Annotated in this window: 41 protein-coding genes, 1 tRNA gene and 1 pseudogene (1 of these 43 only partly in view); 25 read left to right on the top strand and 18 right to left on the bottom strand. The window is 63.9% G+C overall.

The genetic code is table 11. The features are described 5' to 3' along the window. Positions 1–193: 193 nt before the first annotated feature. The 4 genes from IAE34_RS16700 to IAE34_RS16685 form a co-directional block, all read right to left on the bottom strand. Positions 194–269, bottom strand: a tRNA-Phe gene (locus tag IAE34_RS16700). A 120-nt stretch (positions 270–389) separates the two neighbouring features. Continuing rightward, on the bottom strand, positions 390–662 hold the full coding sequence (locus tag IAE34_RS16695; protein WP_200140064.1) for an oxidative damage protection protein: 273 nt from the start codon (positions 660–662) through the stop codon (positions 390–392). After that, the gene (gene mutY / locus IAE34_RS16690; protein ID WP_200140063.1) at positions 659–1,726 is read right to left on the bottom strand and encodes an A/G-specific adenine glycosylase; all 1,068 of its coding nucleotides are present in this window, start codon (positions 1,724–1,726) and stop codon (positions 659–661) included. The genes IAE34_RS16695 and mutY overlap by 4 nt, the downstream gene beginning before the upstream one ends. Continuing rightward, entirely contained in the window at positions 1,723–3,966 is a 2,244-nt protein-coding gene (locus tag IAE34_RS16685; RefSeq protein ID WP_200140062.1) for an AsmA family protein, read from the bottom strand. The genes mutY and IAE34_RS16685 overlap by 4 nt, the downstream gene beginning before the upstream one ends. 417 nt (positions 3,967–4,383) lie before the next feature. On the opposite strand from IAE34_RS16685, the gene IAE34_RS16680 reads away from it, so the two are divergent. The 6 genes from IAE34_RS16680 to hisF all read left to right on the top strand — a co-directional run bounded on the left by IAE34_RS16680 (position 4,384) and on the right by hisF (position 9,427). Then, on the top strand, positions 4,384–6,033 hold the full coding sequence (locus tag IAE34_RS16680) for an OFA family MFS transporter (protein WP_200140061.1): 1,650 nt from the start codon (positions 4,384–4,386) through the stop codon (positions 6,031–6,033). Between the two features lie 175 nt (positions 6,034–6,208). Continuing rightward, on the top strand, positions 6,209–6,802 hold the full coding sequence (gene hisB, locus IAE34_RS16675) for an imidazoleglycerol-phosphate dehydratase HisB (RefSeq protein ID WP_200140060.1): 594 nt from the start codon (positions 6,209–6,211) through the stop codon (positions 6,800–6,802). Then, the gene (gene hisH, locus IAE34_RS16670; RefSeq protein ID WP_200140059.1) at positions 6,802–7,440 is read left to right on the top strand and encodes an imidazole glycerol phosphate synthase subunit HisH; all 639 of its coding nucleotides are present in this window, start codon (positions 6,802–6,804) and stop codon (positions 7,438–7,440) included. Before hisB ends, hisH begins: the two co-directional genes overlap by 1 nt. Continuing rightward, positions 7,440–7,700: a DUF2164 domain-containing protein gene (locus tag IAE34_RS16665; RefSeq protein ID WP_200140058.1), complete on the top strand. Its 261-nt coding sequence runs from the start codon at positions 7,440–7,442 to the stop codon at positions 7,698–7,700. The genes hisH and IAE34_RS16665 overlap by 1 nt, the downstream gene beginning before the upstream one ends. 115 nt (positions 7,701–7,815) lie before the next feature. Further along, positions 7,816–8,547, top strand: a complete 732-nt coding sequence (hisA, locus tag IAE34_RS16660; RefSeq protein ID WP_200140057.1) for a 1-(5-phosphoribosyl)-5-[(5-phosphoribosylamino)methylideneamino]imidazole-4-carboxamide isomerase — start codon at positions 7,816–7,818, stop codon at positions 8,545–8,547. Between the two features lie 109 nt (positions 8,548–8,656). Then, positions 8,657–9,427, top strand: a complete 771-nt coding sequence (hisF, locus tag IAE34_RS16655; protein ID WP_200140056.1) for an imidazole glycerol phosphate synthase subunit HisF — start codon at positions 8,657–8,659, stop codon at positions 9,425–9,427. Between the two features lie 90 nt (positions 9,428–9,517). Here the strand turns inward: hisF and choV are convergent, their stop codons facing one another. From choV to IAE34_RS16640, 3 genes are all read right to left on the bottom strand, one after another. After that, the gene (gene choV, locus IAE34_RS16650) at positions 9,518–10,696 is read right to left on the bottom strand and encodes a choline ABC transporter ATP-binding protein (protein ID WP_200140055.1); all 1,179 of its coding nucleotides are present in this window, start codon (positions 10,694–10,696) and stop codon (positions 9,518–9,520) included. Then, positions 10,693–11,541 (bottom strand): choline ABC transporter permease subunit, encoded by an 849-nt coding sequence (choW, locus tag IAE34_RS16645; RefSeq protein WP_200140070.1) that lies wholly within the window; start codon positions 11,539–11,541, stop codon positions 10,693–10,695. The genes choV and choW overlap by 4 nt, the downstream gene beginning before the upstream one ends. Before the next feature lie 110 nt (positions 11,542–11,651). After that, on the bottom strand, positions 11,652–12,599 hold the full coding sequence (locus tag IAE34_RS16640) for a choline ABC transporter substrate-binding protein (RefSeq protein ID WP_200140054.1): 948 nt from the start codon (positions 12,597–12,599) through the stop codon (positions 11,652–11,654). Positions 12,600–13,043: 444 nt separating this feature from the next. Between IAE34_RS16640 and IAE34_RS16635 the strand changes: the two genes are divergently transcribed. Both IAE34_RS16635 and IAE34_RS16630 read left to right on the top strand, forming a co-directional pair. Beyond that, positions 13,044–14,420 carry an L-serine ammonia-lyase gene (locus tag IAE34_RS16635; protein WP_200140053.1) on the top strand — a complete coding sequence of 459 codons (1,377 nt, stop codon included), beginning with the start codon at positions 13,044–13,046 and terminating at the stop codon, positions 14,418–14,420. A 398-nt stretch (positions 14,421–14,818) separates the two neighbouring features. Then, complete coding sequence (locus IAE34_RS16630; RefSeq protein WP_200140052.1) at positions 14,819–15,922, top strand: GlxA family transcriptional regulator; 1,104 nt, start codon at positions 14,819–14,821, stop codon at positions 15,920–15,922. Between the two features lie 59 nt (positions 15,923–15,981). Here the strand turns inward: IAE34_RS16630 and IAE34_RS16625 are convergent, their stop codons facing one another. From IAE34_RS16625 to choX, 5 genes are all read right to left on the bottom strand, one after another. Beyond that, positions 15,982–16,239, bottom strand: coding sequence for a hypothetical protein (locus IAE34_RS16625; protein WP_200140051.1), 258 nt, complete (start codon positions 16,237–16,239; stop codon positions 15,982–15,984). 261 nt (positions 16,240–16,500) lie between these two features. Then, positions 16,501–16,971: a thioesterase family protein gene (locus IAE34_RS16620; RefSeq protein ID WP_200140050.1), complete on the bottom strand. Its 471-nt coding sequence runs from the start codon at positions 16,969–16,971 to the stop codon at positions 16,501–16,503. A gap of 10 nt (positions 16,972–16,981) precedes the next feature. Continuing rightward, positions 16,982–17,947 carry an L-carnitine dehydrogenase gene (locus IAE34_RS16615; RefSeq protein WP_200140049.1) on the bottom strand — a complete coding sequence of 322 codons (966 nt, stop codon included), beginning with the start codon at positions 17,945–17,947 and terminating at the stop codon, positions 16,982–16,984. Positions 17,948–17,977: 30 nt separating this feature from the next. Next, on the bottom strand, positions 17,978–18,862 hold the full coding sequence (locus IAE34_RS16610; protein WP_200140069.1) for a 3-keto-5-aminohexanoate cleavage protein: 885 nt from the start codon (positions 18,860–18,862) through the stop codon (positions 17,978–17,980). 92 nt (positions 18,863–18,954) lie between these two features. Continuing rightward, positions 18,955–19,899 carry a choline ABC transporter substrate-binding protein gene (gene choX, locus IAE34_RS16605; protein ID WP_200140048.1) on the bottom strand — a complete coding sequence of 315 codons (945 nt, stop codon included), beginning with the start codon at positions 19,897–19,899 and terminating at the stop codon, positions 18,955–18,957. Between the two features lie 148 nt (positions 19,900–20,047). On the opposite strand from choX, the gene IAE34_RS16600 reads away from it, so the two are divergent. Then, positions 20,048–21,004 carry a GlxA family transcriptional regulator gene (locus IAE34_RS16600; protein ID WP_200140047.1) on the top strand — a complete coding sequence of 319 codons (957 nt, stop codon included), beginning with the start codon at positions 20,048–20,050 and terminating at the stop codon, positions 21,002–21,004. A gap of 42 nt (positions 21,005–21,046) precedes the next feature. Here IAE34_RS16600 and IAE34_RS16595 read toward each other — a convergent pair whose 3' ends face one another. From IAE34_RS16595 to IAE34_RS16585, 3 genes are all read right to left on the bottom strand, one after another. Next, positions 21,047–21,448, bottom strand: coding sequence for a lysozyme inhibitor LprI family protein (locus tag IAE34_RS16595; RefSeq protein WP_200140046.1), 402 nt, complete (start codon positions 21,446–21,448; stop codon positions 21,047–21,049). 141 nt (positions 21,449–21,589) lie between these two features. Beyond that, positions 21,590–22,564, bottom strand: coding sequence for a hypothetical protein (locus IAE34_RS16590; RefSeq protein ID WP_200140045.1), 975 nt, complete (start codon positions 22,562–22,564; stop codon positions 21,590–21,592). Beyond that, on the bottom strand, positions 22,561–24,135 hold the full coding sequence (locus IAE34_RS16585; protein ID WP_200140044.1) for an AAA family ATPase: 1,575 nt from the start codon (positions 24,133–24,135) through the stop codon (positions 22,561–22,563). The genes IAE34_RS16590 and IAE34_RS16585 overlap by 4 nt, the downstream gene beginning before the upstream one ends. A gap of 238 nt (positions 24,136–24,373) precedes the next feature. On the opposite strand from IAE34_RS16585, the gene IAE34_RS16580 reads away from it, so the two are divergent. The 6 genes from IAE34_RS16580 (at position 24,374) to etfB (ending at position 32,129) form a co-directional block, all read left to right on the top strand. Next, complete coding sequence (locus tag IAE34_RS16580; protein WP_200140043.1) at positions 24,374–25,351, top strand: dipeptidase; 978 nt, start codon at positions 24,374–24,376, stop codon at positions 25,349–25,351. A gap of 75 nt (positions 25,352–25,426) precedes the next feature. Beyond that, positions 25,427–25,957, top strand: a complete 531-nt coding sequence (locus tag IAE34_RS16575; RefSeq protein ID WP_200140042.1) for a DUF5943 domain-containing protein — start codon at positions 25,427–25,429, stop codon at positions 25,955–25,957. Between the two features lie 15 nt (positions 25,958–25,972). Beyond that, complete coding sequence (gene dgcA / locus IAE34_RS16570) at positions 25,973–28,033, top strand: dimethylglycine demethylation protein DgcA (protein WP_200140041.1); 2,061 nt, start codon at positions 25,973–25,975, stop codon at positions 28,031–28,033. 128 nt (positions 28,034–28,161) lie between these two features. Beyond that, the gene (gene dgcB / locus IAE34_RS16565) at positions 28,162–30,117 is read left to right on the top strand and encodes a dimethylglycine demethylation protein DgcB (RefSeq protein ID WP_200140040.1); all 1,956 of its coding nucleotides are present in this window, start codon (positions 28,162–28,164) and stop codon (positions 30,115–30,117) included. Next, positions 30,117–31,349, top strand: a complete 1,233-nt coding sequence (gene etfA / locus IAE34_RS16560; RefSeq protein WP_200140039.1) for an electron transfer flavoprotein subunit alpha — start codon at positions 30,117–30,119, stop codon at positions 31,347–31,349. The genes dgcB and etfA overlap by 1 nt, the downstream gene beginning before the upstream one ends. A 9-nt stretch (positions 31,350–31,358) precedes the next feature. Then, the gene (etfB, locus tag IAE34_RS16555) at positions 31,359–32,129 is read left to right on the top strand and encodes an electron transfer flavoprotein subunit beta (protein WP_200140038.1); all 771 of its coding nucleotides are present in this window, start codon (positions 31,359–31,361) and stop codon (positions 32,127–32,129) included. A 713-nt stretch (positions 32,130–32,842) separates the two neighbouring features. On the opposite strand, the gene gbcA is transcribed toward etfB, so the two are convergent. After that, positions 32,843–34,135, bottom strand: a complete 1,293-nt coding sequence (gbcA, locus tag IAE34_RS16550; protein WP_200140037.1) for a glycine-betaine demethylase subunit GbcA — start codon at positions 34,133–34,135, stop codon at positions 32,843–32,845. A gap of 297 nt (positions 34,136–34,432) precedes the next feature. Here gbcA and gbcB point away from each other — a divergent pair, with 297 nt between their 5' ends. Then, positions 34,433–35,533: a glycine-betaine demethylase subunit GbcB gene (gene gbcB / locus IAE34_RS16545; RefSeq protein WP_200140036.1), complete on the top strand. Its 1,101-nt coding sequence runs from the start codon at positions 34,433–34,435 to the stop codon at positions 35,531–35,533. Between the two features lie 133 nt (positions 35,534–35,666). Here gbcB and IAE34_RS24790 read toward each other — a convergent pair. Continuing rightward, positions 35,667–36,010: pseudogene (locus tag IAE34_RS24790) on the bottom strand (hypothetical protein); the annotation flags it as partial. Between the two features lie 334 nt (positions 36,011–36,344). On the opposite strand from IAE34_RS24790, the gene IAE34_RS16535 reads away from it, so the two are divergent. Both IAE34_RS16535 and IAE34_RS16530 read left to right on the top strand, forming a co-directional pair. Next, positions 36,345–36,575, top strand: a complete 231-nt coding sequence (locus tag IAE34_RS16535) for a hypothetical protein (protein WP_200140035.1) — start codon at positions 36,345–36,347, stop codon at positions 36,573–36,575. Continuing rightward, the gene (locus IAE34_RS16530; RefSeq protein WP_200140034.1) at positions 36,572–36,874 is read left to right on the top strand and encodes a cell division protein ZapA; all 303 of its coding nucleotides are present in this window, start codon (positions 36,572–36,574) and stop codon (positions 36,872–36,874) included. Before IAE34_RS16535 ends, IAE34_RS16530 begins: the two co-directional genes overlap by 4 nt. 88 nt (positions 36,875–36,962) lie before the next feature. On the opposite strand, the gene IAE34_RS16525 is transcribed toward IAE34_RS16530, so the two are convergent. Beyond that, positions 36,963–38,003, bottom strand: coding sequence for a threonine aldolase family protein (locus IAE34_RS16525; RefSeq protein WP_200140033.1), 1,041 nt, complete (start codon positions 38,001–38,003; stop codon positions 36,963–36,965). A 216-nt stretch (positions 38,004–38,219) separates the two neighbouring features. Between IAE34_RS16525 and IAE34_RS16520 the strand changes: the two genes are divergently transcribed. From IAE34_RS16520 to IAE34_RS16490, 7 genes are all read left to right on the top strand, one after another. Further along, complete coding sequence (locus IAE34_RS16520; RefSeq protein WP_200140032.1) at positions 38,220–38,570, top strand: XRE family transcriptional regulator; 351 nt, start codon at positions 38,220–38,222, stop codon at positions 38,568–38,570. A gap of 206 nt (positions 38,571–38,776) precedes the next feature. After that, the gene (locus IAE34_RS16515; protein ID WP_200140031.1) at positions 38,777–40,093 is read left to right on the top strand and encodes a dTDP-4-dehydrorhamnose 3,5-epimerase family protein; all 1,317 of its coding nucleotides are present in this window, start codon (positions 38,777–38,779) and stop codon (positions 40,091–40,093) included. Continuing rightward, entirely contained in the window at positions 40,090–41,301 is a 1,212-nt protein-coding gene (locus tag IAE34_RS16510) for a hypothetical protein (protein ID WP_200140030.1), read from the top strand. Before IAE34_RS16515 ends, IAE34_RS16510 begins: the two co-directional genes overlap by 4 nt. A 130-nt stretch (positions 41,302–41,431) precedes the next feature. After that, positions 41,432–42,685 (top strand): serine hydroxymethyltransferase, encoded by a 1,254-nt coding sequence (locus tag IAE34_RS16505; RefSeq protein WP_200140029.1) that lies wholly within the window; start codon positions 41,432–41,434, stop codon positions 42,683–42,685. Between the two features lie 15 nt (positions 42,686–42,700). Further along, positions 42,701–43,951, top strand: a complete 1,251-nt coding sequence (locus IAE34_RS16500) for a sarcosine oxidase subunit beta family protein (protein ID WP_200140028.1) — start codon at positions 42,701–42,703, stop codon at positions 43,949–43,951. A 15-nt stretch (positions 43,952–43,966) separates the two neighbouring features. Continuing rightward, complete coding sequence (locus IAE34_RS16495) at positions 43,967–44,302, top strand: sarcosine oxidase subunit delta (protein ID WP_200140027.1); 336 nt, start codon at positions 43,967–43,969, stop codon at positions 44,300–44,302. Next, positions 44,299–46,827, top strand: the 5' portion of a protein-coding gene (locus IAE34_RS16490) for a sarcosine oxidase subunit alpha (RefSeq protein ID WP_200140026.1). It continues 489 nt past the right edge of the window; 2,529 of the gene's 3,018 nt are visible here — the first part of the coding sequence; the start codon lies at positions 44,299–44,301; its stop codon lies off the right edge, out of view. The genes IAE34_RS16495 and IAE34_RS16490 overlap by 4 nt, the downstream gene beginning before the upstream one ends.

Below are 46,827 nucleotides of genomic sequence, written 5' to 3'. Positions count from 1 at the left end.
GGGGGCGTCTTCGGTCATGGAGGTCCTTGGGGGAGGCGGGGATCCATGAAGCAGTCTATGTGGTTCGGCGCAGCGACCGCTTGATACCGGTCAAGGACAATCGGAAGGGTAGATTCCAGGCAACAAAAAACCCGCACTGGGCGGGTTTCTTGTGTCGCTTCGGGTAACTTTGCAACCACCCGATGCTTGAAGGTGGTGCCCAGAGACGGAGTCGAACCGCCGACACGAGGATTTTCAATCCTCTGCTCTACCGACTGAGCTATCTGGGCGACGGGGCGAATTAAAAAGGTTTTCAGACCTTGCGTCAACGACTTTTTGAAAATTTTCTAAATTAATTCCGTCGCTTACGGTGACTGACTGTTTTTTGTACAGATCGCCCGTGCTCGACCTCACTCGCTCGGTGGTACGTAGCCTTCGGCCTTGGCGTGCTCCTGACCCGCGAAGAACTTGTCCATCTCGGCCTGGAGGAATTTACGGTCCTCGCCGTTCATCATGTTCAGGCGCTTCTCGTTGATCAGCATGGTCTGTTCCTTCTGCCAATCGGCCCAGGCCTTCTGGGAGATGTGATCGAAGATGTCCTGACCCTTGGCGCCGGGATAGGGCGGACGCTCCAGGCCGGGGAGTTCTTCGTTGTACTTGCGGCACATCACGGTGCGGGTCATGGGGCTTCTCCTGCATTCAAGGCATCGGCCGCGCGCGCGAGCAGCTTTTTCACCGGGGCGGCGAGGCCCAGGCGCGGCGGGGTGGCGAGGTTATACCAGAGCCAGTCGGGCTCGGCCACGTGGGACTCGACCGGGTCGACCTGCACCAGCCAGGGCTCGATCGCCAGCTGGAAGTGGCTGAAGGTGTGGGTCAGGCCCGGCAGGGCATGGCGCCCGTTCAGGCGCAGGCCATGCTGGTAGGCCAGGTCGTCGAGCTGCGCCAGGTCGTCGAGCTCGGGCAGGCTCCACAAGCCGCCCCACAGGCCGCTGGAAGGGCGACGATAGAGCAGGATGTCGCCTTGCCGGTTGGCCAGCAGCGGCATCAGCGCGCGGCGCTGGGGCAGGGTCTTGCGCGGCTTGGGTTCGGGGTAGCGCTTCTCTTCGCCCAGCAAGTGCGCCTCGCAGCCGCGTTGCAGCGGGCAGATCAGGCAGCTTGGCTTGCTGCGGGTGCAGAGCGTGGCGCCCAGGTCCATCATCGCCTGGGTGTAGTCGTTGACCCGCGTGGTCGGCGTGAAGCGCTCGGCCGCCGTCCACAGGGCATTGGCCACCTTGGGTTCGCCAGGATAGCCGGCCTGGGCGGTGAAGCGCGCCAGCACCCGCTTGACGTTGCCGTCCAGGATCGGCGCACGCAGGCCCATGCTGATGCTGGCGATGGCGCCGGCGGTCGAACGGCCGATGCCCGGCAGCTCGATGAGCTGGGCGACGCTGCGTGGAAACTCGCCGTCGTGCCGGGCGACGACGATCTGCGCCGCCTTCTGCAGGTTGCGCGCGCGGGTGTAGTAGCCCAGGCCCGTCCACAGGTGCAGCACTTCGTCCTCCGGCGCCTCGGCCAGCGCCTGCACGGTCGGCAGCGCCTGCATGAAGCGCTCGAAGTAATTGAGCACCGTGCTCACCTGGGTCTGCTGCAACATGATTTCCGAGACCCACACCCGATACGGGGTGATGCCCTGTTGCCAGGGCAGGTCGTGGCGGCCGTGACGGTCGAACCAGTCCAGCACGGCGCTGGAGAACTGCTGCGGGGTCATCGCTTGAACAGCCCCTTGAGCGCGTCCTTGAGTTCCGGGCTCACCTTGTCGCCGAGTTTTTCATCGAGTTTTTCGTCGATCTTGTCCTTCAGGCGATTGCCGGCCAGTTTGGCGGCGACCTTGCCCAGGCCATCCTGGTCCAGGCGGCAGGCCTTGGCGCCCAGCTCCAGCGGACCACGGCAGCGCAGCGGCAGCTCGACGCCGACGTAGCGCTGGTTCACCTGGCAAGCCGGATCGGGCATGGCCCGCTGGTCGCCCTCCACCAGCACGCCAATCCCGTAGTCCATGCCCAGCACCCGCAGGTCCACGTCGCCATGGCCGTTGACGGTCAGGCCGGGGATACGCACTTTCAGGTCCGGGTTGCTGGCCACGCCGTTGCGCACCACCAGCGAACCGTTCAATTGCTGGAACGGCGTGTCCTTGGCCCGCGGCTCGCCGCTGAGCTGCTTGCGGTTGAGGGTGGCGATGGCCTGGCACAGCTGCTGTTCCAGGTTGGCGTTGACCAGCACACCATCGCTGATGGTGAAGTTGGCGGTGCCATTGAGGGTGTCGACCAGCGCTTTCTGGCTGTTGCCGGTGGCGGTCAGGTCGCTGGACAGGGTCAGCAGGCCCTTGACCGGCGGCGCCTGGTCCGGTTTCTCGCGCTTGATGAAGTGCTCCACCGGTACCCGGGTGATCTGGGTGTTGATGCCCAGTTGCGGCACCGCAGGACGCACATCGACCGTGCCCTTGGCCTCGAAGCTGCCCTTGTAGAGGCCGCCGCGCAGGGTCTGCAGGGTCAGCAGGCCGCCTTGGCCGGTGGCTTGCAGGCGCGCATCGGTAATGGGCAACTTATCCAGGGTCAAGGCGCCGAACGCCAAATCGGCTTGCAGGTCGAGCGCACGCAGGCGATCGACCGGCAGCAGCTTATCGGTGCTCCAGGCCACTTGAGTCGGGGCGTCAGGCAGCGGCGAGCTGCCCGCACCGGCGAGCGCGCCGGCCTCCTGCTGCTGCACCTGGGCCTGGCGCGCCGCCTTGGCCCCCTTGGCTTCATCGCTCTTGGCCGGCAGGTAGCGGTCGGCATCGAAGGTGTCGCCCTTGAGCTGTACGCGCAGCGCCTGTTTGGCGAAGTCCTCGATGGCGACCCGGCCGGTGAAGCTGCTGTCGTCGAGCTTCACCGCCAGGTCCTGCAAGGCGATGGCCGTCTGCGAGCCTTCCAGGCGGGTGACCAGCTCGAGCTTGGAGAAGGCCTTGGGGTCGGCGGTGGCCGGCAGCGGATGGCCGATGCCGTCGAGGAAGGTGCGCAGGTCGAACTGGGCTACGGACAGGCCACCGCTCAGCTGCGCCGCGCCGTTCAGATCGCGCAGGTTCAGCTCGCCCAGGGCGCGCAGCTGGTTGGCCGAAACCTTGAGGCCGGTCCAGGACGCGACGTTGGCCGCCAGGTCCACCAGGACCTGCCCCTGGGCTGCGTAGGTCACGCTCTTGCCAGCGGTGGGCTCGCCCGAGATTTCCCCGGACAGGCGCATGTCGCCCAGGCTGTAGCGCTTGAGCTTGCGGTCGAAGCGCAGGTCGCCGACCAGCTCGGTACGCGCCTTCACGTTGGGGTCGCTGGCGCTGATGAACGCACTGGCCTTGAGCGGCGTGTCGACGCCGTCGTGCACCGGGCCGGTGCTCAGCTGGATGCTCTCGGCGCCGTAGCTCTTGCCGTTCTGCTCATCGGTGAACTGCACACGGGCGTTGTTCACGGTGAGGCTGTCGATGTCCAGCTTCACGGCGCGCTCGTTGTTGTCGCTCTTTGCCGCGCCAGGCGCCTGGCTCGGTTCGCTGGCCGCCGGCGCCTGGGCATCCTGCTCGGGCAGCGGCTTGCCGATGTCTTCCCAGTTGCCATGACCCTGCTGGTCGCGGACCAGGGTGAGGTTCAGACCTTCGACGCGGACATCGCTCATCTGCACTTCGCGGCGCAGCAGCGGCAGCACGCGCACCGACAGGCCGAGCATCTGCAAATCGGCGAACGGCTGCTTGGGATTGTTCAGCGTGGCGATGCTCGCCTCATGCAATTCCAGGCCCAGCCAGGGGAACAGGCTCCAGCCGATATCGCCGTTGAGCGTCAGCTCGACATGGGCCTTCTTGCGGGCCAGGTCGCGGATTTCATCTTTGTAGTCGTTGGGATCGAAGAGGTGGGTCAGGGCGAAGCCCAGCGCCACGACGATCAGCAACAACCCGAGAAGTCCCAGCCCCAGGATTTTGCCGAACGCTTTCATGGGCGAGTCCTTGTAGTCCGATAGGTGAATTCGAGCCGCAGAGTATAACCCTGTGAGCGGCGCTTCTCAGTAGCCGGCGCGAGATAGGGTGTATTCGGGGAATCGGAACCGCTCGACGCCCGGACTGTCGATGCAGTGACCGCACCGAGGGGGCAGGGTTTCGCTGAATGACAGCAGGCTATTTTTCGCAAACGGTTGCGTGCTTGCGCCCTGGCTTGGCGTCTGATGAAAAAATAACGATGTCAGTTTGATCTCACTGTCACCTGATGCTGGTAATCTTCGCCAGCTTACGGAGTGTCCGCGACCTAATGTCGCGGGGCAGCGACGCCGATTACGGCGCGACATTCGCCTTGCGTGCCGCGAAAAAGCCAGGGAAACGATCCGAAAGCACTGACAACTCATAAAAGGATCGAATCCATGAACAGCAGCAACACGCCAGGAGCGACGCCAAGCTTCCTGTCAAAGGAGCGCATCATCGCCCGTCCGGGCTTCAACCGCTGGCTGGTTCCCCCGGCGGCGCTGGCCATCCACCTGTGCATCGGCATGGCGTACGGCTTCTCGGTATTCTGGCTGCCCCTGTCGCAGGCCATCGGCATCACCGCCCCGGTGGCCTGTTCGCCGGACCTGGGCTTCATCGCCCGCCTGTTCAGCGCCGACTGCGATTGGCAGATCTCGATGCTGAGCTGGATCTACACCCTGTTCTTCGTCTTCCTCGGCTGCTCGGCGGCGGTGCTGGGCGGCTGGCTGGAACACGCCGGCCCGCGCAAGGCCGGCCTGGTATCGGCCCTGTGCTGGTGCGGCGGCCTGGTGATTTCGGCCATCGGTGTCAAGACCCATCAGTTGTGGCTGATGTGGCTGGGCTCGGGCGTGATCGGCGGCATCGGCCTGGGGCTGGGCTACATCTCCCCGGTATCGACCCTGATCAAGTGGTTCCCGGACAAGCGCGGCATGGCCACCGGCATGGCGATCATGGGCTTCGGCGGCGGCGCGATGGTAGGGGCGCCGCTGGCGACCGCACTGATGGGGCATTTCGCCAACGGCCAGGAAGTGGGCGTGTGGCAGAGCTTCGTCGCCATGGCGGCCATCTACTTCGTGTTCATGACCGCCGGTGCACTGGCTTATCGGGTGCCGCCGACCGGCTGGAAACCCGAGGGCTGGACTCCGCCGGTGAAGAAGGCCAACGCCATGGTCACCGACCGTCACGTGCATGTCAGCGTGGCCTGGAAAACCCCGCAGTTCGCGCTGGTGTGGCTGGTGCTGTGCCTGAACGTCTCGGCCGGTATCGGCATTCTCGGGATGGCCTCGCCGCTGCTGCAGGAGGTGTTCGGCGGCAAGCTGCTGGGCAACGACCTGAGCTTCAGTGAGCTCAATGCTGCGCAACTGGCGCAGATCGCCGCCATCGCGGCCGGCTTCACCGGTCTGCTGAGCCTGTTCAACATCGGCGGACGGTTCTTCTGGGCGTCCTTCTCCGACTACATCGGGCGCAAGAACACCTACTTCGCCTTCTTTGCCCTGGGCGTGGGCCTGTACACCCTGGTGCCGAACATGGGCCACATCGGCAATGTCGCGCTGTTCGTGGCGGCGTTCTGCATCATCCTGTCGATGTACGGCGGCGGTTTCGCCACCGTTCCAGCGTACCTGGCCGACCTGTTCGGCACGCAGATGGTGGGGGCGATCCACGGCCGCCTGCTGACCGCCTGGGCTGCCGCAGGCGTGCTCGGCCCGGTGCTGATCACCTACCTGCGCGAAGCGCAACTGGCCGCCGGTGTACCGCGCGCCGCTGCCTACGACATGACCTTGTACATCCTCGCCGGCCTGTTGGTTCTGGGCTTCATCTGCAACCTGCTGGTGCGTCCGGTGGCCGACAAGTACTTCATGACCGACGCCGAGCTTGCCGCAGAGCGTGCCCTGAGCCACGACAAGGGCGCCGATGGCACCAGGTCGCTGGAGTGGCATGCGGCGCCTGGCAGCCTGCCACTGGTGCTGCTGGCCTGGGCCGTGGTGGTGATTCCGCTGGCCTGGGGCGTGTGGATCACCCTGCAGAAGACCGCGGTGCTGTTCCACTGACGGTCAGTGCGCCGCGCCGGTTGGACCGACCGGCGGCAGGGCCTTTCGCGGGTAAACGCGTTCGCAGGGGTGTCTGGCATCCCTGGGAGCGGGTTTACCCGCGATTGCTTTTAGGCCGAGGCGTTCTGGGCCTATAATGGAGCCCTTTTCGCCCAATGATTTTGCGGAGCTGGTGATGGTCGAACGTAAGGCTTCCGTCGAGCGCAATACCCTGGAAACCCAGGTCAAGGCCTCGATCAACCTGGATGGCACGGGCAAGGCCCGATTCGAGATCGGTGTGCCGTTCCTTGAACACATGCTCGACCAGATCGCCCGGCACGGGCTCATCGATCTGGACATCGAATGCAAGGGCGACCTGCATATCGACGATCACCACACCGTCGAGGACGTCGGCATCACCCTCGGCCAGGCGTTCGCCAAGGCCGTGGGCGACAAGAAGGGCATCTTCCGCTATGGCCATGCCTACGTGCCGCTGGACGAGGCACTGTCGCGGGTGGTCATCGACTTCTCCGGCCGCCCGGGCCTGCAGATGCATGTGCCGTACACCCGTGCCTCGGTCGGCGGTTTCGACGTGGACCTGTTCCAGGAGTTCTTCCAGGGCTTCGTCAACCACGCGCTGGTCACCCTGCACATCGACACGCTTCGCGGGCACAACACCCATCACCAGATCGAAACCGTGTTCAAGGCCTTCGGCCGGGCGCTGCGCATGGCCGTGACCCTCGACGAACGCATGGCTGGCCAGATGCCGTCGACCAAGGGATGCCTGTGATGCAGACCGTCGCCGTCATCGACTATGGCATGGGCAACCTGCACTCGGTGGCCAAGGCCCTCGAACACGTGGGCGCTGGCAAGGTGCTGGTCACCAGCGATGCCGCGGTGATCCGCGAAGCCGACCGGGTGGTGTTCCCGGGCGTGGGGGCGATCCGCGACTGCATGGCCGAGATCCGCCGCCTGGGCTTCGACAGCCTGGTGCGCGAAGTCAGCCAGGACCGGCCCTTCCTCGGCATCTGCGTGGGCATGCAGGCCCTGCTGGAGCGCAGCGAGGAAAACCAGGGCGTGGACTGCATCGGCCTGTTCCCCGGCCAGGTGCGCTTCTTCGGCAAGGACCTGGCGCAGGATGGCGAGCACCTGAAGGTGCCGCACATGGGCTGGAACGAGGTCAGCCAGACCATCGACCATCCGCTGTGGCACGACATTCCGGATCGTGCCCGCTTCTACTTCGTGCACAGCTACTACATCGCGGCCGGCAAGCCGGGGCAGGTGGTCGGCCGTGGTCACTATGGCGTGGATTTCGCTGCCGCGCTGGCCGACGGCTCGCGCTTCGCCGTGCAGTTCCACCCGGAAAAGAGCCATACCCACGGCCTGCAACTGCTGCAGAACTTCGTCGCCTGGGACGGTCGCTGGTAATGGGTCGCGCCAAGGCCCGAGCGCCGATCCTGACGCTGGCCCCCGAGCAGGAGCGCGAAGCCCTCGACACGCTCCAGCGCTTTCTCGAAGACCGCTTCGAACTGCAATTGGGTTCGTTCGAAGTGGCCGAGGTGCTCGAGGTGTTCGCCCGTGAAGTGGCACCGCATTACTACAACCGGGCGGTCGCCGACGTGCAACTGCACCTCAAGGAACGCTTCGACGCCATCGAGAGCGACTTGTGGGCGCTGGAGAAGAACTGAGGCCGCTGTGAGCCGCCGCCGGGTTCCACCCTCGCGCCCCGGCCACCGTCCGTATTACAACGCGCACTGCGTGTCGCTCGCCGCTCGCAGCTCGCCGTTCAACAAAGGAAAGAACATGCTGATTATTCCTGCAATCGATCTGAAAGACGGTGCCTGTGTACGTCTGCGTCAGGGCCGGATGGACGACTCCACGGTATTTTCCGACGATCCGGTGAGCATGGCCGCCAAGTGGGTCGAGGGCGGCTGCCGCCGCCTTCACCTGGTCGACCTCAATGGTGCCTTCGAAGGCCAGCCGGTCAACGGCGAGGTGGTCACCGCCATCGCCCGGCGCTATCCCGATCTGCCGATCCAGATCGGTGGCGGTATCCGCTCGCTGGAGACCATCGAGCATTACGTCAAGGCCGGCGTCAGCTACGTGATCATCGGCACCAAGGCCGTGAAGCAGCCCGAATTCGTCGCCGAGGCCTGCAAGGCGTTTCCCGGCAAGGTCATCGTCGGTCTGGATGCCAAGGACGGTTTCGTCGCCACCGACGGCTGGGCCGAGGTCAGCAGCGTCCAGGTCATCGACCTGGCCAGGCGTTTCGAGGCCGATGGCGTTTCGGCGATCGTCTACACCGACATCGCCAAGGACGGCATGATGCAGGGCTGCAACGTGCCCTTCACCAAGGCCCTGGCCGAAGCCACCCGCATTCCGGTGATCGCCTCGGGCGGCATCCACAACCTGGGTGACATCAAGGCCCTGCTCGATGCCAAGGCGCCGGGCATCGTCGGTGCGATCACCGGCCGTGCCATCTACGAAGGTACGCTCGATGTGGCCGAGGCCCAGGCCTTCTGCGACAACTACTAAGAACAGCGGTACGCTGCCAGCGGCAAGCGCAGGAACAAGCCGGACCCCGCACCGCTTCGACCCGTGACTGGCCGCCGACAGCTCGGCGCTGTTCCACCAGGAGCCCCCGATGGCTTTAGCAAAACGCATCATCCCTTGCCTGGACGTGGACAACGGCCGGGTGGTCAAGGGCGTCAAGTTCGAGAACATCCGCGACGCCGGTGATCCGGTGGAAATCGCCCGCCGCTACAACGAGCAGGGCGCCGACGAAATCACCTTCCTGGACATCACCGCCAGCGTCGACGGCCGTGACACCACCCTGCACACCGTCGAACGCATGGCCAGCCAGGTGTTCATCCCGCTGACCGTGGGCGGTGGCGTGCGCAGCGTGCAGGACATCCGCAACCTGCTCAACGCCGGGGCGGACAAGGTCTCGATCAACACCGCGGCGGTGTTCAACCCCGAGTTCGTCGGCGAGGCAGCCGAGCGCTTCGGCTCCCAGTGCATCGTCGTCGCCATCGATGCGAAGAAAGTGTCCGCGCCGGGCGAGACGCCGCGCTGGGAGATCTTCACCCACGGCGGACGCAAGCCGACCGGGCTGGATGCCGTGCAGTGGGCGAAGAAGATGGAAGCCCTGGGGGCGGGGGAGATCCTGCTCACCAGCATGGACCAGGATGGCATGAAGAATGGCTTCGACCTGGGCGTGACCCGGGCCATCAGCGACGCCCTGGGGATTCCGGTGATCGCATCGGGGGGCGTGGGCAATCTGCAACACCTGGCCGACGGCATCCTGGAAGGGCATGCCAGTGCGGTGTTGGCCGCGAGCATCTTCCATTTTGGCGAGTACACGGTGCCGGAGGCCAAGGCCTACATGGCGTCGCGTGGAATCGTGGTGCGCTGAGAGAGGTTGCCCGCCTTCGCGGGTGAAGCCTCGGCCAACCGCCGCCCCCGTGCGGGCCGTCAGTTGGCCGAGGGCTTCACCCGCGACCGATCATCCGTGATTCTTGCCCAGCAGGGCGTGGTACAGCTCGGTGTCGCCGAGGATGCCGACCACCTTGTCGTTCTCCTGGAGCACCAGCTTGTTGCCGGTGTGGTAGCGGATCTGCAGCGCTTCACGCATGCCGATGTCGGCATGCACCAGCGTCGGCCGACGGCCCAGCGCCTCCACGTCCTGGCCCGGCGCCCAGTTCTGCAGGTCCAGGCCGTTCTGCCCCTGGCGCGCGCGCTGCAGCGAACCCCCTTCGCCCAGGTCCAGCCAGGAGTCCCCGCTGGGGTCCAGGCATACCGAACCGTTGATGCGCTTGCAGTCGTTGACGCTGCGCATCAGGCTGCGGCCGCACAGCACGTTGAGCGGGTTGGTGTGGGCGACGAAGGTGCGCACGTATTCATCGGCCGGGTTCAGCACGATCTCCTCGGGCCTGCTGTACTGGATGATCCGTCCGTCCTTCATGATGGCGATACGACTTCCCAGCTTGAGCGCCTCGTCCAGGTCATGGCTGACGAACACGATGGTCTTGCTCAACTTGCGCTGCAGTTCCAGCAGTTCGTCCTGCAGGCCCTGGCGAATCAGCGGGTCGAGCGCCGAGAAGGGCTCGTCCATCAACAGGATGTCGGCGTCCATGGCCAGGGCCCGGGCCAGGCCCACGCGCTGCTGCATCCCGCCGGACAGCTCGTCGGGCTTCTTGTTGCGCCACTGGGTCAGGCCCACCAGTTCCAGTTTCTCGTCCACCAGCTTGCGTCGCTCCTTCTCGGGGCGACCCTGCATCTCCAGGCCGAAGCTGATGTTCTCGCGCACCGTCAGCCAGGGCATCAGGGCGAATTTCTGGAACACCATGGCGATGCGCTTGGTGCGCATCATCTTCAGCTCTGCTGGCGTGCAATGGGCGATGTCGATGTGCTTGCCTTCGTGTTCGACGAACAGCTTGCCCCGGCTGACGGTGTTCAGGCCATTGATGCAGCGCAGCAGGCTCGACTTGCCCGAGCCGGACAGCCCCATCAGCACGCAGATCTCGCCCTTCTGGATGTCTAGGTTGGCTTTCTCGACGCCGACCACCAGGCCGGTCTGCTTGAGGATCTGCTCGCGGGTCTTGCCCTGGTCGAGCAACCCCAGCGCTTCGCGGGGTTTGTTGGAGAAGATGACGTCGACATCTTCGAAGCGAATGATGCTCATGCTTCACTCCTGGCCGGCAGTTCCGGTTGCTTGCAGATGCGGTCGAGCATGATCGCCAGCAGCACGATCGCCAGGCCCGCTTCGAAGCCGAGCGAGATGTCGGCGGTGTTGAGTGCGTTGACCACCGGCTTGCCCAGGCCGTCGGCGCCCACCAGGGCGGCGATCACCACCATCGACAGCGACAGCATGATGCATTGGGTCACGCCGGCAGCGATGCTCGGCATGGCGTGGGGCAATTCGATGCGGGTGAGCAGCTGACGGCGTGAGCAGCCGAACGCCTTGCCGGCGTCCATCAGTTCCTGGGGCACGTCGCAGATGCCCAGGTAGGTGAGACGAATGGGCGCGGCGATGGCGAAGACCACGGTGGAGATCAGCCCTGGCACCACGCCCAGGCCGAACAGGGTCAGGGTCGGGATCAGGTAGACGAAGGTCGGCACGGTCTGCATCAGGTCCAGCACCGGACGCATGGCGGTGTAGAACATGGGCTTGTGCGCGGCGACGATGCCCAGCGGCACGCCGATGGCCACGCAGACCACCGTGGCGAAGCTCACCTGGGCGAGCGTCTCCAGGGTTTCCTGCCAGTAGCCCAGGTTGAGGATCAGCAGGAACGACAGCGCCACGAAGAGGGTCAGGCCCACCCGGCGCTGGATCAGGTGCGCCAGGGCGGCGAACAGGGCAATGAGCACGAAGGGGTTGAACCAGGTCAGGGCACTGGTGACGCCATGGATCATGAATTCCAGGCCTTGGGCGATCGCATCGAAATAGTCGGCGCCGTTCTGGGTCAACCATTCGACGAATGAGGCCATGTACTGCCCCAACGGTATTTTCTGATCGATAAGCATGATAGCGAGCTTCCACCTGCAAAGATTGTCATCAGTCCGGGGCGTCACGGTCGCGCCCCGAGGTAGTGCCTAGCGGCCGTCGCCGGCCACTGCTGCTACTGCATGGTTCGGTGTCATTGCGCGAGCTTGGCCCTGGCCGCCTCGAGGCCCGGCTTGCCATCCACGGTGGTCACGCCTGCCAGCCAGGCATCGAGCTTGCCGGGGTTGTCCTTGAGCCAGCGCCTGGCAGCGGCGTCGGGTTTCATCTTGTCGTCCAGGACATAGCCCATCATGGTGCTTTCGTCCTTGAGCTCGAACGACAGGTTCTTCAGCAACTGTCCGACGTTGCTGCACTGCTCGGTGTAGCCCTTGCGGGTGTTGGTGTAGACGGTGGCCTTGCCGAAGTCCGGGCCGAAGTAGGCGTCGCCGCCGGTGAGGTACTGCATCTTGAAGCGGGTGTTCATCGGGTGCGGTTCCCAGCCGAGGAAGACGATGCCCTGGCCTTTGCGCTGGTCCTTGTCGACCTGGCTGAGCATGCCCGCCTCACTGGACTGGACCATCTTGAAGCCTGCGTCCTTCAGGCCGAAAGCGTTCTCGTCGATCATCTTCTGGATGGTGCGGTTGCCATCGTTGCCCGGCTCGATGCCGTAGAGCTTGCCGTCCAGCTCCTGCTTGAACCGGACGATGTCCTTGAAGTCCTTCAGGCCCTTGTCGTAGAGCGACTGGGAGACGGCCAGGGTGTACTTGGCGTTCTCCAGGTTGGCCCGCACGGTCTCGACGGTACCGGCGTCGCGGTACGCCTTGATGTCGTTCTCCATGGTCGGCATCCAGTTGCCGAGAAACACGTCCAGGTCCTTGCCGGTGGCCAGCGACTTGTAGGTCACCGGCACCGAAATCATGGTGGTGCGAGCCTTGTAGCCCAGCGCCTCGAGGACCACGCTGGTGGTGGCGGTGGTCACGGCGATGTCGGTCCAGCCGACGTCGGAGAAGCGAACCGTCTGGCACTGCTCGGGTTCGGCGGCCTGGGCCAGCAGCGGGGCTGCGAGCACAGCGGCCAGTAAGAGCTTGGGCGAAGCGTTCATTCGGGTGGACTCCTGTGATTTTTTCTTCGGGTTCGCGCAGTCCGCCGCCACGTTCTGAGGTGTCGGTCGTCCAGGCCTGCAGAGGGCAGGTTGCGAGGCCGTGCAATACGAGTCGGTTTCGATAATCCCCCAGCGTTCGACGCTCGCCTACTGGTGGGGTCGTAACCAGTGCAGGACAGGTCGCATCCAGTACGGGCAATGTCGCTTACGGATTCTTCCTACCATCGAGCCGTGAAAATGCATCCTCCCCTCGCGCAAAAGCGGCGAAATGATGGCCGCGCCCCAGGGCGCTGCCGGACAAAATCAGGTCGGTTGCAGACGGCGAGCGCTGGGTTAAAACCCCGATCATGCCTGCATTCGCGGCATCCGCCGCCCTCAGCCTAGCCGCTGGCTGCGCCGCCCCCCTGGCGCGCAGGAACAAGCCCATCAAGAGGTGATTCGACAATGGCCATCAGCGTGTTCGACCTGTTCAAGATCGGTGTCGGGCCTTCCAGCTCGCATACCGTAGGCCCCATGCGCGCCGCCGCGCTGTTCGTCCAGGGGCTGCGCGAACGCGGCGAACTGGAGCAGGTACGGCGCGTCGAGGTGCGCCTGTATGGCTCGCTGTCGGCCACCGGGATCGGCCACGGCACCGACAACGCCACCATCATGGGATTGATGGGCGAGTGGCCCGATTCCATCGAGCCGACGCAGATCGCCCCGCGCATCGCCGACCTGCGTGAAACCGACACGCTGCTGCTCGACAACCGCCTGCCGATCGAATTCGTCTGGTCCCGCGACATGCGGCTGCTGGACGAGAACCTGCCGTACCATCCCAACGCCATGACCCTGGTGGCCGAGGGCGAGCAGGGCGAGCTGCACCAGGACACCTACTACTCGGTCGGTGGCGGTTTCGTGGTCGATGCCGCGCAAGCGGCCAGCGGCGTGCTGGACGCCGACCAGACCGTGCTGCCGTACGATTTCAACAGTGCCGCCGAACTGCTGCGCCTGTGCAAGCAAAACGACATGCGCGTGTCGCAATTGATGATGGAGAACGAGAAGGTCTGGCGCAGCGAAGCCGAGATCCGTGCCGGCCTGCTCAAGCTCTGGCACGCCATGCAGGAGTGCGTGAACAACGGCCTGAAGTACGAGGGCACGCTGCCCGGCGGGCTCAACGTTCGCCGTCGGGCAGCCAAGCTGCACCGCAGCCTGCAGGAAATCGGCAAGCCCAACGTGATCGGCTCGACCATGAGCGCGATGGAATGGGTCAACCTGTTCGCCCTGGCGGTCAACGAAGAGAACGCCGCGGGCGGGCGCATGGTCACTGCACCGACCAATGGCGCAGCGGGCATCATCCCGGCGGTGCTGCACTACTACATGCGCTTCTCCGATGCAGTGGACGAGTCCAACGTGGTCGATTTCTTCCTGGGCGCAGCCGCGGTGGGCATCCTGTGCAAGAAGAATGCGTCGATCTCCGGGGCCGAAGTCGGCTGCCAAGGCGAGGTCGGGTCGGCCTGTGCCATGGCCGCTGCGGGCCTGGCCGACGTGCTCGGCGCCACCCCTGCGCAGTTGGAGAACGCGGCCGAGATCGCCCTGGAGCACAACCTGGGGCTGACCTGCGATCCGGTCGGTGGCCTGGTTCAGGTGCCGTGCATCGAGCGTAACGCCATCGCTGCGGTGAAGGCGATCAATGCCGTGCAGATGGCCCTGCGCGGCGACGGCGAGCATTTCATCTCCCTCGACCATGTCATCCGCACCATGCGCGACACCGGGGCGGACATGCACGACAAGTACAAGGAAACCTCCCGCGGCGGCCTGGCCGTCAACGCCATCGAGTGCTGATGCGCCGCCCTGACTCTTTTCCGTGCGCTGTGCTGCATGGTTGTGCAGCCACCGGGCATCGCCCGGACACGGCCCGGATGTCGTTATGGGTGTCGCCGTTGTCGGTGACACTTATGAATGTCGCTTCTGGGCAACCTTCACACAAGTGCTACCGATTTGCTCAGCCGTGACAGGCAAGGGCGCTGGCACGCCGATTTGCGTTCATCAGCCCGCTCTCTCGGAAAGGCCCTACAGGACGCACGCCAACGTCGTTTTCAGGTTTTTTTGGATGGCCGTTCAATTTCGGGCACGGCCTTTGCGTAACGATAGATAAAGCCCCTGCACACGAACAGCGGGCCATGACAACAAAGCCGTGCCCGCCTGAGGCACATCCAGCATTTGTGTGAGGAGAATTCACGATGACGTCGTACACCTCCGGGCCATCCCAGAACCGCACAGCTCCCCAGTCCATCGGCTTTCTCCTGCTGGACAACTTCACCCTCATCTCACTGGCGTCGGCGGTCGAACCGCTGCGCATGGCCAACCAGTTGTCCGGTCGCGAGCTGTATCGCTGGCATACCTTGACCCTGGATGGCGGTCAGGTGTGGGCCAGCGATGGCCTGCAGATCACCCCCGACGCCGCGATGCACAGCGCGCCGGCCATCGACACGGTGATCGTCTGTGGGGGCGTTGGCATTCAGCGCGCCGTCACCCGCGAGCACGTCACCTGGCTGCAGGCACAGGCGCGTCAGTCGCGCCGGCTCGGCGCCGTGTGCACCGGCAGTTGGGCGCTGGCCTGTGCCGGTCTGCTCGACGGCTTCGACTGCAGCGTGCATTGGGAATGTCTGGCCGCCATGCAGGAGGCGTTCCCACGGGTCAACATGAGCACCCGCCTGTTCACCCTCGACCGCAATCGCTTCACCAGCTCCGGTGGCACCGCGCCCCTGGACATGATGCTGCACCTGATCAGTCGCGACCACGGCCGTGAACTGTCGGCGGCCATTTCCGAGATGTTCGTCTACGAGCGTATTCGCAACGAACAGGACCACCAGCGGGTGCCGCTCAAGCACATGCTGGGCACCAATCAGCCCAAGCTTCAGGAAATCGTCGCGCTGATGGAGGCCAACCTCGAGGAGCCGATCGACCTCGACGAACTGGCGGTGTATGTCAACGTGTCGCGGCGTCAGCTGGAGCGCCTGTTCCAGAAATACCTGCACTGCTCGCCGTCGCGCTACTACCTGAAGCTGCGCCTGATTCGCGCGCGACAACTGCTCAAGCAGACGCCGATGTCGATCATCGAGGTGGCGTCGGTGTGCGGCTTCGTCTCCACGCCGCACTTCTCCAAGTGCTACCGCGAGTACTTCGGCATCCCGCCACGCGACGAGCGCGTGGGCTCCAATACCGCCCAGCAGGTGGCGATGATGCCGATTCCGCAGGCCATGGCGCTGTCACCGCACAGCGGCCCGATGGCGGCCTTGAGCCAGGCGCGGAACGAGTCGACCTTCGCCAGCGTGAGGCTTTGAGCGTGCGTCGAGCCGGTCGCCGGTGCTGATGCCGGTGACTGGCTCGACGCCGAGCCGACTCATCCCCGCCGGGTGTACTGCGCGAGCGCCGGCAACAACTGCTTGTCGATGGCCTGGCGCACCGCCGGCAGGATGGTCGCGCTGCCGGTGTACATCTGCTCCACCATCCCCTTCAGTGCCCGGGCGTTGGGCTCGTTGAGCCCGCGCACCGCCGCCTCGCAGGCTTCGTCGGCACTGGCGCCAGCGGGAATGTCGAAACCACGGGCGCGCAAGTGGCCCAGCAGGTCGTCCTGATCGATCAAATCGGCATGCATCATGGTAAGGGGCCCTTGTCGGCTGTGGTGATGTACGAGCGATTCTGTGATTCCCACGACGGCCCCGCAAGCCCGATCTCAGGCGATGGCTGCCATGGCTAAGAACAGGTCGTTCCCGGCTAAATCCGCAGTCGAGGAAATCAGCACACTGGAGCCATTCACGGCACCGAGGGCTTGGTCACCCTCACTCACGCGCAGTGGATGATGCTCGCGCTCCGCCCCGGTTGCTCACGGCTTCCGGGGTTTTTTCATGGGTCACGGGCGTCAGCCACGCAGCCCCATCACCCTGCCGACATAGCAGGCCGCTTCGCGTGCCGGCTGCTGGTCAAGCCATGCCTGCAAACGCTCGACACTTCCCTCACTGAACGGCGCCGACCTCGGCCCGGCCAGGTCCACATGCAACAACATCTGTTCGCTCGCCGAGAGCACGTCGGCGAAGCCCTCGCGGTGCAGCGTGTGATAGACGTGCAGACGCTTGCTGTCATAGCCGAGGACCTGCGTCTGCACCCAGACCTCGGTGCCGAGCTTCACCTCGTGCAGGTAGTTGATGTGCGCCTCCAGGGTGAACAGCGAGTGGCCGCTACGGCCTCGGCTGCCGGCGTCCAGGCCGATGCGCTCCATCAGCGCATCGGTGGCGTAGCTGAAGATCAGCAGGTAGAAGGCATCGCGCAGGTGCCCGTTGTAGTCCACCCAGTCCTGGGCGATGGTGGTGCGGTAGGTGATCGATGCCGTCATGTCGCTGTCCTCAGTCGCCGAAGGCCAGGCCATGCTCGGCCTTGCTGTGCTTCACCGCCGCCAGCACTGCCAGCAGGGTGTCGTCGCGGTAGCGCTCCAGCGCGGCGATGCTGCGCGCGCCCAGCTGCTCGGTGGTGCCTTCGACCACCTCGTCGATCAGCCGGTCGGTGAGTTCGGGGGCCGGCAGGTAGGTCCAGGGCAGTTGCAAGGCCGGCCCGAACTGCGCCATGAAGTGGCGCATGCCAGCATCGCCACCGGCCAGGGTGTAGGTGAGGAACGTGCCCATGAACGACCAGCGCAGGCCCGCCCCGAAGCGGATCGCATCGTCGATCTCAGCCGTGCTGGCCACCCCGTCGTTGACCAGGTGCAGCGCCTCGCGCCACACCGCTTCGAGCAGACGATCGGCGATGAAGCCCGGCACCTCCTTGCGCACGTGCAGCGGGCGCATGCCCAGGGCGGTGTAGACGGTCCTGGCGGCTTCGATGGCTTCAGGTGAGGTGTGGCGATTGCCCACGATCTCCACCAGTGGCAGCAGGTAGACGGGGTTGAACGGGTGGCCCACCAGGCAGCGTTCCGGGTGCGTGGACGCGGCATAGAACTCGCTGGGCAGCAGGCCCGAGGTGCTGGAGGCGATGAGCGCCTCGGGCTTGGCCGCCGCGCTGATCCGGGCGTGCAGGTCGAGCTTCAGATCCAGGCGCTCGGGGGCGCTTTCCTGAATGAAGTCGGCATCGCCCACGCACGCCTCGACGGTGCTGACGAAGGTCAACCGGTGCTGCGCGGCGCCTTCGGCCAGGCCTTGTTTTTCCAGGGCGGGCCAGGCATTGGCAATGCGCCTGCGCAAGGCCTGTTCGGCGCCGGGCGCCGGGTCCCAGGCGATCACGTCCAGGCCGTGGGCGAGGGCGCGGGCGATCCAGCCGCTGCCGATGACGCCGCAGCCGAGTGCAGCGAAGGTCTTGATGTCAGTGATGAAGGGCATGTCAGTCTCTCCGAAGGTCTGCACAAGGGCTCAGCGGCGTTGCAGGTTCATCTTTGCCCGACCCTCGGCCGGCGTGAGCACGCGGGCGCCGAGACGGCTGATGATCTGAACCGCGCGTTCGACCAGTTGGCCGTTGCTGGCCAGCACGCCCCGGTCGAGGTAGAGGTTGTCTTCCAGGCCGACCCGCACGTTGCCGCCCAGTAGCACCGCCTGGGCGGCCATGGGCATCTGCATGCGACCGATGCCGAAGCCCGCCCAGGTGACACCGGCCGGCAGGTTGTCGACCATCGCCTTCATGGTGGCGGTGTCGGCCGGCGCGCCCCAGGGAATACCCAGGCACAGCTGGAACAGCGGGTCGTGCAGCAGGCCTTCCTTGATCATCTGCTTGGCGAACCACAGGTGGCCGGTGTCGAAGATTTCCAGTTCGGCCTTCACCCCCAGCTCGCTGATGCGCCGGGCGCCGGCGCGCAGCTGCGCCGGGGTGGAGACGTAGATCGAGTTGCCGTCGCCGAAGTTGAGGGTGCCGCAGTCCAGGGTGCAGATTTCCGGCAGCAAGGCCTCCACGTGCGCCAGGCGCTCCAGTGGGCCTATCAGGTCGGTGCCGGCGCCGAAGGCCATCGGCGCTTCGCCGGGGCCGATCTCCAGGTCGCCGCCCATGCCGGCGGTGAGGTTGACGATCACGTCCACGTCGGCTTCGCGAATGCGTTCCATGACTTCGCGGTACAGCGCGACGTCGCGGCTGAAGCGGCCGGTCTGCGGGTCGCGGACATGGCAGTGCACCACGGTGGCGCCGGCCTGGGCGGCTTCCACGGCCGCGGCGGCGATCTGCTTGGGTGTGACGGGGACCAGGTGGCTCTTGGCGGCGGTGTCGCCGGCGCCGGTCAGGGCGCAAGTGATGATGACGTCATGGTTCATGGGCATGTCCTTGAGTATCTGCGGTGGCTTTTTCACGGGTGAGCGCGTTCCTCCCGGTGTGAAGGGGCGCATTCGACCGTGAAAAGGCGCTGTCAGTTGGCGCTGAGGTTCAGGTGCTCGGTCGCTGGCTGGCCGTCGAAGGTGGTCACCCCGTCGAGCCAGCGCGCCTTGTCCTGGGGATGGTCCTGAAGCCACTGGCGCGCCGACGCCAGCGGATCCTTGTGGTCGAGCAGCGGCTGCATCATGCGGCTCTCGTCCTCGGCGCTGAAGGTGAGGTTGGCCAGCAGGCGACTGGCGTTCGGGCAGCGTTGCGCGTAGTCGGGCGCGGTGACGGTCCAGACCGTGGCACGCCCTTCGTCCGGGCCGAGCGCGTCCTGGCTGTCGCCCAGATAGACCATGTCGAGGTTGACGTTCATCGGATGCGGTTTCCACCCGAAGAACACCACCGCCTGCTTGCGCCGCACGGCGCGATCGACGGCGGCGAGCATGCCCGCCTCGCTGGATTCGACCAGCTGGAACCGGCCCAGGCCGAACTGGTTTTTCGCGATCATGGCCTTGATCTGGGTGTTGGCGCCCGAGCCCGGCTCGATGCCGTAGAGTTTGCCGCCCAGGGCCTTCTCGAACCTGTGGATGTCGGCGAAGGTCTTCAGGCCCTGGTCGGCCAGGTACCTGGGCACGGCCAGGGTGGCGCGGGCGTCGTCCAGGCTGGGCTTGTCGAGCACCTTCACCTGGCCCGCCTCGATGAACGGCGTGAGGGTCTGGGTCATGATCGGGTTCCAGTAGCCCAGGAACAGGTCCAGGCGCTTGTCGCGAATGCCGGCGAAGATGATTTGCTGGGAAGCGCTGGTCTGGCGCGTCTGGTAGCCCAGGCCGTCCAGTAGCACCTGGGCCACGGCGCTGGTGGCGATGACGTCGGTCCAGTTGACCACGCCCAGGCGTACGGTCTTGCAGGCGGCGGGCTCGGCCGCCAGTAGCGGAGTGACGAGGATGCCGCTCAGGGCGAGGGACAGCAGGCTGCGGCGGATCAGGCGAGGCATGATGGCTCTCCATCGGCAGGGCGTATTGTTATGGGGTCCGGCCTCTGCGGGCCGTGGGAAAAACGTTACGCCCATGGCACAGTGGGCAATCGCACGCTGGCGACCCGCAATTGCACTGCAGCGACCCTCTACCCTTCGGGAGTCCACGATGCCGGAAACCGTCCAGTTCCTGCTCTTGCCAGGGTTTTCCGCGTTGGGCTTCATCAGCGCCCTGGAGCCGTTGCGGGTAGCCAATCGCTTTCGCGGTGCGCTGTACCGCTGGCGCGTGCTGAGCCTGGATGGCGGACCGGTGCTGGCCAGCAATGGCATGTCGGTCAACGCCGACCTGGGGCTGGCCGAAGCCGAGCGGGGCGCGATGCTGCTGGTGGTGGCCGGCTTCGAGCCGCTGGCCTGCCACGGGCCGCAGCTGGTGCAGGCGTTGCGGCGGGTGGCGCAGGAGGGCGCGGTGCTGGGCGGCATCGATACCGGTGCGATGGTGTTGGCCCAGGCGGGTCTGCTCGACGGGTATCGCGCCACCTTGCACTGGGAGGCGCTGGACGCTTTCCGGGAGCGCTACCCGCGCCTGCACGCCACCCAGGAACTGTTCGAGATCGACCGTCGGCGCATCACCTGCGCAGGCGGTACCGCGTCGATCGACCTGATGCTGGACCTCATCGCCCAGGCCCATGGCAGCCAGTTGGCGATCCAGGTGTCCGAGCAGTTCGTGCTGGGGCGTATCCGTCCGCGCCAGGATCACCAGCGCATGGCGATCGCCAGCCGCTACGGCATCCGCAACGCCAAGTTGGTGAAGGTGATCGGCGAAATGGAGCGCGACCTCGAGCAGCCGCTGGATACCCGTGCGTTGGCCGAAGCGGTGCAGGTCACCCGGCGTCAGCTGGAGCGCCTGTTCCGCCTGCACGTGCAGGACACCCCGCGCGGCTTCTACCTGGGCTTGCGCCTGGACAAGGCGCGCCAGTTACTGCGCCAGACCGACATGAGCGTGCTGCAGGTCGCGCTGGCCTGCGGCTTCGAGTCGTCGTCGTATTTCACCCGATGCTACCGGGCGCGATTCCAGTGCTGCCCACGACACGACCGCTCCCCGGGCGCATCTGCGGCCTCTACATAGCCACAGCGGCTCGCCGCTGTCAGCCAATCGCCGACTGCGCGCCTACTGCTGCCCGACCGACTGCAAGTATTCCGAACGCTCGTCGCTGCGCTGCGCCACGCAGGTGTTCCATGCGGCCTCGAAGGCCTTGCTGCCGGGCTTTTCGGCATAGGTCTCGACCTTGCAGTCGGCATCGCGCAGCTGGGTCCAGAGTTTCTGCGCCGCGTCCATGCGCGCGCTCAGGGCGCTGGCCTTGTCGCTTTCGTCGGCGTACTGATCGCGGATGCGCTGGATCAGGTCGTCATAGGCAGACTTGAGCTCGCGCTCGGCGGTCTGCTTGTTGTAGGCCGCGCAGGCATAGCCCTGCTGGTCGGTCTCGACGTTGTCGCAGGGCGTGCTGTCTTCCTGGGCGGCCTGGGCGCCGAGCGCCACGAACAGCAGCACCAGCCATGCCTTTGATTTCATCCGATTTCTCCTGAACGCACTGACGAGTCGTCGAGGATTCTCGCTCAGCCTCGTGTCGGTAGATAGGGGGGGCGGAAAATGTTCATGATCATCTATCGACGTTCCAGAGTGACACTGCGCAGCAGAATAGGAGGATCAGCATCAGGGCTTGGTACGTCGGTTGAACTGATTGAGCAGATCAGCAAACATCTTTCCGAGTGGATAGCCCCTGTAGTATTGAGCATCGAATCTGAGTACGTGACTCTTGATATAGGGTATGTCTAAGTTCAGGCGTTCGCCCGGGTTTTTCGCCGTAGCAGTTTCGAGGTTGCCAACGAGTGATTCAAGGGCTAAGTAGCCTCCTATGAAATCCACTGCTTCTTTGGTGAATTTCTCATAGCGCTCGGTCAGCGCAAAAATTCCAATACTGTTTTTCGAACGGATGCATCCTGTAGCAGACTCCAGTTTTATCTGGAGTTGATCCCTGACTTTTTCAAATTCCGCTAGTACCCTAGGCAGGTCGAGAGTGGGATGGGCGCATGCAAACGAAATTGCTTCTCTATCAAAGAAAGGATGCAGATGCTGGGTTTTGAAAAAATCCTCATCCCCTTTCAATGAGCTGTTGCATGAGTAGCAACTCGGTATCAAGTTTGCCAGGCTCAGACCCAGGTGAGGATACAGAGACTGCGGGTAGAAATGGTCCAGGGTCGGCCGGAGCTTCCCGGTCTTCTTGTCTTTGAAGACCGTATGGGCATAATTGTAGTTGCAATAAGGACACGTCGTGAGCGTGGACTTTCTGCAGAGATCGTAGGCATTCCATGGAGGGCAGGGTAGCTTTGAGTGGGGCTTGTCTCTGAACCTGGAGTAATTGAAGATTTTCTTCAGGTCCTTTATAAGTAGCGCGTAGTTTGCAGCGCCCAATATCGGTCTGTGGTGCAAAAGTTTATGAATAGACCACTCCATCTGCCGGCGACTGTTGGAAAGGATCGCTCGTCGTACCGATATCACGAAGTTTTTGCTGTGTGGGCTTTGCGCTTTGGGAATGTCGTGGTCGATGAAGTTCTGAATAATGGCTGACAAATAAGCCTTGTGTTCATCCTTAGCGTGCTTCCAGGTATCAGGCATCGAGATGATCAAGACTGAGATCCTTGATGCATGGTCAGCAGACGCTTCAGTTCAGCGGTAATCAAAGGGTCGTCGATCACCGACATGAGGTACTGATCTCTCTCGGTGAACATTCCTTTCCTGATGGATGCGATGGTTTCGTTGATCCTGCGAATAGCGAATTCGCCAATCGTCACTGCTCCGAAAGACCTATTCAAGATAGCGTGAAGAGGCGCTGCGAATGCTGGCATCTGCCCCGGAGGCGATTCGGGAAGAAAAACTTCGTCATTTTGTGCTGCTGGGGTCTGAATCGTACCTCGCCGCTGTGGCCTCAGACGGCAGATAAAGTCGTGTGGTACATCGGAGGCCAGTAACGGTGAATGGGAGGCGATGATCAGCTGGAGTGTTTCAAGTTTGAATTTCTCCTTGCAGGTCGTAAAGAATTTGTTCAATTGCCAAATATATTTTCGTTGCCAAGCGAGGTGTAGGTAGGCGTCACCTTCGTCCAGAAACAATACCAGGTTGCGGCGGCCTTTTTCTGCATGCGCACGAATGCCCTCATGCAACGATATGATCTGGTTGACGATGGCCCACTGGCCGGAGCTCATGTGGGGCAGGCAGATGGTGAACAGCGTCAACTGCGGGCTGCTGAATAAGTCTCGATCGGTATGTGGTTTGACACGGTATCGAAAACGGCCGGCGTTGATTTCTTTGAACGGGAGCGTGTTCAGCGCGTCGGCCGTAGCCTCCACGACAGATGATAGATTATCAAGTCGCTCAAGCCTTGGTTTAAAGCTTCGAGTTTTGAAGAAAGGGTTGGGGCTGTACATGTCCAGGAGATTTATTATATCTTTTTCATGGAATTTTTTATTTTTTAGCATGTGTTGAATGGTGGCGTGGATTGCAATGGATTTATATGGCGACGGCTCGGTGCAAGATAAAATGTGGGCTGATATCTGCTTGCCTGCTTCACCCAAAAGATAGTCCAGTTTCCGCTCCATGTCAGTGAGTTTTTCTATATGGGAAACTTTCCTTTCTTCTGCCGTGTCAACGGGTATATTTTGCAGGTCTCGGGTCATTCGTCGCACAGTCAGATCGAGCTTTTTCATGTACTCCAGATTATGCAATGGCGAATCATCTGAGTGTAGGAGCCTTCTGATCGCAAGACGCGCCAGGGCAGTACCGACTTTTCCGATGTCGACATTCAGCTCTGCAAAAATTTGGGGGGAGAGGTCGAATTCAGCCAGAATTTTCCTATGGTGGTGAAGTTCGAAGAGGTCGTGTTTTCTCTGATTTGAAACATTGATTAGGTTGCCTTGTCGGCCCAGAATGGGCTGATTGCGAACAGGGCTATAGTAAATCAGGCCGTAGCGTTTAAGCCTAGCTTTGTCATAGTAATTCGAATGATGGAATTGCAGCTGGCAGTCGGATTCGAAATGTTCATGTCGGCCTGGCCAGAATTTCTCAATGGTCTTTTGAATAAATTGAGTCTTCCCGGAACCATTTGGACCTATGATCAGCGACACCGAGTCGATGTCAAACAAGTTGTAACTGTCCGCTTTTGCCAGCGTCAGGCGTTGGCCTCGTATTTCGATGGACGTCAACACAAAGAATCCTTTCCTCGATCAGTGGATTCCGGAATTCTGGCTGATCTGATGGCTTTTTGACAGATCTTGGCCAACGCGGCCCATGACCCTGTCCTGGTGCGCTTGACGCTTTCGGCAAACCCCCTGTCGTTTTTGCACCGAGGCGTCGCAGGCCGCAGGCATATGCTGGCCCCAAACCGCCGGCCCTGGTTCGGCGCGACCCATTACAAGCCTTACGATAAAAGGGGACAGCCTGATGAGCCCAGCCGAATTACACGCCGACAGCATCGTCATCGATGGTCTGATCATCGCCAAGTGGAACCGCGAGCTGTTCGAAGACATGCGCAAGGGAGGCCTGACCGCGGCCAACTGCACCGTGTCGGTCTGGGAAGGTTTCAAGGCCACCGTCGACCAGATCGCCGCCAGCCAGAAGCTGATCCGCGAGAACAGCGACCTGGTGATGCCGGTGCGCACCACCGCCGACATCCGCAAGGCCAAGGAACAGGGCAAGACCGGCATCCTCTTCGGCTTCCAGAACGCCCATGCCTTCGAGGACCAGATCGCCTACGTGGAGATCTTCAAGCAGCTGGGCGTGGGCATCGTGCAGATGTGCTACAACACCCAGAACCTGGTCGGCACCGGCTGCTACGAACGTGACGGCGGCCTGTCGGGCTTTGGCCGCGAGATCGTCGCCGAGATGAACCGCGTCGGCATCATGTGCGACCTGTCCCACGTCGGCTCCAAGACCAGCGAAGAGGTGATCCTCGAGTCGAAGAAACCGGTGTGCTACTCCCACTGCCTGCCCTCGGGCCTGAAGGAGCACCCGCGCAACAAGTCCGATGAGGAACTGAAGTTCATCGCCGACCACGGCGGCTTCGTCGGCGTGACCATGTTCGCGCCGTTCCTGGCCAAAGGCATCGACTCGACCATCGACGACTACGCCGAGGCCATCGAGTACACCATGAACATCGTCGGTGAGGACGCCATCGGCATCGGCACCGACTTCACCCAGGGTCACGGCCAGGAATTCTTCGAGTACCTCACCCACGACAAGGGCTACGCCCGTCGCCTGACCAACTTCGGCAAGATCATCAACCCGCTGGGTATCCGCACCGTCGGCGAATTCCCCAACCTCACCGAGACCCTGCTCAAACGCGGTCACCCCGAGCGCGTGGTGCGCAAGATCATGGGCGAGAACTGGGTCAACGTATTGAAAGACGTCTGGGGCGAGTAAGCCGCTCTCCAAGCCTCAAGCCCCCGCCAGCAACGCCGGGGCAACCCGATAGAATTTTTCTGGAGTTGAGTTTCCATGGCCAAGATCGCCCCGCAATTGCCAATCGAAGTCGACAGCGAGACCGGTGTCTGGACCAGCGACGCCCTGCCGATGCTGTACGTACCGCGCCACTTCTTCGTCAACAACCACATGGGCATCGAGGAAGTGCTGGGCGCCGACGCCTACGCCGAAATCCTCTACAAGGCCGGCTACAAGTCCGCCTGGCACTGGTGCGAGAAGGAAGCCGAATGCCACGGCCTGGAGGGCGTCGCGGTGTTCGAGCACTACATGAAGCGCCTGAGCCAGCGTGGTTGGGGCCTGTTCGAGATCCAGGACATCGACCTGGATAAAGGCACCTGCAGCGTCAAGCTCAAGCACTCCGCGTTCGTCTACGTCTATGGCAAGTGCGGTCGCAAGGTCGACTACATGTTCACCGGCTGGTTCGCCGGCGCCATGGACCAGATTCTCGCGGCCCGCGGCAGCACGCTCCGCACCGTGGCCGAACAGGTCTACGGCGGGTCGGAAGAAGGCCACGAAGATGGCTTGTTCGTCACCAAGCCGTTGTAAGCCGGGGAGAGCGTCATGGCATTCGAAGCAATGTTCCAGCCGATCCAGATCGGCAAGCTGACCATCCGCAACCGCGTGCTCAGCACCGCGCACGCCGAGGTCTATGCGACCGACGGCGGCATGACCACCGAGCGCTACGTCAAGTACTACGAAGAGAAGGCCAAGGGCGGCATCGGCCTGGCCATCTGCGGCGGATCGTCGGTGGTGGCCATCGACAGCCCGCAGCAGTGGTGGGCGTCGGTCAACCTGTCCACCGACCGCATCATCCCGCATTTCCAGAACCTGGCCGACGCCATGCACAAGCATGGCGCCAAGATCATGATCCAGATTACCCACATGGGTCGTCGCTCGCGCTGGGACGGCTTCCACTGGCCGACCCTGATGTCGCCGTCAGGCATCCGCGAACCCGTGCACCGCGCCACCTGCAAGACCATCGAGGTGGAAGAGATCTGGCGGGTGATCGGCAACTATGCCCAGGCCGCACGTCGGGCCAAGGAAGGCGGGCTCGATGGCGTGGAGCTGTCGGCGGTGCACCAGCACATGATCGACCAGTTCTGGAGCCCGCGGGTCAACAAGCGCACCGACGAATGGGGCGGCAGCTTCGAGGGCCGCATGAAGTTCGGCCTGGAAGTGCTCAAGGCCGTGCGCGCCGAAGTGGGCGACGATTTCTGCGTGGGCATGCGGATCTGCGGTGACGAGTTCCACCCCGATGGCCTCAGCCACGAGGACATGAAGCAGATCGCCGCCTACTACGATGCCACCGGCATGCTCGATTTCATCGGCGTTGTGGGGTCGGGTTGCGATACCCACAACACCCTGGCCAACGTCATCCCCAACATGAGCTACCCGCCGGAGCCATTCCTGCACCTGGCGGCCGGCATCAAGGAAGTGGTCAAGGTGCCGGTGCTGCACGCGCAGAACATCAAGGACCCGAACCAGGCCACGCGCATCCTCGAAGGCGGCTACGTGGACATGGTCGGCATGACCCGTGCGCACATGGCCGACCCGCACCTGATCGCCAAGATCAAGATGGGCCAGATCGACCAGATCAAGCAGTGCGTGGGCGCCAACTACTGCATCGACCGCCAGTACCAGGGCCTGGACGTGCTGTGCATCCAGAACGCCGCGACCTCCCGCGAATACATGGGCGTGCCGCACATCATCGAGAAGTCCACCGGGCCCAAGCGCAAGGTGGTGGTGGTCGGTGCCGGCCCCGCCGGCATGGAGGCGGCGCGCGTGGCGGCCGAGCGTGGCCACGACGTCACCGTGTTCGAGAAGCGCGAGCAGATCGGCGGGCAGATCACCATCGCCGCCAAGGCGCCGCAGCGCGACCAGATCGCCGGTATCACCCGCTGGTATCAGCTGGAGTTCGCCCGCCTGAAGATCGACCTGCGCCTGGGCACCGCGGCGGACATCCCGACCATCCAGGACCTGCGCCCGGACATCATCGTGCTGGCGGTGGGCGGCCACCCGTTCATCGAGCAGAACGATCACTGGGGCGCGGCCGAAGGGCTGGTGGTCAGTAGCTGGGACGTGCTCGACGGCAAGGTCGCGCCGGGCAAGAACGTGCTGGTGTACGACACCATCTGCGAATTCACCGGCATGTCGGTGGCCGACTTCATCGCCGACAAGGGCAGCCAGGTGGAGATCGTCACCGACGACATCAAGCCGGGCGTGGCCATGGGCGGCACCACCTTCCCCACCTACTACCGCAGCATGTACCCCAAGGAAGTGATCATGACCGGGGACATGATGCTGGAGAAGGTCTACCGCGAAGGCGACAAGCTGGTGGCGGTGCTGGAGAACGAGTACACCGGCGCCAAGGAAGAACGGGTGGTCGACCAGGTGGTGATCGAGAACGGCGTGCGGCCGGACGAGGCCCTGTACTACGGGCTCAAGGAAGGCTCGCGCAACAAGGGCCAGATCGACGTCGAGGCGCTGTTCGCGATCCAGCCCCAGCCGATCCTCAGCCAGCCGGGCGAAGGCTACCTGCTGTATCGCATCGGTGACTGCGTGGCCCAGCGCAACGTGCACGCGGCGATCTACGACGGCCTGCGCCTGTGCAAGGACTTCTGATCGCACGGGCATGAACGCCGCCCCTGGGGGCGGGATTGGCCCCCTGCGGGAGCGGGCGAGCACGCGCCTGCAGGGTCCGCGCTGCGCTTGAAAGCGGCGCACGAATCCAGCTGTTGTGGGAGCTTCCCATGTTGAACACCCTTCTACCCATCCTGCTGTTCGCCGCACTCGGCCTGGCCGTGCTCGGCGCCGTGCGCCGCGTGAACCTGTGGCGCCGCGGCCGGCCATCGAAGGTCGATCTGCTCGGCGGCCTGCTGGCCATGCCACGCCGCTACCTGGTGGACCTGCACCATGTGGTCGAGCGCGACAAGTACATGTCCAGGACCCACGTGGCTACCGCCGGTGGCTTCGTGCTGTCGGCGCTGCTGGCGATCCTGGTGCACGGTTTCGGCCTGCACAGCCAGATTCTCGGCTACGCCCTGCTGGTGGCCACGCTGATCATGTTCAGCGGCGCGGTCTTCGTCTTCCGCCGCCGCCTGAACCCGCCGTCGCGGCTGTCCAAGGGGCCGTGGATGCGCCTGCCCAAGAGCCTGCTGGTGTTCGCCGCGAGCTTCTTCATCGCCACCTTGCCGGTGGCCGGTATCCTGCCGGCCAACACCGGCGGCTGGGTGATGGTGGCCATCCTCGGCCTGGGCGTGCTGTGGGGCGTGTCGGAGCTGTTCTTCGGCATGACCTGGGGCGGACCGATGAAGCACGCCTTCGCCGGTGCCCTGCACCTGGCGTGGCACCGGCGTGCCGAACGCTTCGGCGGCGGTCGCTCCACGGGCCTCAAGCCGCTGGATCTGGAAGACCCGAACGCGCCCCTGGGCGTGGAGAAGCCGGCCGACTTCACCTGGAACCAGCTGCTGGGCTTCGATGCCTGCGTGCAGTGCGGCAAGTGCGAGGCCATGTGCCCGGCCTTCGCGGCGGGCCAACCGCTGAATCCGAAGAAGCTGATCCAGGACATGGTCATCGGCCTGGCCGGCGGCACCGACGCCAAATTCGCCGGCAGCCCGTATCCGGGCAAGCCGCTCGGCGAACACGGCGGTCATCCGCACCAGCCGATCGTCAACGGCCTGGTGGACGCCGAGACGCTGTGGTCCTGCACCACCTGCAGGGCGTGCGTCGAGGAGTGCCCGATGATGATCGAGCACGTCGATGCCATCGTCGACATGCGTCGTCACCTCACCCTGGAAAAGGGCGCGACCCCGAACAAGGGCGCCGAGGTGCTGGACAACCTGATCGCAACCGACAACCCCGGCGGCTTCAACCCTGGCGGACGGATGAACTGGGCGGCGGACCTCAACCTCAAGCTGCTCTCGCAGGTCAAGCGCACCGAGGTGCTGTTCTGGGTCGGCGACGGTGCCTTCGACATGCGCAACCAGCGCACCCTGCGGGCGTTCGTCAAGGTGCTCAAGGCTTCGGGCGTCGACTTCGCCGTGCTCGGCCTGGAAGAACGCGACAGTGGCGACGTGGCCCGTCGACTCGGTGACGAGGCGACCTTCCAGCAACTGGCCAGGCGCAACATCCAGACCCTGGGCAAGTACGCCTTCGAACGCATCGTCACCTGCGACCCGCACAGCTTCCACGTGCTCAAGAACGAGTACGGTGCGCTGGGCGGCGACTACCAGGTGCAGCACCACAGCACCTACATCGCCGAGCTGATCGAGGCCGGGCGCCTGAACCTGGGCCAGCACAAAGGTGGCAGCGTCACCTACCACGACCCGTGCTACCTGGGCCGCTACAACGGTGAGTACGAAGCGCCGCGCGCGGTGCTCCGGGCACTGGGAATCGACGTGCGCGAGATGCAACGCTCGGGCTTTCGTTCGCGCTGCTGCGGCGGTGGCGGCGGTGCGCCGATCACCGACATTCCCGGCAAGCAGCGGATTCCCGACATGCGCATGGACGACATCCGCGAGACCGAAGCCGAGCTGGTCGCTGTGGGTTGCCCGCAGTGCACGGCGATGCTCGAAGGCGTGGTCGAACCGCGTCCACAGATCAAGGACCTGGCCGAGCTGGTGGCCGACGTGCTGATCGAAGAACAGGCGCCGGCAGCGGTCAACAAGCCGGCTGCGGCCAGACGTGAACCTGCGGAGGTGCACTGATGAGCGAAATCATCCGCCGAGATCCACGCGCCGAGTGGATCGCCCGTAACCGCCTGCACCCGCTGCATGCCGCGATGCAGACGCAACAGACCCAGTGGATGGGCCCCCACGGGCTCATGCGCAAGAACCCCCATGTAATGGCGGCCGGTTTCATCGGCCCGGCCGGGCTCAAGCGTATCGACCGCAGCGGTGCCCAGCAGGGCACGGCCGTCGGCGGGCGGCGTTCGGCGGCGGCCGAGGTCCAGTTGCCGTTGCACCAGGTGATCGACCCGGCGTTCTACATCGCCGTGGTGCCGGACATGATCGGCGGCCGACTTGGCAGCCACGACCGCGACCTGCTGGGCCTGGCCCGCAGCCTGGCGGGCAACGACGGTGCAGTGCTGGCCGTGGTGTTCGGTGAGCACAAGGAAAGCAGTTTTTCCACAGCCGGCATCGATCGCCTGCTGGTAATAGAAGGCGAAGCCTTCAGCGGCTACGCCCCGGAACAACTGGTCCAGGGCCTGCGCGCTGTGGATAACCAGTTTGGCCCGCGCCACTGGCTGCTCCCCGACAGCCGTACCGGTGGTGGCGAGCTGGGCCGACGGTTCGCTGCAGCGCTGGGCGAACGCCCCGCCACACGCGTCTGGCAGATCAAGGACGGTCAGTGCATTGGCCGCGCCGGCGCCGGCCAGCAGGACCTGCAACGTACGCTGCCGCGCCTGATCCTGGCGGCGGCCGAATGCGCCGACCCGGTCAGCGAAACCCGGCACGAGGCCTTGCCGGAGACGTTGTCCACAGGTGTGGCACGCAGTCTGTCGCGCATCGAGGACCTGGGCCCGGTGGCCGTGGACCCGGCCGCCATCGCCATGGCCGAGGCCGAGTTCATCGTCTCCGGCGGCAATGGGGTCAAGGACTGGACGCTGTTCCACCAGGCCACCGCCGCCCTCGGTGCCACCGAAGGCGCGTCGCGGGTGGCGGTGGACGATGGCTTCATGCCGCGCAACCGCCAGGTCGGGGCCACCGGCACCTGGGTCACGGCGCGGGTATACATGGCCGTGGGCATCTCCGGGGCCATTCAGCACCTGCAAGGCATCGGTGCTTGCGACAAGGTGGTGGCGATCAACATGGACCCAGGTTGCGACATGATCAAGCGCGCCGACCTGTCGGTGATTGGCGACAGCGCGGCGATTCTCCAGGCGCTGATCGAGGCTGTGGACAACTTCCGCAATGGCGCTCAGCGCGACGCGGCATAAGGGCACGACATGAGTACGAAAGTCATCAGCCTGGTTTCCATCGGCGCCCACCCCAGCTCTGGTCGTGCCCGTCGCGCCGAGCAGGATTCGCGCGCCGTCGAGCTCGGGCTGCAGCTGGCAGGCACCGACCTGCAGGTGGTGCATGCCGGTAACCCCGCCGAGCAGGCGCTGCGCGGCTACCTGGGCATGGGCCTGGAGCACTTGGACGTGCTGGAGCAACCCGCTGGCGCCGATGTGCTCGGCGTGCTCGGCGACTACCTGCGCGACGCTGGCGCCCAGATGGTGCTGACCGGCAGCCAGGCCGAAACCGGCGAGGGCTCCGGCATGCTGCCGTTTCTGCTGGCCGAGAAGCTGGGCTGGCCGCTGGTGGTGGGGCTGGCCGAGGTGGAGTCGATCGAGAACGGCACCGCACAGGTGTTGCAGGCCTTGCCGCGCGGTCAGCGGCGCCGCCTGAAGGTTCGCCTGCCGTTGCTGGCCACTGTGGATAACGCCGCACCCAAGCCACGCCAGAGCGCGTTCGGCCCAGCACGCCGGGGAGTGCTGGCGGCGCGCGATGTCACGGTGGTCGAGGACGAGGTCCTGGAAGGTGACGCCCTGCAACCTGCGCGGCCGCGGCCCAAGCGCTTGAAAGTGATCAAGGCCAAGAGCGGTGCCGACCGTATGAAGGCGGCGACCGCCAAGGCCAGTGGCGGTGGCGGCAAGGTGCTCAAGGATGTTTCTCCACAGGAAGGCGCCGAGGCCATTCTGAAGTTGTTGGTGGAGGAGGGGGTGCTGCGCTGAGCGGCATCTGCCTGTGAATAACTCCAGGGCCGCGTTGCGGCCCTTTTTCATGGTTTCCGGCTGCTCTTGCGGGCTGTGTATAGCGTATACGCCACCTGGCGACGTGGAATCAGCGCAAAGCGTTCCCCGCTTGCAAACTGTCCCCCGAAATTGTTCGCCAGCCTGTGAATAACGTGTTCGTTGGTTGCCCAAGACCAGATCGGACGCGGGCTAGAACGCCATGATCAAAAAATGTACAGCCCTGCGTGAAGTGGAACAGCGTGACTCACTTCGCACGCTCTCCAACTTTCCCACAATCGCTGTTCATCCCTCTGTGGATAATATGTTGGGTAAGCGCTGGAGGCCACGATCCAAGCAGCTTACAGGGATTTGATCAAATATTGATCAATCTGTTCGCGATTGCCTCATAACCCACGAAATACAGCGCGTCGCGGGCATTATCCACAGCCTGTGGGAATCGCGGCATCCCGTGCTCACATTTTCTGTTGGCGTCCCTGTGGACAAGGTGTTCGATAAACCCTGAAAGCCTTATTAGTCAGGGCCTTCAGAGGTTTGATCAAATAATGATCAATCAGTGCCGCCAACTCGAACTTTTAGTATCCACAAGGCAGTCTGATGAAATCTGTGGATAACCTGTTCGAACCCTCTGCACAACACACAAAAACGCCACGGCCGATCACCCGGCCGTGGCGTTCACTCGCCCCGCCAGAGGCTCACTGCGTCTTCACTTCCTTCAGGTAGGGCGCAGGTTCGGCGCCCAGGTTGGCCAGCACGCGATCGCTGTACCAGTCGATGAAGTTGACCACCCCGAACTCGTAGGTCTTGGAGTAAGGCCCCGGCTGGTAGGCAGTGGAGTTGATGCCCCGCTGGTTCTCTTCGGCCAGGCGACGGTCCTGGTCATTGGTGGCGTCCCACACCTTGCGCATCTGCTCGGGATCGTAGTCCACGCCCTCGACCGCGTCCTTGTGTACCAGCCACTTGGTGGTGACCATGGTTTCCTGGGCGCTGATCGGCCACACGGTGAACACGATCATGTGATCGCCCATGCAATGGTTCCATGAGTGCGGCAGGTGCAGGATGCGCATCGAGCCCAGGTCTGGGTTCTGGATGCGGCCCATCAGCTTCTTGCACGCCTGCTTGCCATCCATGGTCATCGACACGGTGCCCTTGAGCAGCGGCATGCGCACGATGCGGTTACGCAGTCCATGACTCTTGTGCAGGTACGGAATCTTCTCGGCCTCCCAGGCGGCGGCGGAGGCCGCCACATGGTCCTTGAATTCCTGGCTGGCGCGCGGGTCGTTGGTGTCGTCCCACTCCAGCAGAGACTTGAGCAGCTCGGGGTGCGAGCCGTTGCAGTGATAACACTCGCGGTTGTTTTCCAGCACCAGCTTCCAGTTGGCCTTTTCCATCAAGGTGGTCTGCACCGCCACCTTGGCGTTCTCCATGTCGTACGGTTCCATGTAGTGGTCCAGGGTGGCCAGGAACTCGTCGATGGCGGGCGGATTTTCCGCCAGGCTGATGAAGATGTAGCCGCCGGCGGTCTTCACGTTGATCGGCTTGAGGCCGTACTGGTTCATGTCGAAATCGGCGCCCATTTCGGTGCCGGCGAACAGCAGGCGGCCGTCGAGCTCGTAGGTCCACTGGTGGTACGGACAGACCAGCTTGGCCACCTTGCCTTTGTCGCTGACGCACAGCCGCGAGCCGCGGTGGCGGCAGACGTTGTGGAAGGCGTGCACCTTGCCTTCGGTGCCACGGATGACGATCACCGGGTTCTTGCCGATCTGCAGCGTGAGGTAGTTGCCCTTCGCCGGAATCTCGCAGGTCATCCCCGCGATCAGCCACTCCTTGTGGAAGATCTCCTGCATGTCGATCTGGAACACGCGCTCGTCGCAGTAGAAGGGCTGCGGCAGCGAGTAGGTACGCTCGCGGGTCTGCAGCATCTCGGCGGTGGCCTTGCGTGCAGGTTCCAGTGGATCGCCCAGGCTCAGGGTTGCGGTGACGTCCATCGTTTTATCCTCAAGGCCGTTGTCGGCCGGCGAAAGGTGGCTAATCGTTGTTGTGTTTGCCGCAAGGCTGTCGGCAGAAAAACAGCCGTTCTATTTGCGGTGGAGTGTGCGTTTGCGCCGTGCCCGGGCCATATCCACGGGCGACATGGCCGCATCGAATTCCGACGCTCCAACCCCGGTGTCACGGGGCTGGTCGCGATAAGCACGCCGATGTCGCGGATGGGAATGTGCGACGCTTGCGCCTTGCAGCATCATCCCAGCCATAAGAACGCCGATCGTCGGCTGCTGGAGATGAACATGTCCGAAACCTTCCTCAACCCGGTCACCACCCAGACCTGGGCCAACGGCCGCCACATCGTGCGCTGCGTCAAGGTCATCCAGGAGACCTGGGACGTGCGCACCTTCTGCTTCATGGCCGATCAGCCGATCATGTTCTTCTTCAAGCCCGGCCAGTTCGTCACCCTGGAACTGGAGATCGAAGGCAAGCCGGTGATGCGTTCCTACACCATCTCCAGCTCACCGTCGGTGCCGTACAGCTTCTCCATCACCGTCAAGCGCGTGCCTGGCGGGCTGGTCTCGAACTTCCTTCACGACACCATGCACGAAGGCGCCGAAGTGCCGGTGCACGGTCCGGTAGGGCTGTTCAACGCCATCGACTATCCGGCGGCCAAGGTGCTGTACCTCTCCGGCGGGGTCGGTATCACGCCGGTGATGTCCATGTCGCGCTGGTTCTACGACACCAACGCCAATGTCGACATGGTCTTCGTGCACAGCGCCCGCTCGCCCAAGGACATCATCTATCACCGCGAGCTGGAGCAGATGGCTTCGCGGGTGCCGAACTTCAGCCTGCACATCATTTGCGAGAAGCATGGCCTGGGCGAGCCCTGGGCGGGCTATCGGGGTTACCTGAACCAGCGTCTGATGGAGTTGATCGCGCCGGACTACCTGGAACGCGTGATCTTCTGCTGCGGGCCCACGCCCTACATGAGCGCGGTCAAGCGCATGCTCGAAGCGGTGGGCTTCGACATGAAGAACTACCACGAGGAATCCTTCGGCGCGACCCCGCCCGAAGCCAAGGCCGATGCCGTGGAACACGCCGAGGCGGCGGCCGAGGCGCCTGAAGTGGACGTGAGCGACCTGAACCTGGTGGAGTTCATCGGCAGCGACAAGAGCATCCGCATCGCCCCCGGCGAAACGGTGCATGCCGCCGCTGCGAAAGTCGGCCTGATGATCCCCAAGGCCTGCGGCATGGGTATCTGCGGCACCTGCAAGGTGCTCAAGCTCGGGGGCGAGGTGGAGATGGAGCACAACGGCGGCATCACCGAGGAAGACGAAGCCGAAGGCTACATCCTGTCGTGCTGCAGCACGCCCAAGGGCGACGTGCGCATCGACTACTGAGGCGCGAGCCGCGGGCTGTCCATGGCCTGCTGCACGTCTGAGGAAAACGGCCGATCATGCATCGGCCGTTTTTCATTGCCGCTCGAAGCGGGCAACTGCCTCAAGTGCGAAAGCGCGCCACCAGGCCGTTGAGGTCCACCGCCAGGCCGGCGCCGCGGGCGATGTTCAGGCTCGACTCGGCCCGTTCGGTGCTGGTGCGCATGGACGCCACGACCTGCTCGGTGCCCCCTGGATACTGCCGATCATGCGTTCGCTTTCGCGGGTCGATTGCTGGTTGCGCTCGTCCATCAGGCGCAGGGTCTCGTCCTGGGCCTCGCGGTTGACCAGCAGCCGATACGACAAGGTGCGCAGGCGCAGGTTGTCGGCCGTCAGCTCATCGAGCAGCTGGATACTGGGCACGTTGATCCGTTCGATGGTCAGGCCTGCCTGGCGTATCTGGCCCATCTGCACGAGGGAGAACACACCCAGGCCCAGCATCAGCAGGCCGATCAGCGAGAAACCGAGAAGCGCACGGGGTGCGATATTGAGGGAGCGTAATGAGATGACGTCGAGTCCGGAGAAGGCTCGCGTCCGTGCGAAGAAATTGATCTTACAAGCCTATCGGTAATGCCCTACGAGTCTTTAGGAAGGGCGTAGAAATTCAGCGTTCTACAATCGCCTGGGCGGACAGGCGGTTGATCCAAGTCGGAACAAGATCCCCTCCACCCTGTCAATGTGCCGGAACGAAAGCCTTTCGTACCTGTTTTTTAATGGCGGGGGCGCGTGCTTTTCTTTATCGTGTGCGCCCTTTGCAACAACCCGAGATAGACGCATGTTGGAAGCTTCCCTGAATCAACTCGAGCAACTGGTCGCCGACCTGATGCACAAGAACGCCCAACTGACCGAGCAGAACCAGCAGCTCGATCAGGCGCTGGCCCAGGCCAAGGAAGAGAACGAGACCCTGCAGCTTTCGCTGATGGAGCAGGAAGAGCAGAACGGCGCCACCGCCGCGCGCATCCAGGCCCTGGTCGAGCGTGCCAGCGCAGGTACCGTCGGCGCATGAGCCTGCCTTCGCAGTCGATCAGCGTGGTGAGCATCCTGGGCACCGAGTATTCGCTCAAGGCGCCGGTGGGCGAGGAGCAGACGTTGTCGCAGGCGGCGCACATGCTCAACGCGGCCCTCGGTGAAACCAAGCGCAAGTTTCCGACCCTGATCGGCGACAAGCTGCTGGTTCTGGCGGCGCTGAACCTGTGCTCACGTCAGATCGAGCTGCAGCGTGAGCACCAGCGCACCCTGGAGCAGACCCAGGCCAAGGTCGACGCGGCGGTCGATGCCATCGCCCGGACCTTGGGCGAGGCCTAGGGCTACCTAGGCTCTGGGGTGAAGTGCATCTGCGCTCGCCCGTGCTGCGTTGCGACGGGACGACTCAGGGCGGCGGTGAGGGCGCCGATCAGGTGTTCAACACCGCTCTGATGTCCGCTGCCAGTTCACGCACGCGGTTCTCTTCGGTGTCCCACGAACACATGAAACGCGCGCCGCCGCTGCCGATGAAAGTATAGAAGCGCCAGCCCCTGGCGCGCAGCGCCTCCAGGGCCGGCTCCGGCAGTTGCAGGAACACGCCGTTGGCTTGCACCGGGAACATCAGCTTGACCTCAGGCAGGTCGCTGACCAGCGACGCCAGCAGTTGCGCGCACTGATTGGCATGCTGTGCGTGACGCAACCAGGCGCCGTCCTCCAGCAGGCCGACCCAGGGCGCCGACAGGAAACGCATCTTCGACGCCAGTTGGCCGGCCTGCTTGCAGCGGTAGTCGAAATCCTCGGCCAGCTCGCGGTTGAAGAACAGGATCGCTTCGCCCACGGCCATGCCGTTCTTGGTGCCGCCGAAACACAACACATCGACCCCCGCCTTCCAGGTCAGCTCAGCCGGCGAGCAGCCAAGGAACGCGCAGGCGTTGGAGAAGCGCGCGCCGTCCATGTGCAGGTGCAGCCCGAGCTCCTTGCAGGTGGTGCTGATCGCCTTGAGTTCTTCCGGGCGGTAGACGCTGCCGACCTCGGTCGCCTGGGTGAGGGTGACCACGCGCGGCTTGGGATAGTGGATGTCCTGGCGCTTGAGTGCCACGTCGCGGATCGACTGCGGCGTGAGCTTGCCAGCGATGCTGGCGGCAGTGAGCAGTTTCGAGCCATTGGAGAAGAACTCCGGGGCACCGCACTCGTCGGTTTCCACGTGCGCGGTCTCCGAGCAGATCACGCTGTGATAGCTCTGGCACAGGGACGACAGCGCCAGCGAGTTGGCAGCGGTGCCGTTGAAGGCGAAGAACACCTCGCAGTCGGTCTCGAACAGGCGGCGAAAATGATCCGCTGCCCGCGCCGTCCAGTCGTCGTCGCCGTACGCGCGTTGATGGCCCTGGTTGGCGTGCTCCATGGCCGCCCAGGCCTCGGGGCAGATGCCGGAGTAGTTGTCGCTGGCAAATTGTTGGCTCTTGTCTGTCATGGCAGGTCCTGTAAACCGTAGGCACCCCGGTACTGTAGCGAAGTTTCTTGCCAAGCTATAGCGGTGTTCAGCCACGCAGCTATAAGCAGCGGCGCGCAGGTGATTACGGCTGGCCGTAAACATAATTAGGAAATATCTTTTAAGCTTGTAAGAGTTTTCTTTCGGAAGTTAATTAAGTTGGCGGAAATCCAGCTGTTTCTACTCTTTTCCAACTAGATGGCGTTTGACGAACTCCAGTTCCTGCACAAGTATCATCATGCCGAAACCGGTACTTCCATAATGATTCTGTATTGGAGAACGCTCATGATGAACGCATCAGATGTGGCTGAGTTCTATGAAGTGAAACCTGCAGCAGTCGATGGACAAGTTGCGCATGCCAACCCTTTCATCACCTTGATGGAAACCACCCAGGACACGCTGGGCCAAGTTCGCGACACCCTGGCTTATCTGGCCGGGATAAAATCTGCGGCTGCCCAGGATCAGTATGCAACGCTCGACACTTCCAGCCTGCAAGCGCTGCTGCGCAGCGCACAGGCGGCTGGCTTGAGTGCCCGGGTCATTGGCTAGAAAGTTGCCAGGCGTCGCCAGGCTCTGTCTGAAAAGCCCTGATACTCGGTGATACTGCGTTGAAAACAGCCTGGAGCGCCAGCCCGGTCGGAATGCTCATTTACAACCTGTAAACTCCGCTTCCTCGGCTGTTTTCGCCTTGCCTGACCTTCGTCTCAGGACTTTTCAGACTAAGCCTCGGCGCCTGGCTTTTCAGGAGAAGGCTCATGCAGGCTGAAACCGAAGCGATGAACGCGCGGATCACTATCGAGGGTTTGCACTGGTTCAACCGCTGGCGTCTGGGCAATGGCAGTAGCGAATCGTTCGTGGTGCCGTTCGCCACCACGCGCCCGGTGAACATCGTCACGCATGGCGACACGCACTTCGATTATGGGCAGTTCGGCATTCATCTGGCTCAGCAGGATGTTCTGACGTTTCTCGGCGATGCGTCCAAGGTGATCAACGCCAGGTTCATCGACTGCCGCAAGGCTTCCCCCAGCTTTAGAACTTCGCTGTCCCTGCAATTCTCGCCGGCCTCCAGCCGGACACTGGTCATCCCGCCAGGGGTGGCCCATACCTTCAGTGGGTTGGAGGGGGTGACGACGCTCAATGCCTACGACCTGTTCCTGCCACCTCTGACCTCGTTGCTGCAACCGACACTGGGCTGGACGCCTGAACACGACATCATCAATCTGCCCCTGGAGGTCGACCCTGCCAGCGTCGAGGGGGTCCAGCCCATGGGCGAGCCGGCCGCGAACCGGGTCTACCATCACCTGGCGGCATTGCAACGCTCGATCCTGTCGACCAGTGAGCTGTCCCACGCCGAAACCCGGCAGTTCACGCTGGACACCGGCGAGCATGTGCACATCATGCTGCAACCTGCCGTGCACGCTGCACGAGAGGCTTCGGCCTTTCCCGTCTCAGGCATCCCGGGGGTCGAGTTCAAGCGGCATGGATCGGTGCGCACAGGCGAGCACAGCCGTATCGTTCCGGTCATGGGGCCGTCGCCTTTCTACATCGTCGATCATGGGGCCCAGCCGTACAGCTTCGACTCGTTCGGCATCCACCTGGGCCAGGAAGACCACCTGACCTTTCTCGGTCCGTCCTGCCAGTCGATCAGGCTGAAACTGGTGGATGTGCGCGCAGGGTCTGCCACCCTGCATCGGGAAGAATGGCATGAGTTTCGTCCAGACCCTGAAATGGAACTGACCATTCCTTGCGGCGTGGCGCACGCACTGTTCGACATGGCCCACATCTACACCCTGAACCGCCCGGTGTTTTACCTCGACGACGCTCGCACCTACGAGCCCGGTAACGATGTGATCGACTGGCCGTTGGACGACCGGCCGTACCCTGTGCTCATGCCCAATGAAACGCTCGCCTCGCTCGGATACCTGGAAACCCTGGTCGAGGTGCAGAAACAGCTCACCGCGCTCGCGCCTGCGGCCGAAACGCCCAAGGCCCTGCTGGTGACCGACGAGGTCAGCGGACGGCAGGTCAAAGTGATCCTGACCCAGGCCGCGCGCAGTTCACCGGCTCCATGAACCGGTCGCTGTCGCTGCTCTTGCTGCTGGTCCTCAGCGCCGATGCCTTGCTGGTGTTCCTCCTGCCGGTGATGGTCTACGCCCACACCGAAAGCCTGGCGTGGTCGGGCCTGGCGTACGCCATGACGTGGCTGCCGCGGATCGTGGTGACGCCACTGGTGGGCAACGCCATCGACCGCTGGGGTGTGCGCAAGGTTTCGGTACTGTCGGACGTGCTGAAGTGGGCAGGGTGCCTGTGCGTGGTGCTGATGCTCAGGGCGCAACCAGGCCCACTGACGGTGACAGTGCTCGGTGGGCTGTTGAGCGGGCTGGTGGCCATCGGCAATGCGCAAAGCCTGATCGCCTACGAAAAGATGATCGCCCTGGTCAGTCGCGACGTGGACCGCGACGTCAACCTGCTGTGCCGCATCGATCAGCTGGCGATGGTCACCGGGCCGCTGTGTGGATTTCTCTGCTACGGCGCTGGCGTCGAAGCGCTCCTGCTGCTCGCGGCTGCGCTGTATGCCACCAATGCCCTGTGCTATGCGCGCAGCCGAATGATTCCGGACAACCGCTGCGCTGTCGCGCCCGAGGTCGACGGGCCGGGGCCGGGCAACCTGAGGCTGATCCTGGCGAGCCCATTGCTGCTCAGCACGGTGATCCTGTCCATTGGCAACAATGCGTTCGACGGGCTGGTGGAAGCGGGCGCGGTGAGCCTGATCGACCGGGCCATGGGACTGCCCATCGAGTATTTCGCCTTCGTCGATGTCTGCGCGGGGATCTGCGGAGTGGCCGCGACCGTGCTCTATCCGCGCCTGTCGGCGGCCCTGCCGCCCGTGCGGCTGTTCACTGCGGCGGCGTCGCTCACGATCACGGCCAGTGCCCTGATGATCCTGTCCCAGGCCTACCTGCCTGGTTTCCTCGTGCTGTATGCGCTGAACATCGCCGGCAGGGTGTGGATGATCAACTTCTGTCGCGGCCTGCGCATCCGCCTGGTGCCGGTCGAGCGCCTGGCGGGCGTGTCTTCGCTGATGGTGTTGATGAACCAGGGGGTGCTGCCGGTGGTGGGCATGGCGCTCTATCTGTTCGGCGAGCAGACGCGCAGCCTGTCTGTGCTGCTGCTCGCGGCCATCGGCGTCGGCGTACTTGGCGCCTGGCGCGTACGGGCTCACGCGGGCCCGCGCCCGGTGACCGACAGCCGCCCCTGCATGCCCGTCGATGGGCGATGAAGCAATGTCGTAAACGCGCCATTGCAAGGCGCGCGCAGGCATCTGTGCGCCCCGGCCCGGTCATACCATCGCCGCAAAGGGTCGAACTGAACCCTCCGCACAAAAAATGATCGCTGCCGGGAGAGACACGATGTTCAGCAAGCAAGACCAGATCCAGGGTTATGACGATGCACTGCTGGCGGCGATGAATGCCGAGGAGCAGCGCCAGGAAGATCACATCGAGCTGATCGCTTCTGAGAACTACACCAGCAAGCGCGTGATGCAGGCCCAGGGCAGCGGCCTGACCAACAAGTACGCCGAAGGCTATCCGGGCAAGCGCTACTACGGCGGTTGCGAGCACGTCGACAAGGTCGAGGCGCTGGCCATCGAGCGCGCCAAGCAACTGTTCGGCGCCGATTACGCCAACGTCCAGCCACACTCCGGCTCGTCGGCCAACGGCGCCGTGTACCTGGCCCTGTTGCAGGCCGGCGACACCATTCTGGGCATGAGCCTGGCCCACGGCGGGCACCTGACCCACGGCGCCAAGGTGTCGTCCTCGGGCAAGCTGTACAACGCCGTGCAATATGGCATCGACACCACCACCGGCCTGATCGACTACGACGAAGTCGAGCGCCTGGCCGTCGAGCACAAGCCCAAGATGATCGTCGCCGGTTTCTCGGCCTACTCCAAGACCCTGGACTTCCCGCGTTTTCGCGCCATCGCCGACAAGGTCGGTGCCTTGCTGTTCGTCGACATGGCCCACGTCGCCGGCCTGGTCGCCGCAGGCCTGTACCCCAATCCGCTTCCGTTCGCCGACGTGGTCACCACCACCACCCACAAGACCCTGCGCGGTCCTCGTGGCGGTCTGATCCTGGCCAAGGCCAACCCAGAGATCGAGAAGAAACTCAACGCTGCGGTGTTCCCTGGCGCCCAGGGCGGCCCGCTGATGCACGTGATCGCGGCCAAGGCGGTGTGCTTCAAGGAAGCGCTGGAGCCTGAGTTCAAGAGCTACCAGAAGCAGGTGATCGAGAATGCCCAGGCCATGGCCCAGGTGTTCATCGACCGCGGCTACGACGTGGTCTCGGGCGGCACCGACAACCACCTGTTCCTGGTCAGCCTGATTCGCCAGGGCCTGACCGGCAAGGACGCCGACGCGGCCCTCGGTCGCGCCCACGTCACCGTCAACAAGAACGCCGTACCGAACGACCCGCAGTCGCCGTTCGTCACTTCGGGTCTGCGCATCGGCACCCCGGCCGTCACCACCCGCGGCTTCAAGGTCGCCCAGTGCGTGGCGCTGGCCGGCTGGATCTGCGACATCCTCGACAACCTCGGTGACGCTGACGTCGAAGCCGATGTGGCGAAGAACGTCGCGGCCCTGTGCGCAGATTTCCCTGTCTACCGCTGAGTGGAGTCCCACATCATGCAACGCTATTCGGGCTTCGGCCTTCTCAAGCACTCCCTCAGCCACCACGAGAACTGGCAGCGCATGTGGCGCACGCCGACGCCGAAGAAGGTCTACGACGTGGTCATCGTCGGCGGTGGCGGTCACGGCCTGGCCACGGCCTACTATCTGGCCAAGGAACACGGCATCACCAACGTGGCCGTGATCGAGAAGGGCTACCTGGGCGGCGGCAACACCGCCCGCAACACCACCATCGTGCGTTCCAACTACCTGTGGGACGAGTCGGCTCACCTGTACGAGCACGCCATGAAGCTGTGGGAAGGCCTGTCCCAGGACATCAACTACAACGTCATGTTCTCCCAGCGTGGCGTCTACAACCTGTGCCACACGCTGCAGGACATGCGTGACTCCGAGCGTCGGGTCAGCGCCAACCGCCTCAATGGCGTCGACGGCGAGCTGCTCGACACCGCCCAGGTGGCGGCCGAAATCCCGTACCTGGACTGCTCGAAGAACACCCGCTATCCGATCCTCGGCGCCACCGTACAGCGCCGTGGCGGTGTTGCCCGTCACGATGCCGTGGCCTGGGGTTACGCGCGTGCCGCCGACGCCCTGGGCGTCGACCTGATCCAGCAGACCGAAGTCACCGGCTTTCGCAAGGAAAACGGCGCGGTCATCGGCGTGGAAACCAGCAAGGGCTTCATCGGTGCCAAGCGCGTCGGCGTGGTCACCGCGGGTAACTCCGGGCACATGGCCAAGCTGGCGGGCTTCCGCCTGCCGCTCGAATCGCACCCGCTGCAAGCGCTGGTCTCCGAGCCGATCAAGCCAATCATCGACAGCGTGATCATGTCCAACGCCGTGCACGGCTACATCAGCCAGTCCGACAAGGGTGACCTGGTGATCGGCGCCGGTATCGACAGCTGGGTCGGCTATGGCCAGCGTGGCTCGTATCCGGTGATCGAACACACCCTGCAAGCCATCGTGGAGATGTTCCCCAACCTCTCGCGCGTGCGCATGAACCGCCAGTGGGGCGGCATCGTCGACACCTCGCCGGACGCCTGCCCGATCATCACCAAGACCCCGGTCAAGAACCTGTTCTTCAACTGCGGCTGGGGTACCGGCGGCTTCAAGGCGACCCCGGGTTCGGGCAACGTCTTCGCCGCGAGTCTGGCCAAGGGTGAAATGCATCCGCTGGCCGCGCCGTTCTCCATGGACCGTTTCCACAACGGCGCGCTCATCGACGAACACGGCGCTGCCGCCGTCGCCCACTGATTCGGAGACACCGTCATGTTGCATATCTTCTGTCCCCACTGCGGCGAGCTGCGCTCCGAAGAAGAGTTCCACGCCTCGGGCCAGGCGCACATCGCCCGTCCGCTGGACCCGGCCTCCTGCTCCGACGTGGAGTGGGGCGACTACATGTTCTTCCGCGACAACCCGCGCGGCATTCACCATGAGCTGTGGGACCACGTTGCCGGCTGCCGTCAGTATTTCAACGTCACCCGCAACACCGAGACCTACGAGATCCTGGAAACCTACAAGATCGGCGAGAAACCGCAGGTCAGCGCCCGCGAACACACACCCGCGCGCTCGGCAGCCGTCAACGAACGGGGAGTCAACGTATGAGCCAGACCTATCGCCTCGCCAGCGGCGGCCGTATCGACCGCAGCAAGGTGTTGAACTTCACTTTCAACGGCAAGACCTACCAGGGCTATGCCGGTGACAGCCTGGCCGCTGCGCTGCTGGCCAACGGCGTCGACATCGTCGGCCGCAGCTTCAAGTATTCGCGTCCGCGCGGGATCATCGCCGCCGGCACCGAAGAGCCGAACGCCATCCTGCAAATCGGCTCCAGCGAAGCCACCCAGATCCCCAACGTGCGGGCTACCCAGCAGGCGCTGTACTCGGGCCTGGTCGCCACCAGCACCAATGGCTGGCCGAACGTCAACAACGACGTGATGGGCATCCTCGGCAAGGTCGGCGGCAGCATGATGCCGCCGGGCTTCTACTACAAAACCTTCATGTACCCCAAGTCGTTCTGGATGACCTACGAGAAGTACATCCGCAAGGCCGCAGGCCTGGGCCGTGCGCCGTTGCAGAACGACCCGGACAGCTACGACTACATGAACCAGCACTGCGACGTGCTGATCGTCGGTGCCGGCCCTGCGGGCCTGGCGGCGGCCCTGGCCGCTGCCCGCAGTGGTGCCCGGGTGATCCTGGCCGACGAACAGGAAGAATTCGGCGGCAGCCTGCTGGACACCCGCGAGACCCTCGACGGCAAGCCTGCCGCCGAATGGGTGAGCGCCGTGGTGAAGGAGCTCGAAGGCCTGCCGGACGTGACCCTGCTGCCGCGTGCCACGGTCAACGGCTACCATGACCACAACTTCCTGACCATCCACGAGCGCCTCACCGACCACCTCGGCGACCGCGCACCGATCGGCCAGGTGCGCCACCGCGTGCACCGTGTGCGTGCCAAGCGCGTGGTGCTGGCCACCGGCGCCCACGAGCGCCCGCTGGTCTACGGTAACAACGACGTGCCGGGCAACATGCTGGCCGGCGCAGTATCCACCTACGTGCGCCGCTATGGCGTGGCGCCGGGCCGCAAGCTGGTGCTGTCGACCAACAACGACCACGCCTACCGCACCGCGCTGGACTGGCACGATGCCGGCCTGCAGGTGGTCGCCATCGCCGATGCGCGCCACAATCCGCGCGGCTCGCTGGTCGAGGAAGCGCGGGCCAAGGGCATTCGCATCCTGACCTCCAGCGCCGTGATCGAAGCCAAGGGCAGCAAGCACGTCAGTGGTGCCCGCGTGGCGGCCATCGATGTGCAGGCGCACAAGGTCACCAGCCCCGGCGAGACCCTCGATTGCGATCTGATCGCCACCTCCGGCGGCTACAGCCCGGTGGTGCACCTGGCCTCGCACCTGGGCGGGCGTCCGGTGTGGCGCGAAGACATCCTGGGCTTCGTCCCCAGCGATACGCCGCAGAAGCGTGAATGCGTCGGTGGCATCAATGGCGTGTACCCGCTGGGCGATGCCATCGCCGACGGTTTCGAAGGCGGCGTGCGCGCGGCGGCCGAAGCCGGCTTCAAGGCCACCGTGGGCACCCTGCCGAAAACCGTGGCGCGCAAGGAAGACGCCACCCTGGCGCTGTTCCAGGTGCCCCACGACAAAGGCACCGCCCGTGCGCCCAAGCAGTTCGTCGACCAGCAGAACGACGTCACCGCCGCCGCCATCGAGCTGGCCACCCGCGAAGGCTTCGAGTCGGTCGAGCACGTCAAGCGCTACACCGCCCTGGGCTTCGGCACCGACCAAGGCAAGCTGGGCAACATCAACGGCCTGGCCATCGCCGCGCGCTCGATGGGCATCACCATCCCGCAGATGGGCACCACCATGTTCCGCCCCAACTACACGCCGGTCACCTTCGGCGCGGTGGCGGGCCGTCACTGTGGTCACCTGTTCGAACCGGTACGCTTCACGGCGCTGCACGCCTGGCACCTGAAGAACGGCGCCGAATTCGAGGACGTCGGCCAGTGGAAGCGCCCGTGGTACTTCCCCAAGGCCGGTGAAGACATCCATGCCGCCGTGGCCCGCGAGTGCAAGGCGGTGCGCGACAGCGTCGGTTTCCTCGACGCTTCCACCCTCGGCAAGATCGACATCCAGGGCCCGGATTCGCGCGAGTTCCTCAACCGCGTGTACACCAACGCCTGGACCAAGCTCGACGTGGGCAAGGCGCGCTATGGCCTGATGTGCAAGGAAGACGGCATGGTCTTCGACGACGGCGTGACCGCCTGCGTCGGCGACAACCACTTCATCATGACCACCACCACCGGCGGCGCCGCGCGCGTGCTGCAGTGGCTGGAGCTGTACCACCAGACCGAATGGCCGGACCTTAAGGTGTACTTCACCTCGGTCACCGACCACTGGGCCACCATGACCCTGTCCGGGCCCAACAGCCGCAAGCTGCTCAGCGAGCTGACCGACATCGACATGGACAAGGAAGCCTTCCCGTTCATGACCTGGAAGGAAGGCAACGTCGGCGGCGTGCCGGCCCGGGTGTTCCGTATCTCGTTCACCGGCGAGCTGTCGTACGAGATCAACGTCCAGGCCAACTACGCGATGGGCGTGTTGGAACAGATCATCGAGGCGGGCAAG

The sequence above is a fragment of the Pseudomonas sp. S30 genome (assembly GCF_016518545.1).
GTDB lineage: Bacteria > Pseudomonadota > Gammaproteobacteria > Pseudomonadales > Pseudomonadaceae > Aquipseudomonas.
The sequence above is the reverse complement of the archived record's forward strand: the minus strand, read 5'-3'. Positions and strand labels throughout refer to the sequence as shown.

What these genes read in the sequence shown, in the direction of transcription:
- gbcB (WP_200140036.1), top strand. Translation starts at nt 34,433, where the DNA reads ATGTCCGAAACCTTCCTCAACCCGGTCACCACCCAGACCTGGGCCAAC.
- IAE34_RS16505 (WP_200140029.1), top strand. Translation starts at nt 41,432, where the DNA reads ATGTTCAGCAAGCAAGACCAGATCCAGGGTTATGACGATGCACTGCTG.
- IAE34_RS16615 (WP_200140049.1), bottom strand. Translation starts at nt 17,947, where the DNA reads ATGCCCTTCATCACTGACATCAAGACCTTCGCTGCACTCGGCTGCGGC.
- choV (WP_200140055.1), bottom strand. Translation starts at nt 10,696, where the DNA reads ATGAGCATCATTCGCTTCGAAGATGTCGACGTCATCTTCTCCAACAAA.
- hisF (WP_200140056.1), top strand. Translation starts at nt 8,657, where the DNA reads ATGGCTTTAGCAAAACGCATCATCCCTTGCCTGGACGTGGACAACGGC.
- IAE34_RS16625 (WP_200140051.1), bottom strand. Translation starts at nt 16,239, where the DNA reads ATGATGCATGCCGATTTGATCGATCAGGACGACCTGCTGGGCCACTTG.
- gbcA (WP_200140037.1), bottom strand. Translation starts at nt 34,135, where the DNA reads ATGGACGTCACCGCAACCCTGAGCCTGGGCGATCCACTGGAACCTGCA.
- etfA (WP_200140039.1), top strand. Translation starts at nt 30,117, where the DNA reads ATGAGCGAAATCATCCGCCGAGATCCACGCGCCGAGTGGATCGCCCGT.
- IAE34_RS16535 (WP_200140035.1), top strand. Translation starts at nt 36,345, where the DNA reads ATGTTGGAAGCTTCCCTGAATCAACTCGAGCAACTGGTCGCCGACCTG.
- hisH (WP_200140059.1), top strand. Translation starts at nt 6,802, where the DNA reads ATGCAGACCGTCGCCGTCATCGACTATGGCATGGGCAACCTGCACTCG.
- IAE34_RS16610 (WP_200140069.1), bottom strand. Translation starts at nt 18,862, where the DNA reads ATGAACCATGACGTCATCATCACTTGCGCCCTGACCGGCGCCGGCGAC.
- mutY (WP_200140063.1), bottom strand. Translation starts at nt 1,726, where the DNA reads ATGACCCCGCAGCAGTTCTCCAGCGCCGTGCTGGACTGGTTCGACCGT.
- IAE34_RS16495 (WP_200140027.1), top strand. Translation starts at nt 43,967, where the DNA reads ATGTTGCATATCTTCTGTCCCCACTGCGGCGAGCTGCGCTCCGAAGAA.
- IAE34_RS16580 (WP_200140043.1), top strand. Translation starts at nt 24,374, where the DNA reads ATGAGCCCAGCCGAATTACACGCCGACAGCATCGTCATCGATGGTCTG.
- IAE34_RS16635 (WP_200140053.1), top strand. Translation starts at nt 13,044, where the DNA reads ATGGCCATCAGCGTGTTCGACCTGTTCAAGATCGGTGTCGGGCCTTCC.
- dgcB (WP_200140040.1), top strand. Translation starts at nt 28,162, where the DNA reads ATGTTGAACACCCTTCTACCCATCCTGCTGTTCGCCGCACTCGGCCTG.
- IAE34_RS16630 (WP_200140052.1), top strand. Translation starts at nt 14,819, where the DNA reads ATGACGTCGTACACCTCCGGGCCATCCCAGAACCGCACAGCTCCCCAG.
- IAE34_RS16695 (WP_200140064.1), bottom strand. Translation starts at nt 662, where the DNA reads ATGACCCGCACCGTGATGTGCCGCAAGTACAACGAAGAACTCCCCGGC.
- hisB (WP_200140060.1), top strand. Translation starts at nt 6,209, where the DNA reads ATGGTCGAACGTAAGGCTTCCGTCGAGCGCAATACCCTGGAAACCCAG.
- IAE34_RS16530 (WP_200140034.1), top strand. Translation starts at nt 36,572, where the DNA reads ATGAGCCTGCCTTCGCAGTCGATCAGCGTGGTGAGCATCCTGGGCACC.
- IAE34_RS16640 (WP_200140054.1), bottom strand. Translation starts at nt 12,599, where the DNA reads ATGAACGCTTCGCCCAAGCTCTTACTGGCCGCTGTGCTCGCAGCCCCG.
- dgcA (WP_200140041.1), top strand. Translation starts at nt 25,973, where the DNA reads ATGGCATTCGAAGCAATGTTCCAGCCGATCCAGATCGGCAAGCTGACC.
- IAE34_RS16620 (WP_200140050.1), bottom strand. Translation starts at nt 16,971, where the DNA reads ATGACGGCATCGATCACCTACCGCACCACCATCGCCCAGGACTGGGTG.
- IAE34_RS16520 (WP_200140032.1), top strand. Translation starts at nt 38,220, where the DNA reads ATGGCGTTTGACGAACTCCAGTTCCTGCACAAGTATCATCATGCCGAA.
- IAE34_RS16525 (WP_200140033.1), bottom strand. Translation starts at nt 38,003, where the DNA reads ATGACAGACAAGAGCCAACAATTTGCCAGCGACAACTACTCCGGCATC.
- IAE34_RS16600 (WP_200140047.1), top strand. Translation starts at nt 20,048, where the DNA reads ATGCCGGAAACCGTCCAGTTCCTGCTCTTGCCAGGGTTTTCCGCGTTG.
- IAE34_RS16500 (WP_200140028.1), top strand. Translation starts at nt 42,701, where the DNA reads ATGCAACGCTATTCGGGCTTCGGCCTTCTCAAGCACTCCCTCAGCCAC.
- IAE34_RS16665 (WP_200140058.1), top strand. Translation starts at nt 7,440, where the DNA reads ATGGGTCGCGCCAAGGCCCGAGCGCCGATCCTGACGCTGGCCCCCGAG.
- IAE34_RS16685 (WP_200140062.1), bottom strand. Translation starts at nt 3,966, where the DNA reads ATGAAAGCGTTCGGCAAAATCCTGGGGCTGGGACTTCTCGGGTTGTTG.
- etfB (WP_200140038.1), top strand. Translation starts at nt 31,359, where the DNA reads ATGAGTACGAAAGTCATCAGCCTGGTTTCCATCGGCGCCCACCCCAGC.
- IAE34_RS16515 (WP_200140031.1), top strand. Translation starts at nt 38,777, where the DNA reads ATGCAGGCTGAAACCGAAGCGATGAACGCGCGGATCACTATCGAGGGT.
- hisA (WP_200140057.1), top strand. Translation starts at nt 7,816, where the DNA reads ATGCTGATTATTCCTGCAATCGATCTGAAAGACGGTGCCTGTGTACGT.
- IAE34_RS16510 (WP_200140030.1), top strand. Translation starts at nt 40,090, where the DNA reads ATGAACCGGTCGCTGTCGCTGCTCTTGCTGCTGGTCCTCAGCGCCGAT.
- IAE34_RS16575 (WP_200140042.1), top strand. Translation starts at nt 25,427, where the DNA reads ATGGCCAAGATCGCCCCGCAATTGCCAATCGAAGTCGACAGCGAGACC.
- IAE34_RS16595 (WP_200140046.1), bottom strand. Translation starts at nt 21,448, where the DNA reads ATGAAATCAAAGGCATGGCTGGTGCTGCTGTTCGTGGCGCTCGGCGCC.
- choX (WP_200140048.1), bottom strand. Translation starts at nt 19,899, where the DNA reads ATGCCTCGCCTGATCCGCCGCAGCCTGCTGTCCCTCGCCCTGAGCGGC.
- IAE34_RS16680 (WP_200140061.1), top strand. Translation starts at nt 4,384, where the DNA reads ATGAACAGCAGCAACACGCCAGGAGCGACGCCAAGCTTCCTGTCAAAG.